This is a genomic window from Campylobacter concisus, assembly GCF_002165815.1.
Taxonomy (GTDB): domain Bacteria; phylum Campylobacterota; class Campylobacteria; order Campylobacterales; family Campylobacteraceae; genus Campylobacter_A; species Campylobacter_A concisus_BH.
The window spans coordinates 57672-114476 of the sequence record NZ_NDYN01000005.1 but is presented as its reverse complement, the minus strand read 5'-3'; the positions used below and the strand labels follow the sequence as shown (position 1 = coordinate 114476).

Sequence of the window (56805 nt, the reverse complement as noted above, 5' to 3'; positions counted from 1 at the left end):
TAACTTCTTTGCCCAAAGCGATCTAAGCTTTGCTTTACCAGCCTCGTCCAGGCTCTTATAAAGATATATGTATGGGAGTGTTGTTTTGCCCTCGACAAAGTCGTTAAGCGCTGGTTTGCCAAGCGTTTTTTCATCTTGAGTGATGTCTAAGATATCATCAACGATCTGAAATGCAAGACCTAAATTTTTGCCATAAAGGCCAAATTTCTCGCTATCTTTGCCAGCTAGCTTTGCCCCACAAATAGCCGTGGCTTCTATCAAAACAGCTGTTTTATAGTAGATCATTTTTAAGTATTCTTGCTCGTTTTCATTAAAATTTTCAGCCATTTTCACATCCATCATCTCGCCGATGCTTAGCTTGCTGACCGCATCTGAGATGACAGCTGCGATGCTTGGGTCAAATTTTGTAAGCTCGAAATAAGCCTTTGAGTAGAGGATGTCGCCTAGCATGACTGAGTTTTTACTGCCAAAAAGTGCGTTTATGCTTGGTTTGCCGCGTCTTATATTTGCCTCGTCTATGACGTCGTCGTGCAATAAGCTTGCAAGGTGGATGAGCTCGATGATAGCGCAAAGCTTAAGCGAAATTTCACTCTCGCCTGCGATCTTTAAAAGAAGTTTTGAGCGAAGCTTTTTGCCTGAGCTTATCTTTAAAAACATCTCAAACGCCTCTTTGTAGCCAAGCTCGCTTATAAATTTGCTCATTATTTCATCGATTTTATCCATTTTTATCCTTCTATTTGTCCTCGTGCGGATCTCTAAAACCCACATCCACACGCTTGCTCTCATCTAGCAGCGCCACCCTAAAATGCGCCTTTTTATCCCTAAAATCAATAAATGATATATAAAGGCTCACGCTCTCGTTTGGCGGCATCATAAAATCAGGCAAAACTCGCTGCATGTAGGTGTTTTGTCCTTGTCTTAGCGAAAAGACCATCTGCCTTGGATAGCGCCTAAAAAAGCTTTGCACAGTGATATTTGTGCTATCAAACAGCGTCCAGCGAAAGTCAAACGTCTCAACTCTTTGAGTTTTTTTCTCGGTTATAAAGACCCTCGCCCACTCATCTTTTTTAAGCTCAAATGTATGCACCGAATTTGGGTCAAAATTTGGCTCTTTTGCAAAGACAAGAGCGACTAGCAAAGCAATGAGCGCAAAAATCTTACTCATTTTGGCTTAAAATTTCTCCGCTAAGCTCGATATATAGGTCATTTACTCCGTTATAAACTTTATCTTGCTCTGAGGCTATAAAATTTCTGATCTCATCTTCGCCAACGCCATGCTTTTCGCAAAGCTCGCTCATAGCCACAAATTTCTCAAAAATTTTATCTATCTCGTTTTTAACTAAAACGGCATTTGCGTTAAACAAAATGTCATAAAATTTATCCCTCGCACTGCCCTCAAATATATCTATCATCGCTGTTTCTTTGAAAATTTCTTAAGATTATAGCCAATTAAAACTAAGTTAAAAATTTAATATTATCTCCCAAGCCTCGCTAACATTTTTGGCGTTATACGTGGCAGTTTTGCTCTCTTCACCAAATCCCCAGCAAACTTGCACATAAGGCATATTTGCATTTTTGGCAGCTAGCTCGTCTTTTAGGCTATCTCCTACAAAGATCGCCTTGTTAGCTTTAGTTTTACTAACAGCTAGATGAAGCATCGCAGGATCAGGCTTTTGCGGTATCTCCTTACTAGCGCCGATAACCTCGTCAAATAGCTCATAAATTTCATTTTTCTTTAAAATTTTCTCTAGCGTATCATGCGGTGCGTTGCTTGCCAAAACAACCTTATAGTGAGCATCTCTACACTTTTGCAAAAGCTCTTTTACGCCATCATAGGTAGTCGCACACTCATCGTAAAATTTCTTAAATTTCTCTTCAAAGCCCTCTTTTAAGCTCCTACTTGGCGTGTCGATACTGTAAAACTCAAGGGCTAAATTTCTACCTGGCTCGTTGATCGCTTTTATGATAAATTCTTTTTCAAGTGGCGGCAAATTTAGCTCACCTCTTACTTCATTTACCGTTTTATATATCGCCTCGCCGCTATCGATCACCGTTCCGTCCATATCAAAAATAACTACTTTCAATCCTCATCCTTAAATTTATTTTTATGCTTTTCTTTCTTATATGTCTTTTGATTTTTTAGCTTATCAAGTAGATTTGCCGCCTTTAAAAGCTCCTCTTTTGAGGCATTTTTGATAAGCAAATTTATAAAATTTTCTAGCGCCTTTGAGTATGGCTGATCAAGATATACAGCCTCTACTTTTTCGATGACTTTCGCGTTTTTCTCCACTCTTTGGCGAAATTCAGTCTCGTCAAAGTCATCTCTTTTTAGCCCGTTTATCGCTGATTTTGCAAATTTTTCTAGCGCACGAAGATATTTTACACGTTTAAATTTGTCCGTGACTTGGTTCAAATTTTTCCTTTTTTTTGGCAAATTATATCAAAATTTGATTTTATCCCCTAAATTTTGGCTTTGCTAATGTATAATTTACGCCAAAATTACTTAAACAAGGAGCAAAAATGAGGCAAGAAACCGCTGCGATCCACGTAGGCTACGACACAAACGAGGGCTTTGGTACGATGGCTGTGCCTATTTTTCAAAGCACAGCTTATGACTTTGGAAGTGCCGAGACGGCAGCTGCTAGGTTTGATCTAAAAGATAACGGCTACATCTACACAAGACTTAGCAACCCAACGACAGATATCTTTGAAAAAAGGGTCGCTGCACTTGAGGGCGGAGCCGCTGCGATAGCGACTGCAAGCGGTCAGTCAGCTTTGTTTTACAGCATTATAAATTTAGCCCAAGCAGGCGATAATATCATCATCGCTAAGAAAATTTATGGCGGCACGACGGTGCTTTTTACGCACACGCTAAAAAGATTTGGCATAGAAGCTAGAGTCTTTGACAGCGACACAGCTGATGATCTGGAGAGTTTGATAGACGAAAAAACTAGGGCTATATTTTTTGAAACGCTTTCAAATCCACAAATTTCTATCCCAAATATCGAAAAAATCGTAGAAATCGCAAACAAATATGGCATCATCAGCATCACTGATAACACCGTGCCAACGCCTATCATCTTTCAACCACTTCGCCACGGCGTCGATGTTTGCGTACATAGTGCTAGCAAATATATGAGCGGTCAAGGTCTTAGCCTAGCAGGTGTGGTCGTCAGCGCAAATCACCTAAACGAGAAACTAAAAGGCAACAAGAGATATGAGCACTTTAACGTCCCAGACGCGAGCTATCACGACATCGTATATGCTGATATGACGGACCATTTTGACATCTACACGCTAAGAATGAGGCTTGCTATCGTGCGTGACATCGGTGCTGTGATATCTCCGTTTAACTCTTGGCAGCTCATACAAGGACTTGAAACGCTTGCTGTTAGGGTTGAGAGACACTCGCAAAACGCGCTAAAAGTGGCTAAATTTCTAAACTCTCACAAGCATATAAAAAGCGTGGCATACCCAGGGCTTGCCGACAACGTGGATCACGCAAAGGCGCAAAAATACTTTAAAGATGGCATGGCAAATGGACTATTTTGCTTTGAGACTGATAGCTTTGAACGCGCAAAAAAGATGCTAGAGCGCGTAAAACTCTTTAAGATCGTGGTAAATATCGGCGATACAAAGTCACTCATCACACACCCAGCCTCGACAACTCACCAGCAACTAAGCAGCGAAGAGCTCATCAAAGCTGGCATCACAAAAGAGCTGATAAGAGTTAGCATAGGTCTTGAAAACGCCGAGGATCTGATAGCTGATCTGGCTCAAGCCTTAGAATAAACAAATTTCTAGCTCATTTTGGGCTAGAAATTTAAAATTTACTCAAGCTTGCCATGTATCCTCTCGCACTCTTTTACTTGCCTTATAAAATTTATAACGATATAGATAACAAGTAGCGGCACGCTTATATACCAAAATGCAAAAAAGGCGAGTATAAAAAGCATAAATAAGAATGTTGCGAAATATACTAAGACTGCAAGGATGATACTATCAAGCATTTTGCCTCCCATTTTGCTAGTGTTATGGTGATTTTATAAAAAGCAAAATAAAATGAGACTGAACGGATTTGTTTTGGCTCCAAATTTGAGCTAAGCAGTTAGTGAAGTCAAATTTTAGTATGTAATTTTGCATATATGAAACTCTGACAAATTTTAAAATTTCATGAACGAGTAATTTCGGCTCTGATTTTAGTGGCAAGCTTTGCGAGACCTAAAATCAGTAGCCAACTCTTGCGAGTGAATGGAATTTTAAAATTTGCTTTGAGATATAAATTTATCAAAAGGGAGTCAAGGGGACTCGGGTTACGGTCTGCTTGCAGTTGCGAGCTTGCGAAGCAAAGAAGCTCCCCCTTAACAATCCCCTAACCCCGACGACGTTAGAGGTGCATGCCTCAGTGCTTCGCACTGCATGCAGTTTTATTTTTAAAAATTTATCGTGCGTTATAAATTTATAAAATCAAAATTTAGCATCAAACGATGACAAAACTTAAATTTAATACGTTAAATACTTAATCGTATCTTGATAAAGCACTTGATTTTCGCATTGTATCAGTAATAGGTCATTTTCTTCAAAGATTGTTGAGCCAGTTGGCTTTTGATACTCGTTTTTACGCTTTATTAGGATTATTAAAAACTCAGTTGGAAGCTCAAGCTGAGCCAAATCTTTGCCAATTAGTTTTGAGCCATAGTGGATGGTATGCTGGTGAAGCGTGTAGCTTAAGATCGGCGAGTTTTCTACTGCCTTAACATCCTCTTGCTCACTCTCTTTGACCTTAAATTTATCAGCTGCAAAGCCAAGCGACATGCCCTGTATCAAAATCGAAATCAAAACCATAAAAAATATAATGTTAAAAATCATATCCGCATCACGTACGCCATCTACATAAACATAGGTAGCTAGCACAACTGGCACAACACCTCTTAGCCCAACCCAGGAGATAAAAATTTGCTCATTTATCTTAAATTTTGAAAATGCAAGCGATGCAAAAACACCAAGTGGTCTTGCAAAAAACATAAGCCACAAGGTCAAAACAAGCGCCATTAGTGCTGTTGCTGGAAGTTGTGATGGATTTACCAAAAGACCAAGCGTCAAAAAGACAACTATCTGCATCGTCCAAGCGATACCATCGTGAAAACCGACTAAATTTTTCTTGTGAGAAAACTCTTTTTTATTTATAAAAATTCCAGCAATATAAACAGCCAAATAGCCATTGCCACCGATTTTAAAGCAAAGCGTATATAAAAGTAATATCCAAGCGATAGAAAAAACTGGATAAAGGCCCCAGCTTTTTAGGCGAAGTCTATTAAAGATGGCTGGCAAAGCAACGCCAAATAAATAGCCCATAGCGATACCTATGCCAAACTGCTTAACAAGTGTGATCGCCCACTCTGACGCACTTGGAGTGCTATTTAGTGAGATCATTTGAATGATCGTCATAGTTAAAAATATCGCCATTGGATCGTTTGAGCCAGATTCAAGTTCAAGCAATGGCGCAATGCTATTTCTAAGTGAAATTTTCTTAGCTCTTAGTATGGCAAATACCGCTGCTGCGTCTGTTGAAGAGATAATGGAGCCTAGCAAAAAGGCCTCCGCCCAGGTAAAATCAAGCAGATATTTTGCAACTGGAGCGATGGCTAGCGCAGTTAAGAAAACACCAAGTGTAGCAAGTGCTAAACCTCTACCAAAGATAGGTTTAATCGCTGCAAAATCAGTATCTAGCCCACCAGCATAAAGTATAAAAATAAGTGCTAGCATGCCGACATTTTGAGCGATCATTTGATCATCAAAATTTACGCCCAGCAAGCCATCTGAGCCAGCTAGCATGCCAACACCTAAAAATATTATTAAAGATGGAATTCCAAATTTATCAGAGATCTTACTTAAAAGAATGCTAGTTATAAGCAAAAACTGCAAAAAATAATAGTAAATTCTCCAAATAAACTCCACAAAACTATATTAAATTATACTTTCAAAAACTTCAAATTTATCTTGATTTACAAGCATCTCGAGTAAGACACCGTAGTTATCTTTTATCTCATCTTGAAGTTTTATAGCAAGCTCTTTTGCGTCTTTTCCATCTTTTGGATAGGTAACTACTAGATCGATCGGCTCAGCGTTTAAAAACTCTTGTATGCCAGTTAGTAGCTCGCTAGCGCCTCTTTCGTTTGTGCCGTGAAGCACGACTACGTAGTGTTCATTTTCTCTTATGACAACGTCTGTTTGTCTTAGGATTTTTTCAAAAATTTCGCCATATTCTTTACTATTTGGCAAAGAAAAATATATCAAAGATAAATTTTTCGCATAGTCCTTTACGTTTTTGTATCGCTTTATAAAAGCTATCTCAAGATCGATTATTGATAAAATATCAACTGCCGAGAAGATTTTTGCCGCCATTTTTACACTCCTTTTTTTGCGGTTTTGATTTTACGCCGCTATTATATCTTGTAAATTTTCAAAAATAAAGACATTCATTCCATTTTTGTATTCATAGCCAAATTTTAGTCCATGAGCCTCAAGGATGTTGCTAACTATATATAAACCTAAGCCAAAGCTCTTTTGCGCATCCTCGCCTTTGATAAATGGCTGGATGTAAAAATCAAGGTCATTTTTTAGCTTCTCGCCTTGAGTTATAAATTTCATATGATCCTTGCTAACCATGATATTTACGTGCTTATCGGTTGAATACTTTATGCCATTATCTATCATATTTTTTATAGCGACTGAAAATAGCTTAAAATCAACCATCACCCTAACCTCATCAAGCTCGCTAATGCCAACATGCTCCTTTTCAACCATTGCTATATCGATAGCTTCATCGATGAGATCCCTCATAAGACAAGGTGTTTTATTGGTAAGTCCTATCTTTGAAGTGATCTGCTCGATCGCTGCAAGCTCGTTTATCAAATTTTCAAGTTTGTGAAAGACAGAGATGAGCCTCTCTTGATTTTTGCTTTTCTCTATCATTTGAGCGGCGATCAGCCCCTTTGTGATAGGCGTTTTTAGCTCGTGCATGATATTTCTTAAGAAAAGATGCCTTGAGTCATTTAGTGCTTTGATCTGACAAACAGCCTCATAAAATGCCTCTGAAACTTCAGAAATTTCATCCTTGCCGTTGCCGACATTTTGCACGCCGTCAAGCTCGCCATTTGCAAATTTCACGATCTGACGCTTTAGTTTTCTAAGCGGCTTTATCTTGTAGATGACAAAGATATAAGCAGCCAACAAAATGACCGCAACTACGGCAAATACAGCCTTTATCACCTCGTATCTATAAGGCTGAAATTCTTTATCCATCAAAAGCTTTAGCTCGTCTAAATGCTCGATCTTTAGGTAGTGATGCTTATCATAAAGCAAGATAGCACTAGATCCTAGATCGCTTGAAATTTCTTCTAAAACGGCTGCATTTTTTAAAATTTCTTCTTTTTCATTTTTAGCTGTGATCTCTGGCATGTCGATGTTTGAGAGCTGGCGGTCGTACTGAGCTTTATTTATGATGCCACCCATGTAGAGCAAATTTGTCCTTGCGACGTTTGAGTATTTGTTATTTAGCTCTCTTGTATAGTTTTGCTTATCAAAGCCCATGAGCCACAAAAATGCTAGAAATATCGAAACGAGCGCGAGTCCAAAGATAAACGTTATCGTTATAAATATAGAAGATCTTGGCATCAAAGAACCAACTTATAGCCGATGCCGCGGATAGCGTGGATGTATTTTGGCTCTTTTGGATTTTCATTTAGTTTTTGGCGAATTCTGCCGATGATGACGTCGATACTTTTGTTTGAGCTATCTTCATTTATGCTCTCGCAGTTGTAGATGAGCTCCTCTCTAGTGACCGCCCCGCCCTCTTTTTGAAGCAGATATTTTAAGATGTCATACTCCGCTGCAGTTAAATTTAGCACGCTTCCTTTAAATAAAATTTCTCGCTCAAATTCTTTTAAAACTAAGTCTTTGTTTAAATTCCTTGCCTCATTAGCTGGAGCTATGCTCTGCCTTCTTAGATGGCTTTTTATGCGAGCAAGAAGCTCTTGTGGGTCATAAGGCTTTGGCAAATAATCATCCGCGCCGTTATCTAGGGCATTTACTTTGTCCGTTATATCGTGCCTTGCGCTTGAGATGATTATAGGGATGTTGTGCTTTTTTCTTATCTCTTTGCACACCTCTAGTCCGTCCATGCCAGGGAGCGTAAGATCAAGGATAACTAGGTCAAATTCGCTTGTGTTTAAAGTAGATAGTCCGATATATGGCTCCTCGGCCGTCGTTACTTTTATGTCGTAGTTTTCTAGGTATTCAGTTAAAATTTCAGCAAGCTCCATATCATCTTCTATCATTAAAATTCTAGTCATGATCTTTCCTGATGTAAATTTATTTTTTAAGGATTATAGCAGATAAAGGTTTTAAAAATTTAAAAGAGTTAAGAGCTGAAATTTCAGCTCTTAAGTGGTTATTTTATAACAAGGCCTTGCATGATGCCACCGCGGTTTATCCATACTAGCGTCTTTTTGCCTTTTGCATTTTTAACAGTGCTTGCAAATGTTTGAATATCTTTTATGCTCTCTTCGCCAACTTGAACGATCACATCGCCTCTTTCAAAGCCAAAGTCTTCAGCTTTTGAGCCAGATTTTACGTCAGTTACAAGCACGCCTTGAGTATCTGGGCTGATCTTATATTTAAATCTTATCTCATCGCTTAGATTGCTAACGCTAAGACCTTCGATGATGACGCTTTTTGTCGCATCTTTTGCGTTGTGATCCATATTTACAAGCTTGATTTTTGTATTCATAACTTTATTTGATCGCTCGTAAGTTATATCAACGCTGCTATTTGGAGTTAGTGAGCCGATGAAATTTTTAAGATCATTTGCGTTTTTGATAGCTTTGCCGTTTGCAGAGATAACCAAGTCGCCTCTTTTTAGCCCTGCTTCATCTGCTGGCATGCCCTGCTCTACGCCGCTTATTAGCGCACCCTCTTTATTTGTATAAAGCTCTTTTTGCTCATCGGTTAAATTTGCTATCGTTACGCCGATAAATCCACGCTCGATCTTGCCGTCAGTTATCAGCTTTTTAGCGATATCTTTTACCATATTTGATGGTATGGCAAAGCCTATGCCGTTGTTACCGCCACTTTTTGAAAGTATGGCTGAGTTTATACCGACCAAATAGCCTCTGCTATCAACCAAAGCGCCACCTGAGTTGCCAGGGTTTATAGAGGCGTCTGTTTGGATGAAATTTTCATATTGATTAAGGCCTATGTTGTCTTTATTGAGCCCTGAGACGATGCCTTGAGTGATGCTCTCGCCTACGCCAAAAGGATTGCCTATAGCAAAGACTACGTCCGCATCAAGCAGCTTTGATGAGTCAGCAAATGTTATCGCATTTAGCCCATTTGCCTCTATCTTTATAACGGCTAGATCGGTTTTTGGATCGCTACCTATTAGCTTCGCTTTATACTCCTTGCCACCCTTTGCCAAGGTCACAACGATCTGGTCGCTATCTTCGATGACGTGGTTGTTTGTAACGATGTAGCCGTCATTTGAGATGATAACGCCAGAGCCAAGAGAAGTTGTCTTTTCTTTCTCTTTTGGTTTTGCAAAGTTAAATCCAAAAAATTCATTAAAAAACGGGTCGTTAAACATCTGCTCGATGCCAGCGTTGCTTACTGTTTTTGTAGTTGAGATATTTACAACTGAAAGTTTTGCCTGAGCGATAGAGTCATAGTATGAGAGCACACTATTTTTATCGCTTAACGGCGAAACTCTAGTTACATCTTGGTTTGCTTCGTTAAATTTAATATCAGCTCCCATTAGCAAAGAAGCCGCCGCTAATGAAATTAGCATAAATTTTTTCATTTTTTTCCTTTAAATTGAAAATGTCTTGAAATTATAAATAGAGCTTAAAAATAAAATCTTAATGCTTTTTCTCCTTTGTAAATAAAAATAAACTTGACTTGCATAGACTAAAGTTTTGTGATATAATCCGTGTCAAAAAACATAAGGAGAATATATGAGCGAAAGCTTATATGAAACTTTAGGAGTTTCAAAAGGCGCATCAAGCGACGAGATAAAAAAAGCTTATAGAAAACTTGCTAGAAAGTACCACCCAGACATCAACAAAGACCCTGGAGCAGAGGATAAATTTAAAGAGATAAACGCTGCTTATGAAATTTTAAGTGACGAGAAAAAACGTGCCCAGTATGATCAATACGGCGACAATATGTTTGGCGGTCAAAATTTCCACGACTTTGCCAGAGGTTCAGCCGATATGGGCGATCTAAACGATATCTTGAAAAATATCTTCTCAGGCGGATTTGGTGGAGGCGGCGCTAAATTTAGCGGTGGATTTGGCGGAGGTTTTGAAGGATTTGAAGGCTTTGGCGGAGGTGGATTTGGCTTTGGCGGAGCTGATCTAGATGTAAATGCCAAAATTTCTATACCATTTGACGTAGCTGTAACTGGCGGCGAACATAAGATAAATTTTAATGGCGAAAGCATCAAGATAAAGATCCCAAGCGGTATAGAAGGCGGCGAAAAACTTCGCATAAAAGGCAAAGGCAAGAGTGCTGGCGGTCAAACTGGCGATCTTATACTTGCCATTAGCGTTGAGCCAAGCGACGAGTATGAAAGAGTCGGCGATGATCTTTATAAAGATGTAGAAATTCCACTAAAAACTATGCTCTTTGGCGGTAAGATAAATGTGCATACATATAAAAAAGATGTAACCATTAAAATCGCTGAGAACTCAAAAACAGGCACGAAGATCCGCTTGAAAGGATACGGCGTGCAAAATAGAAAGAGTGGAATTTATGGCGATCTTTACTTAAAGGCTAGGGTAAAACTTCCAAATATCAGTGAGCTTGACGAGGGCTTAGTAAAAGAGTTAAAAGAAAAATTACCGGAGTAAAAAATGCAAAATTATGAAGAACCACTTTTTTTAATAAGCGTTGTAGCAAAGGTTTTAAGCATACATCCACAAACTTTAAGACAATACGAAAGAGAGGGACTAGTTGAACCCTCAAGAACAGATGGCAAGATGAGGCTCTACTCACAAAAAGACGTTGATCGCGTCAAAACGATACTAAATTTAACCCGTGAGCTTGGCGTAAATTTAGCAGGTGTTGATGTGATACTTCAGTTAAAAGAGAAAATTGACGATTTAGAAGCAACTATTGATGATTTAAATAAAAAATTACACGAAGCTACTAGTCAAACTAGCACCAAAAGATCGCTTGTAAAGAGAAAAAGTAGCTTTGATCTTGTATTTTACGAAGGCAAAAAATAATATATGGAACAAATTTTAGAAGGCTTCTTGCTTGTCGCTGCGATCTCAGTCGCGTTAAATGTCATTTTTAAGAAATTTCAGATACCAACCATCATCGGCTACATCGTAACTGGCACGCTTATATCAGAGTTTTTCAACCTAAAAAGCAACGACGAAATTTCTCATATCGCGGAATTTGGTATCGCATTTTTGATGTTTACGATCGGACTTGAGTTTAGCTTTAAGCACCTGATGAGCATGAAAAAAGAGGTCTTTCTAAATGGCGGTCTGCAAGTTTGTTTAAGTGGCTTTGTGATGGGCGTGATGCTCTACTACGCGCTTCATCTAAAAGACGAGACAGCACTTATCGCTGGTCTTGCCTTTGCTCTATCATCAACTGCGATCGTGCTAAAAACGCTAAATGACAACGGCGATGTGAGTAAAATTTATGGTAGAAAGGCGCTTGGAATTTTACTATTTCAAGATATCGCCGTCATCCCTATTTTGCTTATGATAGATATGTTTAGCTCGCAAGATGCCTCGATAAATGAGCTTTTGCTAAAGACATTTACGAGCGCGGTAATCCTTATCGTTGTGCTATTTTTGCTCGGCAAATACGTCATCAACTGGATATTTTACAAAGTCGTTCAGACAAACTCTCAAGAGGTCTTTATAGCTACGATCCTCTTTTTAGTAGTTGGCGCCAGCACGCTAGCTCACTTTTTTGGCTTTTCTTACTCTCTTGGTGCATTTTTAGCTGGCATGATGATGGCAGAGACGCAGTATAAGCACCAGATCGAGGTCGATCTCATACCTTTTAGAGATCTGCTTCTTGGACTATTTTTCATAACCGTTGGCATGCAGATAAATTTTGTAGTCGTGCTCTCAAATATCTGGCTAGTTCTAGGTCTAGTCTTTAGCATAATGGTCGTAAAAGCTATCGTCGTTTTTGCCGTTTTAAATATCTACTTAAAACGTAGGGTCGCTGCTAAAACCGCGCTTAGCGTTTGTCAGATAGGAGAATTTGCACTGGCTGTCTTTGGGCTGATGACTACTAGAAATTTATTAGATGTCCAAACTGCGCAAATTTTCATCGCAGCCTCTGTTATATCGATGTTTGCGACACCTTTTATACTTAAAAAGCTTGACGTCTTAGCTGATCTTGTAGAGCGTGAGGTGGTAGTCGAGTCAAACGAGACCTTAAAGCCACAAAAACTAAAAAATCACATCGTAGTCTTTGGCTACGACAGGCTTGGTCAAGAGGTCGTTTTAAGGCTAAAAGAGACAAAGCTTTTATACATCGTGCTTGATAACGACATCAGCCTAGTTGAGCTTGGCAGAAGCCGCGGGGAAAATGTATTTTTAGGAAACGTGCTGCAAAGCGACACTCTTGAAAATGCCTGCCTAAACGACGCAGCAGCCGTTATCATAACAGTTAGCAACGAGCAAAGAGTTGAGCTGATCGCGCAAAAGATCAAAGACTACGGCGCAAATATCCAAACGATCATCAAAGCAAATGGCGAGGGCAACAAAGATATCTTTGGCGAGCTAGGCGCAAATTTCCACCTAATAAGCGAAGAGCGCGTCATGGCAAAAACCCTTGTTCACGAAGCCCTTCAATGCAAGATCGACCACGACGTAAGAGCGTAGTAAATTTATATAAAAAACTATATATCATAATTATTTATAAATACAATGTATGATATTATAATTGCAAAAAAGGATAAACAATGGCACAAATTTGCTTAAGAGTAGAAGATAATATTAAAAAATCAGCCGAGGCGATCTGCAAAGAGATGGGGCTCTCTATGTCATCAGCTGTTAATATTTTTCTTACAAAGCTAGTTTCTGAAAGGGCTATCCCTTTTGAAGTTTCAGCTCCAGATCCATTTTATAAAGACGAAAATATAGCCTATCTTGAAAAAAAGATGAAAGACTTTAAAGAAGGAAAGCTAAATTTTAAAGAGCAGGAACTACTAAGCTAACAATGAGTAGAGATATAAAATGGGATTTTGACGCTTGGAAGGACTATCTATCTTGGCAAAATCAGGATAAAAACACCTTAAAAAGGATAAATGAACTCATAAAGGATACGACTAGAGATCCTTTTGACGGTATAGGCAAGCCTGAAGCGCTAAAAGGAAATTTATCTGGTTTTTATAGTAGAAGGATAAACAGCGAACACCGCTTGGTTTATGCAGTAGATGAGACTACGATCTACATAATAGCCTGCAAGGGGCATTATAATTAAATTTTTTGCTCTCAACATCTTTTCATAAGTCTTTTTAAAATATAACTTTATTATAATCACATCGTTTTATAAAATTTCAAAAGGATAAATTATGAGAAAAATGTTTTTATTTAGCTTGGCTACATTATCTTTATTAACAATTAGTGCTAATGCAAGAGAGTATAAATGTACCGACAAAGATGTAATAATTGCGGCTCTAAAGGCTGATCCATCAACCCAAGGTGCTTCTATACAATCACGTATGGAGGTTTTACACGGATTTCGCCCTTGGAAGATAGAAAACATCGAACAAAGAGGCTTTACACCAAAAACAATGATAGGATGTATGGCTGATACAAATGGAGCTTATATAACCTATGTTATACACGTTGATAAAGAAACTGGAAAAGCATTTGTACTCCCACACCCTACTCAAAGTTATGCCAAGTTTAAAAGGGTAACTAGCAAAAAAGATCACGGAGCATATATACCAGTAAATTAACTAGACGTTCTTTATCTTGCAAAAATTCTAATCAATGCTATGTAGTTAGAATTTTTCAAGACAAAAATTTGTTATAAAGATGATAAATAGTTCAAATTTCATCTTTATAACAGTAAATTTTAGTGCTTTAGATTTATAAATTTAAAAGCGAAGTATCAAATTTAAAGCCTAGCTTTGCCAGGCTTTACTCATTTCTTAAAGTTTGAAGGACATTTACCTCTGTGGCTTTTTTAGCTGGATAATAAGACGAGATAGCCACGATAAACACAGCTCCAACTACGATAAGCACAAGATCTATCGTTGAGAGTTCAAGTGGCAGTTTGCTTGAGCCATAGACGTCAGCTGGCAGGTCTATGATGTTGAAATTTCCAAGTAAAAATAGCCCCAAAAAGCCAAGCACTAAGCCAAATATGATGCCACCTCCGCCGATAACTAGCCCTTGATAAAAAAAGCTTCTTTTTATCTCGCCTTTGCTAGCTCCAAGTGCTAGAAGCAAGGCGATCTCCTGCCTGCGGTTCATCACAGTCATTAGCAGTGAGCTTATGATATTTAGCGACGCCACAAGGATAATAAGCATCAAAACGATGAAAAGTGCTCTTTTTTCAAGTGCGAGCGCTGAGAAAAAGTTCCCATTTTGCTCCCACCAACCAATAGCCACCGTGCCAGTTGGTAGGCCTTCGCGCACCCTTTTTATATCATCAAATGGCTTACTTGAAAAGATGTGAATTCCATCATAAACTCCCTTTGGATAGTCCAAAATTTTCCTCAAAGCCTCAACCGAAGTATATGAAAACGCCTTATCGTAGGCAATTAGCCCAGATGTAAATGAGCCGCCTATGTCAAAGCGCTTCATCTTTGGCGTTAGTGAAAAGCCAGCCGGATCAGCCTTTGTAAAGATAAGAGTTAGTTTTTCATCGTTTCTTAGCCTAAACTCACTCGTTATGCCACTTCCCACAAGTATCTCAAAACCATCTAGCTCTTTGTCTTTTAAGGCTTCATTTACGACTGAGTTTATCTGCTTTTCATCTTTAAAATTTACGCCATAAATTAGCCCGCCTTCAAGCGCGTTTGCCGAGCGGTAGATGACCTGCGTGCTGATATATGGACTAAATTTAAGGTCGCTAAATTTAGCCTTTAGCTCATCTACAAAGCCATCATCGATTGATCCTTTAAAAGCGCTTTGAACGGTTATAGGATAGTTCATCGTAAAAAGTTTGCGCTCAAATTCTTTGTCAAATCCATTCATAATAGCCATAGCAACGATCAAAACCATAAGTCCGATGCTAACACCAAGAAAGGCGAGCAAGGCACTTAGAGCGATAAATGGCTGGGTTTTATCAAATCTTAAATATTTAAAAAGTAGGTACTTTGGTAAGCTTGTCATCAAATAGCCTTTAAAAGATTAAGGCGCTTTGGCGCCTTAAAAGTAGAAATTTTAAGCAAATATGCCTTTTTTAGGGCCACTTTTGCCGTGGCAATCTTTATATTTTTTACCGCTTCCGCAAGGGCATGGAGCGTTTCTTGGTATCTTTTTTTCTGGCGTGAAATTTTTATCTTCGCCTTGGTTGCTATAGTTTAGAGGCTCATTTTCAGCATTTTGGCTAGCTTCTAGCATCATCCTAGCTTGCTCTTCTTGCTCCTCACGGCTCTTAAATCTAACGATTTGAAGCGTTTTAACGCTCTCAGTTTTTAGTCTGCCAACTAGCTCCATAAAGAGGTTGTAGCTCTCTTTTTTATACTCTACTAGCGGATCTTTTTGATTATACCCTCTTAGACCTATACCAGTTTTTAGGATATCCATCTGATAAAGATGCTCTCTCCACGCATTATCAAGTACTTGAAGGTATAAAATTTTCTCTATATCTTTTCTTTGCTCTTCATTTAGCACGCTCATCTTTTCGTTATATCTAACCTCTAAAATTTGCGCTATTTTTTCTACTAGTTCGTTATACTCTAGCCCTTTTAGCTCGCTCTCGTCGATCTCTTCGCCGCAGTCCGCAAGGATGATAGAGCATAAATTTTTAATGTCATAATCATCTTTTAAGCCGCCATGGAAAATTTCAGCCGTATCAAGTAAATTTGTAGCGTATTCAACTCTATTTTGAGCTATTTTTTCGCTCATATCGTAGTTTTTATCAAGTAGTTCGTCGCGGTATTTGTAGATAGTCTTTCTTTGCTCATTTGCCACGTCGTCATACTCAAGCAAGTGCTTTCTAGCCTCAAAGTGCAAGCTCTCGACTTTCTTTTGAGCATTTTCAACAGCCCTTGTCACCATGCGGCTCTCGATACTCTCGCCCTCGTCGATACCAAGCCTATCCATGATCGCTTTTATGCGGTCGCTACCAAAAATCCTTAAAAGATTATCTTCTAAGCTTAGATAAAATCTACTCATACCAGGGTCGCCCTGACGTCCAGCACGGCCACGGAGCTGATTATCTATCCTTCTACTCTCGTGCCTTTCGGTGCCGATGATATATAGACCACCTAAATTTCTAACCTCATCATTAATCCTGATATCAACACCACGTCCAGCCATGTTTGTAGCGATAGTCACAGCGCCTTTTACGCCAGCTTGTGCGATGATCTCAGCCTCTTTTTCATGGTTTTTAGCATTTAGCACAGAGTGTGGGATGCCAGCTTTTTTAAGCATCTCATGAAGCACCTCACTGCGCTCGATACTTGCAGTTCCTACAAGCACTGGCTGACCTTTTTCGTGAGCCTTTTTAACTTCATCGATAACAGCTTTAAATTTCTCGTTTTGAGTTTTATAGATAAGGTCGTTTTGATCAATCCTGATAACTGGCACGTTTGTCGGGATCGAGATAACTTCAAGATTATAAATTTGAGAAAACTCAGTAGCCTCAGTCTGAGCCGTACCAGTCATGCCTGCAAGCTTTTTATACATCCTAAAGTAGTTTTGGTATGTTGTATCGGCAAGCGTTTGGCTCTCTTCTTGGATTTTCACACCCTCTTTTGCTTCAAGCGCTTGGTGAAGCCCCTCGCTAAAGCGCCTGCCCTCACTTAGACGTCCTGTAAATTCATCAACGATGACAACCTCGCCATCTTTTACGACGTAATGAACGTCTTTTTCAAAGAGATTGTGCGCCTTTAGAGCTTGATCTAGGTGGTGGCTTAGCACGGCATTTTCAAGGTTGTATAAATTTTCAACCCCAAAGAGCTTTTCAGCCTTGCTTATGCCAGCCTCTGTGATCATTATCGTTCTATTTTTTTCATCTACTATGAAATCCCCCGTTGGCTTTGAACCTGGCACGTTTGGATCGGCTGGAGTGCCTCTGGTAAGCTGTTTTGCGACTTGATCAGCTCTTATGTAGCCATCAAGCGTGCGGTTTGTTGGACCAGAGATTATAAGTGGCGTTCTAGCCTCATCTATCAATATACTATCGACCTCATCCACGATAACGAAGTTGTGGCCTCTTTGCACCTTTTGACCAGCTTCAAATTTCATATTGTCACGAAGGTAGTCAAAGCCAAATTCTGAGTTTGTGCCGTATGTTATGTCAGCATTATAGGCAGCTTGTCTTACCTCGTCGTCATATCCGCCACTTAGTATCACATCAACGCTTAAGCCTAAAAAGTTATAAAGCTCGCCCATTTGCGTCGCGTCACGCTTTGCAAGGTAGTCATTTACTGTTACTACATGCACACCCTTGCCGCTCATCGCGTTTAATATAACTGGCAAAGTCGCAACCAAGGTCTTACCCTCGCCTGTCTTCATCTCGGCGATCCTGCCCTCGTTTAGCACCATGCCGCCGATTAGCTGCACGTCAAAATGGCGCATCTTAAGCACCCTTTTGCTAGCCTCTCTAACAATCGCAAAAACATCATTTAAAATTTCATCTAAAGTGACTTTTTCTTCTACTACTTTGGCTTTTAGCTCATTAAATTTGATCTTAAGCTCATCGTCGCTCATCTTCTCATATGTAGGCTCTAGCGCGTTTATCTGCGCCACACGTTTTATGTATTTTTTGACTTCTCTATCGTTTTTCGTGCCAAAAATCTTTCTAAATACCGATGAAATCATTACTTTACCTTCCTAAATTTTTAAACTTTGGATCTTAGCATAGTTTAACTATTTATTTAATTAAACTGGGCTAGAATACGCCAAAAAAGGATAAAAAATGAGAAAATTTTTAGTTGCATCTCTTGTCGCAGTTTGTTCATTTGGCGCTGGCTTAAATTTTAAAAGCCTGCAAAGTGACTTTACGCAAACTGTCTTTAGCGAAGGCAAGAGTGTAAATTATAAGGGTAGATTTTACGCTAAAAGCGACAACACCGCGCTTTGGATATATGAAAGTCCAACACCAAAGAGAATTTACTTTGACAAAGACAAGGTGGTCGTGATCGAAGATGAGCTTGAACAAGCCATCATTTCAAGGCTAGATGATACGCCAAATTTGACGCAGGTCTTAGCTCACGCAGAGCAAATTCAGCCGACACTTTATAAGGCGATATATGACGGGATTGAGTACTTTATAACGATCAAAAACACGCTTCCAACGACGATTGACTATAAAGACAAGCTCTCAAATAAGATAAAAATAACTCTAAGCAACCCTGTAAAAGACGCGCTCATCCCAAAAGAGACGCTAACTCCAGTCATCCCACAAGGTTACGACATCGTAAATCAATAAATTTGGCTAGCTTTTAGCCAAATTTACTCACTTCTCTCCGAAGTCTTTTCCAAATTCTTGCACATTATTTAGATCGATCGGCTTTTGCACCACGTCATTTGGATCAGGTGCGACGATGATCTCATTGCCTTTTTTCTTCTTTTCTGGCTTTGTCATCACATCTTCATTTACGCTTGAATCAGAGCATAAATTTTGGCTTTTTATCGCTTTTATGATCTCGCTTAGCTCTAGATTATTTATCACTTTGATATTTAAAATAAGCACGTCGTCGATATCAAGCGAGTGTTTTTTGGCTGCGTATTTCATAAAGAGCTCTTTAAATTTCTCTTTTCCCATTGAGGTTAGGATATCCTCCACGTAAAAGCTGCCAACAACGACGTTTAGCGCATCAAGCACGTAGGCTTCGTTCTCCTCCACGTCACGTCCGACAACTTCAAGATTCATGCTTATCTTTTTTGTTAAATTTTGTCCAGCTTTTGAGTAGATATCTGTTTGAAAGTCACTCACTTTTAGCACGTCTGCGAACGCAAAAACGCCAAAAACAAGGCTTAAAAATAGCTTTTTCATAAACTCTCCTTAATATGCAAAAATACGTTTTCTTGGTAAAATTTCTTAACTTCGTCGTCAATTTTAACCACTTTTCTTAAATGCTGCCTAAAATCACTTTTCTTATCATAAAAAAGTTTTAAATTTTTAGGATTTACTGCACGAGAAAGTGCGACGTAGAGCTGTCCTTTGGCAAAGATGTGGTTGATGTTGCAAATGAGCGAATTTATGCTCATGCCTTGAGACTTGTGGATAGTTAGCGCATAGGCAAGCTTAAATGGAAACTGATAAAGCGAAGCCTGCACGTTCTCCTCGATCTCGTCTTCGTTTAAATTTAGCGCGCAAAAGTTATAAGCGCACTTTTCTATCTCGCAGATCTCGCCGCTATCTTTTTGCACGATCACGCTTGAAATGGCGCCATTTTCTTTTAAAATTTGCATGATCTTGCCCTGCTCGCCGTTATAGTACTCGCCCCATTTATTTGAAGTAAAGATGATTTTTGCGCCTATCTTCATCTCCAAATTTCGCGAGATATTTAGCGTGTTTGCCCACTTTTCAAACTCTTTTTTGTCTAAATTTTCATCCATAACAAGCACGTCCGAGTTTGAAATTTCAAGAGGCGCATTAAGCGCAAGAAGCCTCTTTTGATTTAGCATCTCAGCCTCAGCATTTCTGCCAAAAAGCACGCTAGTCTCGCTATCTGGCTCGATAGCATCCACTCGCAAGCTCTCGATGTAGGCCATCATCTCATCATCTAGCTCGCCAACTCTAAGACGAGAGAGAATTTCATAAAATTTAAGATCATTAGTGCGTTTTGAGACGAGCAGCTCGACATTTGTAAATTTCATATCCTCCCACGCACTTGAGTTAAAGGCGTATAAAAAGTTAAAAAGTTTGCTCTCATTTTGCTCTTTTTGCACGGGTGGCAGCTGATAAAAGTCGCCCACTATGAGCACTCTGCCTTTAAATTTAGAGGTGAGCAAGCGGTATCTTATCATCTCCATCACGTTTGAGCTAACCATCGAAATTTCATCAATTACTAGCAGATCGCAGACATCTAGCATATTTCGTAGCTTGCTTAGCTTATCTTTTTGGCGGTAGTCAAGCCGTCTTAGCTCCTCGTAGTCCTTGCAGTAGCCAAATTTAAAAAAGCTATGCAAGCTCACGCCCCCAAGACTAACAGCGCTTATGCCAGTTGAGCCAAGGATGATGACGTTTTTGAAATTTTCTTTGTAGTGTCTGATGATGGAGGCGGTCAGATAGCTCTTGCCAACACCGCCACCGCCTGTTAAAAAGACATTTGAGCGAGATAAAATTTCTAAAATTTGATCTTTCATCTACTCAAACATCTCTGGGCGATACTCAAAATGCATCGTATCAAAGTGCTTCCAGCGTCCGCCCCAGATAAATTTATGCTTCTCGAAAACTCGCACGATCTTTTCAGGGATCAAATTCTCATAGCCCTTGCTCCACTGCCAGTAGTGGCTCTTTTTTACATTTATATCGATCGCGATGCCGTAGCTGTGCGCGCTTAGGCGGTTTGTGCCAGCGATGATGCGCCACTTAAATGTCCCGCCTGGATCTTTTAGGTACTCAAGTAAATTTGGATCGCTCTTTACCATCTCGTTTAGCTCGTTGCTCACATCCTGCAAGGCAGCTGCGGCGCCATTTTTAGAGTTAAATTTCAAAGGCAAATTTAAAAAATCTTTTAGCCAGATAACATCAACCAAATTTGCCTTTACCGCGCTCTCACTTGAGCCATAAATTTTGCCTAAAAGCTCGTAGTTTCTGCATCTACCAGCATCACTTAAAGCCGCGCTAAGTGGCGAAAACGCAGCGTAATCAAGTGCGTTCATATCTTCGATATCAGCCCCAGTGCTACACTCTTCATCTTTTTGTTTAAAATCATCATAGACTAAACTCGTGCCATCACTAAATTTAACCAAATTTTCTTCTATCTTCACGCCATAAGCTCGCTGCAAAGCTGAGATCTTTCTAGCTTTATCTAGCATCCCTTGCTCAGGTCTCATCACATTTATAGAATCAACCTTAGAAATTAGCAAATTTGCACTTTGTATGTCGCTTCTATTTTGTCCGATATTTAGCGTAGTTATCGCAGTCGCTCCGATTAGCGCGCGGCCGTTGTTTGTAGTTTTTAGCCCCCAAGCATCATGCACGACGTAGATATCATCGCCCTTGTATCCAGCATAGAGCATGATGTGACCTGGCAGATGCACGAGCGTGAGATATGGCACGCCTTTTTCTTTTATCTCTTTGCTCTTTGCAGCGTTGCTAAGGCCTTTTAGATTGATCTTTTCTCCCATATTTGCCTGCGCCCTTGAGTTCCTAGGTAACCACACGCCAAAGCTTGCTAGCAAGTCTTTTGTAAAAAGCGAGCAGTCTCTTAGCTTATCCACCCCGCCCCAGCCATAAGGCTGAGTAAGAAGTGAGCTAAGAATAGTTTTTAAATTTGAATCGTTAAATTTAAGTGGAAAAAGGGCGCTAAAAGACTTTGGGAGGACAAACTCCCTAAGCATATTTCTTACATAAATTTTGCCGTAGTAGTTTTTGTCATCTTGCGCTAAAACTGGCAGTATCGCGCCGACACGTGAGTAAAACAAAAAGTTTCCGCCCTTGTCATAAACTGGCATCTTGTCGGTTTTTATCGTTACAAAGCTTGATTTTTGATAGGCAAGCGCCTCTTCATCGCTTATAAATTTGATATCTTCAATCTTCACCCAGCCCCAAACCGCATCATCACTCACAAACGCCCACGCCCTATCTTTTGAGAGGTGCGATACAAAGAGCGGATGAGCGATGCTTAGGGTGGATTCTTGCAAATAATCAAACGGATAGCCCTCACCTGGAGTTTGCGGGTTTAAAAATATCGGCTCATCGGTTGGGAAATTTCTTACAGCCGTGTTTGCTGAAGTTAGAGCGTAAGCTGAAATTTGCAAAAAGCCAGCGAAATTTGCATTGTCCTTTTGCGCGTCAAACCAGCTTTGAGGTATCTGCCTAAAATTTGAGCCAAAATACTTTCTTTTCTCGCTTGGTTTATATACATTAAACGCCCAAAAAGCGTCGTTTGGATTAAATTTCACACCTCTTAGAGTAAAAACTTTAAATCTTCTTTTTAAAATTTCATCTTGATTAAAACTCGCACTTTGCATATTTTGAGGTAGCGACGAGGCGTCTTGTTTTACTTCAAATTCAAGCAAGCTGATGCGCTCATTTGGCTTATAGACATTTTCGTCTGGCAGGGCATTTTGCTGCTTGTTTGGCTCTGGTTTTGTTGTCTGCGAACAACCCAAAAACAAAGCAACACTAAGTGCTAAAAATATACCTTTTTTCAAATTTCTTCCTTATCCTTAAATATAGCTTCGACGATCAAAACAAAGATATAAAACATCTTTTCATCGTTGTTTTTGCAAATTTGTTTCATCGTCTCGTTTTGATCCTTTACCTTTATATCGTTTGATCTTAAAATTTCTACAATGTCTGAGCCAAATTTCTTTGAAAGCTCGCCCACTTTGACATCATTTAGTGCGTTTAAAAACCTTGTCGTGTTGCAGTCCATCTGAACTGGCTTATGCTTTAAGATATTCTTAAACTCTAGGCTTAGCTTTTTTAGCTTTTTCTTCTTGACGTAGCTGTGGATTATGGTGAGGACAACCAAGCTAAAGCCAAAGAAAATGTGCAAATTTAGCGAATTTTCGCTCATCTCTCCCTTTAAAAAGAGCACGCCGCTTGCAAAAAGTCCCGCCACGCAGACAAAAAGTAGCAGCAAGATGATGTATTTAAAGACGACCTCGAGCCAGACGTTATCTTTTAGCCTCTCAAACATCAAGCCGCCCTATCTCATCTTCGCTAAAAACTAAAATACCATTTTCTTTTAGCAGTTTTGCCGCTACGCCGTCACCTAAAATGAGCCTTTTAGTGAAGCTTCCATCATAAATTTGCCCGCTCCCACAGCTTGGGCTTCTAGCTTTTAAAATAGCCTTTTTACAGCCATTTAGCTTAGCTATTTTTAGGCAAATTTTAGCTCCAAATTTAAAATTATCGCTCACATCTTTGGCGGTTTTTGTGAGAACTAAACCCTCTTTAATCTCAGCTGGCTCTCTTGGTGTGCTAAGTCCGCCAAAAACCTCTGGACAGACGAAAAGCAGATGATATCTCTTTGAAATTTCATCTAAAATTTCCCTATCCAAAAGGTTGTTTTCGCCATTAAATTTGCAGTTTATGCCAGCCAGACAAGCGCTTATTAAGACCTTTTCTCTCAAAGTCCAGCTTCTTTTAAAAGCTCGCTAGCATAAATTTCACGAAGTTTGCTTGAAATCTCGCCCACTTTTGCGCCGTTTATCGCCTTGCCGTCAGCATAGATGACTGGCAAAAGGATGAGCGTAGCAGCCGAGATAAAGACTTCATCAGCACTATAAACCTCGTCCATGCTAAATTTACGCTCCTCTATCTTTAGGCCGATATCTTTAGCGATCCTTAAAAGCCTCATACGACGTATCCCTGGCAAAATTTCATTTGAAAGTGGCTTGGTAATGAGGGTTTTATCTTTGATGATAAAAGCGCTCGAGCTACAGCCCTCTGTAACAAAGCCATTTTCGACCATAAAGCCCTCGTCCGCACCCTTTTTGTGAGCCTCGTTTTTAGCGTAGCACTGAGCTAGAAGCGAGATCGACTTGATGTCGCGCCTTTTCCACCTGATGTCCTCGACGCTTACCACTTTTATGCCATTTTTTGCGGCTGGGTTGTTTAAAATTTCGCTCTCATAGCAAAAGATAAAGACGCTTGGGGTTAAATTTTCCATAAAATAGAAATTTCTAAACGCCACACCTCTTGTTACTTGCATGTAAATTCCGCCCTCTTTTAAGGCGTTTTTAGCGATTATCTCATTTAAGATCGCTTCAAATTTATCTTTTTCGTAAGGCAGGCTTATATCTATCTCGTTTAAACTTCTCTCAAACCTCGCCCAAAAGCCATCTTTATCGACCATTTTTGAATTTATCACAGGCACTACTTCATAAATTCCATCGCCAAATATAAATCCCCTATCAAACGCACTAACTTTTGCCTCATCTTTTGGCACAAACTCACCATTTACAAAGACCGTTTCTAAAGCTTTATCTGCCATTTTTAGCTCCTTAAATTTTGTGCAAATTGTATCTAATTTTGTTTGAATTTATAGATTTTTAGATACAATGAGCTGAAATTTTTAAGGTAAAAAGTCTATAAAAAATGAAAGAAAATCTAAGAAACACTATCATTAAAAATATTTTTTTCGTCTCAAAACAGCCAGTTTTATTTAGAGATTTGCTTGAAGCAAATGCCCTTTTTAACGAAGGTATGCTAGTTGATGGCGCAAAGCTAAATTTTAGATTTAACCACGTGAAGCTCTATCAAATTTATGCACTTATCTGCTTTGTAGTCTTGTTTCCGCTTCTCATCATCACGCACCACTTTTTAGCAAAGGCTGACGCGCACATCTCGATAATAGCAACTACCATCGTCACTTCAGCTGTCTTTATCGGCTTTGACATGTTTAAGGTTTGGGCAAGAAGAGAGATAAGCTTGGATCTTATAAAAAAAGCTTGGAGCGTGCATTTTCCATATTTTGGATATGAAAAGTATTCAAGCAAGGTTGAAGAAATTTACAACACCGCTCTTAAAAATGACGTTTCAAAAAAAGATTTAGAACAATATATATATGAAAAGCTAATCTCTCAAAAAGAGAGCGCTGAGTAAATTTCATTTTGTTTTAAAGCAACTCGTAAAATTAGCTTTTTAACATTTTCGTCTTTGCAAAGTAGCTTCGCTTCTATCTCGCTTATGAAATAATATGGAAGTTTTTTGATCTTTTTATCTAGCATCAAAAACCTATCTGAGATGATTTTTATATCATTTTGCAAGGCGCTTTTCTCTTTTAACTCGTCTAAATTTAGATAATTTCTAAGCTTAACCAGATCGCTATTTATGTCATCAAGCTTGCTAGCTATAAATTTTGCATTTTTCATATTATCATCGTCTAAATTTTTACTAACTTTTATAGCGTAGTTTAGCTCATTTAGCGAGACTAAAATCGCTTTTTCATCCGTGCTAAAAGCATCTTTGTTTGACTCATTTAGAGAAATTTGCACTAAATTTCTAAAACCTATCAAGGCACTGCTTAAGCTATTTTTTATCGCTGTATAGTCATTTTTCTTAGTTAATAGATATGTGACAAAAACTATCAAAAAGCCAGCTGCCACGTCAAGCAATCTATCGACCATAAGGGCTAAAAAGTCTCTTTTTATAAGCGAAAAAATGGCTGTAAATTCAAACATAAAAGCCGTTGCAAAGACGATTTGTTTGTATGATTTTAGATAATAAACCAAAAACATACCGATAAAGACAACCACGTAAAATGCGTATGATTCGCCCATAAATTTCACAAAAACAAGCGCGATAAAAAAGCCGATAACTCCGCCAAGAAGGCTATCTCTGCCTGCATTTTTCAAAGCATCTTCGTCGCTTTTGTTTAGGCTCATCACCGCTATGGCGATCCAAATTCCATGATTTATATGCATCGCCTGCGCTATAAAAATGGCTATCGACATGCAAATGGCAAGCCTTAAAGACTCTTTTAATATTTCATTTTTTAAATTTAGCTTTTTAAACGCCTCTTTTAGCGTGATCTTTTTTGTGTTGTTAAACGAGAGTTTGTCCTCGCCGCCCTCTTTTATAAGCAAAAATTTATCGTAAAGCACGCCAAGCGAGCTTGCAAAAATTTTAAAATTTGAGTTTTTAGCTAAATTTAGTGCATCAAATTTTAGCTTTGGAGTTTGATTTTTGAAAATTTTTTTAAGCTCAAAAAGGTTGTAAGCGATCTCATTTTTTACCTCATTTAAAAGCGCTTTGTCCTCGATCCTTTCAAACGAAGCGCCCAAAGTTCGAAGCAAAAGGGCGATCTCTTCAACTTTATAAAAATAAAATAGCGCTTTGGCTTGATTTCTAACTAGCTTAACATCTTTTATCTTTAGGCTTTTGTTTGCAAAAATTTCTTTTGATTTATCAATCGAGCTCATCAAATCTGCGATACTTGCGTAAAAATGGCTCGTGCCAAGCGCCTTGCTCGATAAGATGGCGTTGTCTAGCAAAAAACTGATACTCTTTTTAGTAAATTTGCCGTATTTGCCAAAATTTTCAAATTTTATGATGATACTTAGCACGCTAGCAAGTACCAGACCGCCGATGCTTTCAATCACATTTAGCCCTACTGCGGCCTTTGTCACAAAGGCAACTAACCCTGTTGCATTTACGGCGAGTAAAATTTTGTTTAAATTTGAGCTATAAATTTGGCTAATTCCTACCACAAATATCCAGACAAATACGATAAACGAGAGCCAAACGCCAAGGCTGATAAATGGATCAACAAATGGCATAAAAGCGCAAGAAAGCACGATATAAAGCAGCAAAAATGCAAATTTACTCCTATCTTTGCACTCAAGCTCACCAAGAAAGAAGATACCCATCGTGATATTTACAGCCATGATAGCGCCACTTAGATGAAAGAAGTAAAAGCACAAAAAGCAGTTAAAAGCGATGGTTGTGGCGGCTTTTAGCGAGTAGATGAGCTGGAAATTTGCAGGGTCGTAGTAGCGGATAAAGCTTTTAAATTTCTTAATTATTTCCATTGACGCTCTTGCATATTGTTTAAAATTTGATTTTTATAACGCAAATTTTCAAGCTTTATGCTAAGAGCTCTGTTTTCTTCAAGGAGCATATCTCGTTTGCCGCTGATATCGGCGATATCTCTACTTATATAATAAATTTGATTTGCTATATAAATTTTTGGCAAAAATAGAGCCAGCGCTATAAAAACCGCCAGATAGACCATCACTAGCGTCTTAAAGCTTAAATTTACCTCACGTTTTTGCTCCTCGTCGTGAAGTGTTAGCAGCTCTTCTTTTTCTTGCATCTTTATCCTTTTATCTTAAAAACACGCAGTTTTGCGCTCTTGCTTCGTGAGTTTTGCGCTAGCTCACTTTGGCTTGCTGTTAGTGGTTTTTTGGTTAAAATTTCGCCCAGATCGTGGTTGTTTCCGCACTCACATCGGTAGATGCCAGGCGGACAGATACAGCTGTTTGCCCACTTTTTGAAGCGCTCTTTTACGATCCTATCTTCAAGCGAGTGAAATGTTATGATTGCCACCAAACAATCTTTAAAACCGCCCTTTTCTATGCTATAAAGCAAATTTGTTAGCTCATCTAGCTCGCCATTTACCTCTATCCTAATCGCCTGAAAAGCAAGGATCGCAGGGCTAACACCGCGCCCTTTTATCTGAGCTGTGCCTATTATGTTTGCAAGCTCTTTTGCGCTTGTTATCTTGCTTAAATTTCTAGCATTTATTATCTTATTTGCGATCCCAGCGGCATTTTTTAGCTCGCCGTAATCCCTAAAAATCCTAACTAACTCATCAAACGAGTAATCATTTACCACGTCATAGGCGCTAAATCCTCGCTCTTTATCCATGCGCATATCAAGCGCGCTTGAGCCAAGGCTAAAGCCTCTATCATCTTTATCTATCTGTAAAGAGCTAACGCCAATGTCAGCTAAAATCCCTCTAACATTTGAAATTTCATCGCTACTAAGTTTGCTAATAAGCTCAGAAAAATTGCTCTTATAAATTTTCACTCTGTTGCCAAATGGCTCAAGTTTTTTGAGCGAGAAATTTATAGCTTCGTTGTCTTTGTCGCAAGCGATCAAATTTAAATTTTCATTTTGAGACAAAATGGCACTAGAATGTCCAGCATATCCAAGCGTGCAATCTATAAAATTTCCACGCAGGTCTTTAAAAAATGATACAACTTCGTCAAGTAAAACGCTAATATGCGGACTTTGCAACACTGCCTCTTTAGTGAAATTAGTGTGAAAATTTATCGAAATTTTACTTAAAAAGCTATCATTACATAAAATTTTACACAAATTTTAAGATAGCTTAAATATAATCACCCAAACATAGGAGAAAAAATGGACTTACTGCACTCAACAAATGAGATAAAAAAGATATCTCTTTCGATGTTTAGAAAGAATTTTTTTGGTGTTTTTCATGGTTCTATCTCGGCAAGGGTAGAAAAAAATCAATTTATCATCAACAAGCAAAGTGCCATTTTTGACGACTTGCAAGATAGTGATCTAACGCTTCTTTCATCAAAAAAAGACTACCGATGGAATGATGCGAGTTTGGATGCTGATATACACTTAAATATCTACAAAAACATAAATGAAGCAAAATTTGTCTGCTACGCCATGCCTCCATACGTGACAGCTTATGCAATGAAACATGAAAAGATCGCGCCAAAAGACTATTTTGGATGCATGAGGTTTAATGAAATTTTAGTCTATGATCCAAAGCAGTTTGACGACTGGTATGAGCGTGCTGAGACAGAAATTTATAGAGCGATGATAGAGAAAAATACTAACGTCGTCGTGATCAAAGGATACGGCGTTTACGCGTATAGCAGGAGCCCTCAGCTACTTGCAAAAGATATAGCCTTGTTAGAAAACAGCTGCAAACTGCTTCATTTTACTGGTGATTACAGCGATTTTAGCATTTAAATTTTTGCTAACAAAGATAAAAAATGTTAGTAAAAATTTAGCAAGAAACGTTTTTATAAAGCCCCATTTTAAGCTTATTTAAGCCAAATTTCTATAAAATATCGCACAAGCTTTGTTAGTATTTTAAAGGAAGAACTTAATGTTATCTTGGATGCAAAAACATAAAAAATACCTAGTCGTGACAATTTGGGTAAGCACGATAGCTTTTGTCGGTGCTGGTTTTGTCGGCTGGGGCGCATACGATCTAAACAGCAACAGAGCTACTTCAGTAGCCAAAGTAGGACATAGAAATATAAGCGTTCAAGAGTTGCAACAAAAATATGATAGGCTATATCAGTACTACAACAATGTATTTGAAGGCAAATTAACTCAAGAGAAAGCTGAAGAGTTAGGCCTAGAAAATGCTGCACTTCAAGCTGCTATTCAAGAAAATTTACTATTAAATTTTGCAGACGACATCGGTCTAAGTGTTAATAAAGACGATGTTTTAAAATATATAATCGTCGATCCAACATTTCAAAAAGACGGCGTTTTTGACAAAAATTTATACTACGATGTGCTAAGAAGAGCCAGGATAAACCCAACTGATTTTGAAGATAATCTAAAACTAACTATCTTACTAGATAAACTTAGAACTATTTTAAATTTGCCTGCTAGCAAAGAAGATATCGCCATGATGGAAGCTAGCTTTTTCATGCAAGATAAATTAGCTGTGCAAGTAGTAAATGCTGATCAAAACGAGATCAAGGTAGATGAAAAAGAGCTAAAAGATCTTTGGGAGATAAATAAAAATAACTATATGACAAAGACACTTTATGGCATAGATACATACTTTGTCGAGTCAGAAAAAAGCGACGCAAACGAAAGCGTTTTAAAGTCTTACTATAATGAAAACCAAGATAAATACAAGGGATCTGATGACAAGATAAAACCTTTTAGCGAGGTAAAAGCTGAGGTTAATAAAGACTATAACATAGAACAAAGCAAAACTAACGCTTTAGAAAAGTATGTCGCTGTCAAAAAAGCTGAACTTGCAACTAATGGTTTTATAAGCGTAAATGAGGACAACGCTACTTTTTCACTTGATGAGATTAAGGGTGCAAAAGTTGGCGAAGTGATGAAACCATTTATCTACAAAGATGGCTATTTAATAGCTAGAGTAAAAAGTATAACTCCTCCACAACCTATGAGCTTTGAACAAGCAAGAGCTAATGTGCTTGAAATTTATAAAAGTAAAAAAGAAAAAGAAATTTTAACAGCAAAAGCAAAAGATACTCTACAAAACTTTAAAGGCACAGATGTTGGCTTTGTTAGCAGAGAGGTAAATGGCTCTATTGCGGGCTTAAATGAGAGCGATACAAGGGCTTTTGTATCTCAACTTTTTGACACTAACAACACAAAAGGTTATGTTATATTAGATGACAAAGCCGTAGTGTACGATATTTTGGAACAAAGATTGCTTACTAACAATATAAATAACAACTATAAGCAAATAACACAACAAAATGTTGCAATGCTTAAAAACAACGAGTTGATAAAAGATTTAACAAATAAACTTCTAAAATATTATGAAGTTAAAGAATATGTCAAAAGGTAAAAATTTTGAGTACTAGAATTTTAGGCATAGATGTCGGATCATTTCAAATTTGTGCTGTTATAGCAGAACAAAATGATGATGGCATAAAAATAATAGGAATAGGCACAGAAAAAGCACAAGGTATAAAAAAGGGTGCTATAAACAACATTGAACTAGCTGCAAAGTCTATAAAAAATGCACTCATAGAAGCACAAAAAGTTGCAGGCACACACTATGAAAGAGTAGTGGTTTCGATATCTGGAAAATATACTAAAAGCGTAAATAGCAGTGGCGTAGTAAATATACCAAATCATGAAATAGGCATAAAAGAGATAGAGCGTGCCATGCAGATGGCAGATCACAATGCCGAGACCTCACCAGAATATGAAAAACTTCATGTCTTACCTTACAACTTTAAGGTGGATGGACAAGAATTTATAGAAGATCCTATCGGTATGAATGGCACTAGACTTGAAGTACAAACACATATCATAAGTATCCAAAAATCACAACTAAGCAATCTAAGAAAGGCTGTAAATTTAGCAGGCGTACAAGTCGATAACGTCGTTCTTTCTGGTTACGCATCAGCCATAGCAACACTAACAAAAGACGAAAAAGAACTTGGTGTTGCACTTATAGATATGGGCGGCGAGACATGTAATATGGTAGTGCACGCTGGAAATTCACTAAGGTATAACTCATATCTACACGTTGGCTCTGCAAATATAACTATAGATCTTTCAATGGCGCTTCATACTCCTTTGCCAAAAGCTGAAGAGATAAAACTAGAATATGGCAAACTGGTAAATAAATCAGTTGATCTTATCGAGCTTCCAAGACTTGGCGATGAGCAAAAAACTCACGAAGTTTCACTTGATGTTATATCAAATGTCATCTCAGCTAGAGCAGAAGAGACTGTGATGGTGCTTGCAAATATGCTTGAAGATAGTGGATACAAAGATCTTGTTGGCGCTGGCATAGTACTAACCGGCGGCATGACAAAGCTTGATGGGTTAAAAGACTTAGCTTCTGCGATATTTGACAACATGCCAGTTAGGATCGCTAGACCAAAAGAGATGGATGGTTTATATGAGATTTTAAGAGATCCAGCAAATTCTTGTGCCATAGGACTTTGCATGTATGGCGCTGGTGAATTTACACCTTATGAGATAGACTCAGAAAAAAAGATGAGATATAAAGGCGAGTTAAGATCAAAGCCAAAAGCAAATTTTAATATTTTTGAAGAAGAGAAAAAAGAGAAATTTGAAGTAAAAAAACAAGATAAAGATGATTTTGAAGAGGGCATTGAGCTTGTAAATATGGATATAAATTTAGAGCAAACAAACAACAAAAACGAGCTTGCAAATATCGCTGATATAAGTAAGCAAGAAAAAAAACCAAGTGCTTTAAAGAAATTTTGGCACAGCATGACACAACTATTTTGAGGAGAATTTTTACAATGAGCAACAGTTTCACAATCGAAGAGAACAAGAGCCTTTATAGCGCAAAGATAAAGGTAGTAGGCGTAGGTGGTGGTGGTGGTAATATGATAAACCACATCATAAGAGAAAATCCAAATTTAGACATCGATCTAATGATAGCAAATACAGATGCTAAGGCACTTGACAATTCTCCTGCGCACACAAAGATACAACTTGGTGAGAAAAAGACAAAAGGTCTTGGCGCTGGCATGAGACCAGAGGTTGGCAAAGAAGCTGCACAAGAGAGCTACGAAGAGATAAAAAGTGCTCTTGAGACTTCTGATGTTGTGTTCATCGCTTCAGGCCTTGGTGGTGGTACAGGTACAGGCGCTGCTCCAGTTGTTGCACAAGCCGCAAAAGAGATAGGTGCGCTAACAGTTGCTGTTGTAACTATGCCTTTTTCATTTGAGGGTAAAAAGCGCAGCAAGCTAGCTGATATAGGTCTAAGCGAACTTAGAAAAGAGAGCGACTCTATCGTTATCATACCAAACGACAGACTTTTAACTTTGATAGATAAAAAATCAGGCATCAAAGAGAGCTTTAAAATGGTTGATGAAGTGCTTGCAAGAGCGGTAAATGGTATGTGCTCTATCGTGCTTGACTCTGGTGTTAGCGATATCAACCTTGATTTTGCTGACGTAAAAACAGTTATGAGCCACAGAGGTCATGCTTTAATGGGCGTTGGCGAGGCTTATGGCGAGGGTGCAGCTCAAGAAGCTATAAAAAATGCTATCCAATCACCACTGCTTGATAACATGAACATAAACGGAGCGCTTGGTGTTTTAGTTCATTTTAAAATGCATCCAAACTGCTCACTTGATGATCTTCATAGCGCGATGTCAATGATCGAGGAGGCATCTGATGATGATGCTGATGTGATCTTTGGTACAACAACTGATGAAAACATAGAAGACAATAAAGTCGAAGTTACTATCATCGCAACAGGTTTTAAAGGTGCAGAAAAAGAAAGCGAAGAAAAAAAAATAGCCCAAGAGCCTGAAAATGATCTTTTAAATAAAAATATCGTTTTAAAAAGAAGAGTAAGTGGTGGCTACAATAGCGATGAGTATATCTCTCAGCTAGACATTCCATCATATCTTCGTCACCAAATGGACTAAGTCCTAACTAAAAATTCTCCTGTTAAATTGCAAGTTTATCTTGCAATTTACCTTTTAATATATTCAAATTTTAACCATTACCTAGCAAACGCCTAAAATTATCTTCTATAACTCGCATTATTTTTAGTTTTTACTTGCATAAATTTATTTGTGAATTTATTAAATACTTTAAGCACTCCCAAACAAATTTAACTACGCTTTTATGATATTTTTAAAATTTAAAGTAGAAGTTTAAGAAGAAAAGCTAGAAATTTGCTAGTAAAGCTAGATTTCTAGCCAAATTTATTAATTTACTCCAAGTTGTGCTTTTACAAAGTCGCTTGCCATTTGGATATTCCACTCAGGCTCCCAAACTAGGTCGATCTCGCACTCTTTTACGCCCTCCACACCAAGCACAGCCGTTTCAACCCAGCCAAGTATCATCTCATGAAGCGGACAAGACTTAGTTGAAAGCGTCATCGTCACCTTTGCTTTGCCGTTTTCATCGCAGCTCGCATCATATATGAGCCCAAGCGAAACGATGTCAAAGCCAACCTCGGGATCGACGATATTTGACAGAGCATCATAAATTTTTTCTTTCATTTTTTATCCTTTAAAACCAGTAAATTTAAAAACATTTATCATATTTACAGCAAGCAAAATGATGCTTAAAGCCATAAAAATCATACTTGCATAGACCAAATTTCTCATCTCAAAGCTAACCGCCAAAAAGTAGCAAACAAGCGAAATAGCATTAAAAGCTATGGCAAGATATGCAGCCTTTTTTAGTATCATCGCATCAAGCAGTGGCACTTTTGCCTTGCCAACAAAGGGTGCCACGTAGTGATACCAGATAAGAAATGGCGCGATCTTATATAGATGAGCCACGATAAAGGCAAACAAAAAGCCATATATCATAAAAAATGCAGCCAAATTTAACTTTTCAAAAATCATAAAAATAGCAGCGCAAAGCAAGGCAAATAGCGAAAGAGCGATATTTACATTCCAGTAATCATACGCCTTTCTCACGCGCTTTTTTAGGATGTAAAACGCCTGAGCTATAAAAAGCAAAGCTGCCATAGCCACTGCAAAAATAGCTAAATTTTCATCGATTGCCAGCAAAACGCCAGCCAAAATATAAGAGGCAAGAGAGGCTTTGCTAAGTGTAAATTTAAGATCATGAGCCAAAGCAAACATCGGTAAAAGCACGCTTGCAGCCCCAAGTATCACGAAAAATACAAAACCCAGCACAAAATATACGTGAAATTTTAGCGTCATAGTAAAATCAAGCATAAGCGTGCCACCAAGTATCATCACTAGGCAAAATCCAAGCGTTATGCCAACTAGCAAAAATATCGCCGAGACAAAGAGCACAAAGGCTGCAAAGCTTCTTTTTTCATTACCCATAAAGCTTAGTGCATAGGTCGAGCCAAAAAAGAGAAGTGTGCCAAAGAGAAAAACTCCGCTGATTTGCAAAATCCTAGCCTCGCCAAATATCATCGCATAGCTCATAGCAAGTAGCGACAGACAAAAGATGGCTAAATTTAAAATAGCCCCCTTGACCGTAAAAAATGGCTTTTCTAAAATGACCGAGGTTAGCTGATAGAGCGCTCCGATGATGATGCTCATCACAAAGCCCACGAAAAATATATGCAAAAAACCAGCCGTGTTTAGCGAGCTAATCGCCTCAAAATCAGCGTAAAAAAACGCCAGGACGCTTAGCGCTAAGAAAAAAATGCCAGCGATAAAGTAGCCGCCAACTAGCTTAAATGGCGGCGCATAAGTGTTTAAAAGCATCTTAGTGGCAAAGGCTGTTGTCTATGTTTTCTATGCTCGCACCCTCTTTTAGGCTAAAAGTCATCTTCACAGCTCCGCCTTCAAGGTCCTCGCGCTCCACATCAAAGCTCTTTTCTATCTTTGGGATGAGCCCAGCTGGAAATTTGTGATTTACCATCACGATCTTTGTGTTTTTATTGGCAAATTTTATAGCCAAAAGCGCGTTTATCATAGGCTCTGGCGGCACGCAAGGACGTGAGTCAAAGCCCACAAAGCTTACACCATTTTCACTAAATTTATAAAAAGGCACCGTCGCACCCTCAACGTTAAACTGCTCTGCATTTTTGAAAAATTCACTCATTTTTTCTCCTTTTGATTTTGGAGAATTATACTCTGATTAAACTTTTCAAACCATTGATTTGCTTCAACAAAAGGCTCTACTTAACGTATGGGATAAACTCCTCGTATCCAAGCCTAGCCATATCCTCAAGCGGTATAAATTTAAGGCTTGCTCCGTTTATGCAGTATCTTAGCCCACCCTTGTCGCTTGGTCCGTCATCAAAAACATGCCCAAGGTGTGCGTCGCTGTTTTGAGACCTCACCTCAACCCTTTTCATCATAAATGAGTTGTCCTCGCTATACGCAAGCGCCGTTGTCGTGATAGGCTTTGTAAAGCTTGGCCAGCCACATCCTGCGTCAAATTTATCAGCGCTTGAAAAGAGTGGCTTGCCGCTGGTGATATCGACATAGATGCCCTTTTTGTCAAATTTATCATACTCGCTGCTAAATGGCCTCTCAGTCGCCGCCTCCTGCGTCACGGCATACTGCTCGCTACTTAAATTTCTCTTTAGCTCCTCTTTGCTAAGCGGTTTAAATTTAGCCTCATCATAAAGTGGCTTATTTGCCAAATTTAGATCGATGTGGCAGTATCCAAAAGGGTTTTTATCAAGATAGTCTTGATGATACTCCTCAGCAATGATAAAATTTTTAAGCGGTGCTACCTCAACCACGATCTTATCTTTAAATTTCTTTTGCTCGATCTTTATAAAGCTCTCAATAACTGGCAGATCGTCCTTGCTAACATAGTAAATCCCGCTTCTATACTGTCTGCCGACGTCATTGCCCTGTTTATTTAGCGAGGTCGGGTCGATCACTCTAAAAAAATGAGCCAAAATTTCAGCCAAAGCGACCCTGTTTTCGTCAAATTTCACATAAAGTGTCTCGGCGTGATCGCTCTCATGAAGCTCACGGTAGCTCGTGCTCTCGCTCTTACCATTTGCGTAGCCTACTTTTGTATCCACCACGCCAAATATCTTTTTAAAATATCCCTGCATGCCCCAAAAGCAGCCACCTGCTAAATAAATTTCTTTCAAATTTTGCCCTGCCATCGTCTGCTCCTTTAAAAACTCATCTTTAGCCATCAAATTTACACCCAAAAATACCGCCAAAACCAAGAGAAAATTTAATATCTTTTTCATGTGAGCTCCTTTTTTGAAGGATTATATAAAATTTAAAGTTATAAAGTGTGAAGTAAGGGGCAAAGCGCCCCTAAATTTTAGTGCAAGAAGTGTCTAACACCAGTGAAATATAGCGATATGCCGTGCTCATCGGCAGCCTCTATCACCTCATCATCTCTGATACTGCCGCCCGGCTCGATGACGCATTTTACGCCCACTTTGCTAGCGATGTCGATGCTGTCTCTAAATGGAAAGAACGCCTCGCTTGCAAGCACGCAGCCACTTAGATCGATCTTTAGCTCTTTTGCCTTTGCCACGGCCGCACGAGCAGCATCCACACGGCTAGTCATACCCATGCCAATGGCCACCATAGCGCCATCTTTTACATAAACTACGCAGTTGCTCTTTGTTAGTGCAGCCACTTTCCACGCTATCTGAGCGTCTTTTAGCTCGCTACCAGTTGCAAATTTCTTGCTCATTTGCTTCATGTTTTCAAGCTCTTCGTCTTTTACAAGGTCCCTTTCTTGAAATACAAATCCACCATCGATGTGCTTAAAGTCAAATTTATCATTTGCGCGGACTAAAAATTTATTATCCTGAGTGAAAATTTTGATGCGTTTTTTGCTCTCAAACACCTTAAGCGCGGCATCATCGACATTTGCAGCGATGATCACTTCAACGTAAATTTCATTTATCTTTTTAGCTAGCTCCTCATCAAGCGTGCCATTTATCGCCACCACGCCGCCGTATGCTGATATCGGATCGCACTTAAGCGCTGCCACGTAGCTCTCAAGTAGCGTATCTTTTACCGCAAAGCCGCAAGGATTAGCGTGCTTGATGATAGCCACTGCTGGCGCGTCCTCAAAGCTAGTTGCAAGCATTAGCGCGCCATTTATATCGGTCATGTTATTGAAACTTGCCTCGCCTTTTAGGGCTCTAAAGTTGTTTGTGAAGAAATAATCAAACTCATAAAGCGCGCCTTTTTGGTGTGGATTTTCGCCGTATCTGGTGTCAAAAACCTTGCTTCCCACGATAAATCTAGCATCACCAAAACCGCCATTAAATCTATCATTCATATAGTTTGCGATCATGCTGTCATAGGCTGCTGTATGCTCGAACGCCTTTATCATCAGCGATCTTCTAAACTCATAATCATCGCTTTTTTCTCTTAGGCGCTTTAAAATTTCATCGTAATCAAGCACGCTTGTGACTATAAGCACGTCTTTAAAGTTTTTAGCAGCGCTTCTTACCATGGCTGGGCCGCCGATGTCGATATTTTCGATGATCTCGGCAAAGTCATCAGTCCTAATCGTAGTCTCTTTAAATGGATATAAATTTACGCAAACTAGGTCGATGCCCTCGATGCCATACTCCTTTGCCTGAGCCACGTGCGTAGCGTCGTCACGTTTGTGCAAGATGCCACCATGTATCTTTGGATGAAGCGTCTTTACCCTGCCCTCAAACATCTCAGGCGACGCCGTAAATTCGCTAACCTCAGTGGCTTTGACGCCCTCGCTCTTTAAAAGTTTGTAGGTGCCACCAGTTGAAAGTATCTGCCAGCCAAGCTCTTCTAGCCCCTTTGCAAACTCTACAATACCCTCTTTATCGCTAACGCTAAGCAACGCTCTCATTTTTTCTCCTTTATTAAATTTTAAAGATATTTTCCTGCAAAAAATGAACATATGGCAACAATAACTGTCACAAAAATGCCAAGTGTTATCATCTTATGTTCAAATTTTTTATCTAAATCTCCTCTTATTAAAAGAGTTAATTCACTAACTTGTTTTTTAGCTTCATTGTAAAATTTTCTTACATGATAATTTCTTTCAATAAACTCCCAAATTTCATAACATTGATGTTTTTCTTGCTTGACTGGATTTAAGAAAAAACTTTTTATACTATAAATACAAAAATCATCTCTAATTTTTTCCAATTCTTTAACTTTTTTAGCTTTATCTGGATCTGATACTGTATTTATAGTCTTTTCTATAAATTTTTGTGTGTTTATATTGTAAGCCAATCCTATTAAAAACAAAAGTATAAATCGCTCAGCTTTTTTATCATCGATACCAAACTTAGAATTTGATAACATTAAAAATCCACTTTCAGCAAAAACAACATCAATATCATTAGAGGTATATCTATTTTCTGATAAAATTTTCAAAGTCTTACTCCCTCTAAGCAACATTGATATCTGTTCATCATTTAAACCATTGTTTTTACCCTTAATAGCATAGTATATAAAATTTTTATCTAGCTCAAAATTATTTTCATCTAATTCTTTTTTATTAGAGAAATATTTAGATAGATTTTTTATAAAATAATTTTTTTCATCGTCTTGACTACAAAATGTCTTTTCACCATCGTACTCAAAATATGAACTTTCGAGAACTAAAAAAAACAAACTAAATATTTTAAATATCTTAAAGTTTTTCTCTTCTATTTTGCAAATACTACACTCTTTTTTTACGCTTTCAAATATAAATTTATGTTCAATATCTTTAAATTCAAATTTATCTTCATTAATTTTTTCAATCAAAGAAATTTGATAGGCTGAAATTTTATGAGCGCTCAATACTTCATTCTCCTGTTTTATCAAATTTACTCCGCCAAACACATCGCTTTTTCAAGCACTAGTAGCCCCATAGCTGTGTCTTTTTTGATATTTTCTTCTGTTAAATTTTCTAGTTTTTCTAAACTTTTGCCACTAGCATTTACTGCAAAATGGCTCTTTTTAACTAAATTTTGAAACTCGCCACCTGCGATATCCACACTAAAAGCATAGTTTGAAATTTGCTTGCCACTAAAATAGCTTGAACTTAGCACGCTTAAATTTACAGCCTCTTTTTTACTAAATGCCTTGCAGATCGGGCTTTTAGCGCTAAATTTCACCACCTTTATGCCGCCCTCATCTGAAAATATATACTCTTTAAACTCATTTAAATTTTTAGCTCTAACTGCCTTAAAATCAGCCTCTACACCATCACTGCCAGCTAGGATGATGCTAGCAGCGCTTGTCTTATTGTATTCGCCGATCTTTTTGCCGTTTTCATAAAGCGCACTATCTTTTAGCTCAAATTTGATCTCATTTCCATCAAGATCGCTTACGTTTAGCTCTCTACAAAAGCCAGCCACAGCCAAAAGTAAAATCACAAATTTCTTCATCTAAACTCCAAATTTCTCTTTTAATCGCCCATAAGCCTCGTTTATCTCCTGAAGCTTCTTAGTCGAGCGCTCTATCACCTCTTTGCTCTCACCCCTGCCCATCAAAATGTCAGGGTGATACTGCCTCACAAGCTCTTTGTAGCGAGCCTTTACCTCTTCAAGACTTGCATTTTTACTAAGTCCTAAAACCTCAAATGCATAGTTTTCTTGGCTTATCTCATCGTGATTTGCCCCAAACCTCGAGCCATAAAAGCTATCAAATTTAAAGATTATCTCATCAAGCGTCTCTTTGTCGATGCCAAATCCATAAGCGATATTTCTTATGACATCTTGCTCGCTTTTGTTAAACTCACCGTCTATATAGGCTAAATTTAGAAAAAAAGTGAGCCTAGCCACGCAGGTATCGTAGTTTAGATTAAACGCGCGCTTGTAGTTTCTGGCGGTTTCATAGGCGTTATCTACATTTTCTTTTTGGCTGTTATAGACCTCTTTTAGATACTCGCGCACGCCGCTAACGCCGCTAACTTTCTGGCTTAGATCATCTAGCACTTGAGTGATCAGTCTAGCCTCTAGCTCACTAACTCTGCCATCACTTTTAGCGACTTTTGCAAGCAGTGAGACTAGAAATTTAGCCTCATTTACATTTGCTTGTTTATTGCGGTTACTACCTATTTGGACATTCATAAATAAAAATATCGCACCGCCTAATATCAGTAAAAACAGGACTCCAGACATATTACCACAAGTGATAGATTGTATTTTTTATCTTGCCATTTACCAGCTCATTTTTGCGCCATGAGCTCTCGTCGTTCATCACGTTCCAGCGGCGCTCCTCAGGGCGATAAAACCAGTCTTTATCTATCTGATAGTAAATTTGCTTACCGTTTGTCTCGATGATGTTTGCGATGTTGTTATCGTGATAGCTGTTCTCATCGTAGTCGGTAAAGGCTCGCTGCCCCATCTCCGAGTAAAGCAGCGTTAGCTCCTGAAGCATCTCGTTTAGATCATCGTCCATTTTCTTGACATGCAGACCGATCTCCTGCGCCTCACGAAAGAGTATCGGATACTCATGCGCTGGGTAGTCTGCGTTTAGTCGCTCTGAAATTTCAACGATCTTTTTATCATCATCTATGTGATATCTAAGTAGCTCAGAGCAAATTTTAAGCGAGAGCGAGCTAGCACGATCAACCGCACCAAAAACTAGCGGATGAATATACTCATATAGCGAGTTATAGGGGTTTGTGTCGTTTGGTCTATCCTTGTCCTGCTCTTTCCAAAGCTTGACTACACGGCTAAGCTCGTCCATAGAGACACTAACAAGCTCGTTGCCCTTGTTTGTAGGGCTAAGTTCATGCTTGAGCGATGTATCAACTGGCGTTAGATAGGCAAGTGGGCCCATCACGATCTCGTTTGCTCCAAGCGCCATCATCGTAGCAGCTGAAGCGCAGTTTGATGGGATCAGTGCTATTAAATTTTTGCAGTAGTTTCTAAGGGTGCTAATGATCCTAAGCGCTGCTATACCGCTACCACCATCACTTTTTATAAAAAGATAGGCAGTGTCTATCTTTTTACCCTTTAAAATTTCATACATTGCGCTTGCATCGTTGCCGCAGACATTACCAGCGTTTGAGTTGTAGTAGGTTATCAAAGGGGCATTTAGCCTTTTTTCTATCGTACTTATCAAATTTTGAGTATCGCTAAAGAGCACTGGCGGTTTTGCCACGCCCTTTTTCTCGTTTTGCTCTACTTCCTTTTCTCCGCTTACTTTTTCCTTTTTAGAAAACATCTCTTAGTCCTCCTTTTTTACGATTTTTGCAAACTCATTTAGATAAATTTCTCTTACGTCCTCTAAGCTCTCATCTATATCATTTAGTTTAAATCTCTTGCCGCCACTAACGCCGATCTTTTCAAATTTCACACCAAATTTAGTCGTAAGTGCTTCAAATTTAGCCTCATCTTTCACGCCCACAACTGCTCTTGAAAAGCTCTCATCAAAGATAAAATTTGGCTCTTTAAATTTAACTTCACAATTTATGCCGATGTTTGAGATGCTAGCCATTTTTGCCAGCGTGATAGCAAGACCACCTACGCCTACGCTATTTGCAAACTCTAAAATTTGCTCTTTATTTGCCTCTATCACTAGCTCACAAAGGGCTCTCTCAGCTTTATAATCAACCTCTTTTAGCTTACCGCCAACCACGTTAAATAGTGCCTTTGCGTAAAGCGAAGCTGCAAACTCCCCACTTGTCTCGCCAAGCAAGTAAATCGCCCTGCCCTCGCTTAAAAATGTACTTTTTAGGTTTAAATTTGCATCTTCATTTACACCAACCGTGACGATGGCTGGCGTTGGATAGACGCTAACGCCGTCAGTGTCGTTATAAAGGCTCACGTTACCGCTAACGACTGGCGTATTTAGCTCACGGCAAGCCTCTTTTATCCCTTCGCAACCCTCTTTGAACTGCCACATAACCTCTGGATTTTGCGGGTTGCCGTAGTTTAAGCAGTCGGTGATCGCAAGTGGCACAGCGCCGCTCATCGCGACCTTTCTACCAGCTGCAGCGACGGCTCTTGCAGCGCCTATTTTTGGATCAACGAAATTTGCTCTTGGATCGCACTGCGCAGCCATAGAGACGGCCTTTTTAGTACCTTTTACTCTGATACTTGCAGCGCCCAAGCAGCCAGGCTGTTTTATCGTGTTTGTCTGGATATTTGCGTCGTATTGGTCGTAGATAAAGCTCTTATTTAGCACTTCTGGCTCTTTTAAAAGCTTAAAAAATGCCGTTTTGTTATCAATGTTGTTTGGAATTTTTAAATTTGCTATCTCATCAAGGTATTTTGGACGTGCGACTGGACGATCAAGCACCGGAGCTGCCTCACTAAGTGGGCCGATAGGGATTTCGCCTGCAAGTTCGTCATGCCAGTAAAGCTGCATCACGCCACTACTTGTGACCTCACCGATGATCTCAGCGTCAAGGTCCCACTTTCTAAAAATTTCAAGCACCTTTTGCTCGTAACCTTTTTTGGCGCAAATTAGCATACGCTCTTGAGACTCGCTTAGCATTAGCTCATAAGGCGTCATGCCAACTTCGCGCATCGGCACGCGCTCTAGATACATCTTCATGCCGCTGCCGCTTCTACCAGCCATCTCAAAGCTAGAGCTAGTAAGCCCTGCTGCGCCCATGTCTTGGATGCCGATGATGTAGTCTTTTTTAAAGAGCTCTAAGCACGCCTCCATAAGCAGTTTCTCAGCAAATGGGTCGCCTACTTGCACCGTTGGGCGAAGTGATTTATTTTCGTCGTTAAAGCTATCACTCGCCATAACAGCGCCGCCAAGTCCGTCTCTACCGGTCTTTGAGCCCACGTAAATGACTGGATTGCCCACACCTTCAGCCTTGCCGTAGAAGATTTCATCACTTTTGCAAAGTCCAAGCGCGAAGGCGTTGATTAGGATGTTGCCATTAAAGCTAGGATCAAAGGTAGTCTCGCCACCGATCGTTGGGATACCCATGCAGTTGCCGTAGTGTCCGATACCAGCGACACTTCCTTTTAGCAAATATCTATGCTTTTTGGCTAGCTCGCCCTCGCCTCTTATCTCTCCAAAACGAAGTGAGTTCATATTCGCAACGACTCTTGCGCCCATCGTAAAGACGTCTCTTAAAATTCCACCAACGCCAGTTGCAGCGCCCTGAAACGGCTCGATAAAGCTTGGGTGGTTGTGACTCTCCATCTTAAACACAGCTGCAACCCCGTCGCCAACGTCGATGACGCCAGCATTTTCGCCAGGTCCTTGGATGACCCAAGGTGCCTTTGTCGGAAAGCCGTTTAGGTATTTTTTGCTTGATTTGTAGCTGCAGTGCTCGCTCCACATCGCCGAAAATATGCCAAGCTCTAGTAAATTTGGCTCACGGCCTAAAATTTTTAAGATCTCCTCATACTCTTCGTCGCTGATTTTATGTGCTTGTATGGTAGCTTTATCCATTGATGTAACCTTTTAAGAATTTTAAGCTATTTTACAACCTTGCTTATAAAAAGTTACTAAAAAGCCTTTTGGAATTTACTAAAACAAAGCACATTTGAGAGAATTTTGCCTTGATTTACAAGGTCACTTTCGATAAATGTTTTATAAAAATTTTGCGTTAGCGTCTCAGCCTTAATCTTCTCTTCATCTTCGCTTGAAAGGTTGAAATAATAGCTCGTCTCTCTTAGAAAAAAGCCTTGATCATTAGATATATCTGAGTTTAAGATCACCGCAAAAAAGCCATTTTTCAAAGGGTGATTTGTCACGCTTTTTACTTTTATCACCTCTTTGCCACCTGCAAAAGCTTCGCAAACTGGCATGCTCTTTGTGCTATAAACTATGCTTTTGATAGCTCCATTTGAAATTTCATAAAATTTGATATTTTTTGCATTTACGAGCTCCTCTATGTCACTAGCATTTGACAAGATGAGCTCATGGTTTGTGCTTAAATTTTTAACAAGCACCATTTTGTCTGCCGCGCTGCCTTGCATGAGATCGCCAAGAGCGCTAAATTCTGCATTGACTCCAGCTGCTTTTATCTCAGCCTTACCAATAATGTTTGCAAATTTATTAAAGTCATCTAGGCTGTTTTGCAGCTTATCAAATTTCATCTCGTGCAAGGTTTCGTTATTTTCAAGGTAGAGTAAATTTGCCTCATCGCTTGGCTTTAGAATTTGCTTGCCAGCGCACCCAGCAAAAAAGACAACAGCAGCTAAAAATAGAAATTTTCTCCTCATTTTCCCCAACCAAGATAGATATAAATTTAGATGCCCCCTAGCGCAAATGGCTAGAGAGCGGTAGAAATTTGTTTTTACGCTTTGAAAACTTTTTCAAGATGTGCCTCATACTCTTTTAGGTATATTGGCACGTCTGGCATCTTGATAACATCGCAGCAGATAAAGTGCGGAAGCGACTTTAAGCCCATAAATTCATTTGCCTTTCTAAAATGAAAATAAACCCCATCAACGCCGCGCGCCTCAAAAAACTCGTTTGGATCGCTAAATGCCTCAGCTGGGGCATTCCAAGTAAGACTTAGCATAAAATTCTTGCCATTTAGCAAGCCGCCTTTGCCATAGTTTTTGGCTGGATCAACCCTATGCCTGCCATCACTCGTATAAAGCTTGCCATGACCTGCTGTAAAGACCTCGTCGATATATTTTTTCACTATCCAAGGCTCGCCCATCCACCAAGCTGGCATCTGCCAAACTACCGCGTCCATCCAGAGAAATTTCTCAATTTCAGCCTCGATATCATAGCCTTGATCTATAGCGGTTTGTTTTACCTCGTGACCCATTTTTGCTAGTTTTTCGCATGCAAGATTGTGAAGTGTTTGATTGAGCCTGCCATCTGAATGGGCAAATTTTTTGCCACCATTTATAAGTAAAATTTTCATTTTTTCTCCTTTAAAAAGCGCAGATTTTAACCAAAAAAAAGTATCATTTTCCTAAACAAAAATGGCTAAACATTTCGTCTAAAATTTCGCTTCTCTCAAATGGCTTTGTGATGCTTGCAAGTGCCTTTATCGCGGTATTTAGCTCGTAAGCAAAAATTTCTAGCTCCTCTTCATTTAGCCTTAAAAACGCTCTTTTTAAAGCCTCGCTCGCCTCTTTGCAGCTTAAAATTTGGCGGTTTGAGCTTAGCATGATCTCGTCAGTATCTTGCGTCTTGAGGTAGCTTTCAAGCTCTTTTAAAACTACGCTCGTATCAGTTCTTGCTGAAATTTTGATAGCGCCCTCTAGCTCTATGTCAAATTTAAACGCAAGATCGCTTTTGTTTAGGATAAAAAAGGCTTTTTTGTTTGAGTTAGAAACGAGCTTTATTATCTCTTTATCTTGCTCGTCGCTTGGATTTGAGCTGTCAAAGACAGCTAGGATGATGTCGGCCTCGTTTATGGCCAAGATTGAGTAGTTTATGCCGATTTGCTCGATCTTTCCAGCATCTTTTCTGATGCCTGCAGTGTCTATTATGCGAACTAGATGCGAGCCGATCTTGAAATTTTCTTCTATCCTATCTCTAGTTGTGCCCGCTTCGTCGCTAACGATCGCTCTTTCATATGCCAAAAACGAGTTTAAGATAGAGCTTTTGCCAACATTTGGCTTGCCAACGATGGCGATCTTAAAGCCATCTATCAGCCCTCTTCTTTGTTCGCTAAGAGTGGCTATGCGCTCTAGCTTCTCGCTATTTTTTAAAAGCATCTGCTTAGTCTGCTCTAGCAAATTTGCAGGCAGATCATCATCAGCATAGTCAATCATCGTCTCAACAAAGGCAAGAGTTTTGACCACTTCACCCCTGATCTCGCCTACAAATTTACTAAGATCACCTTGCATCTGGCGGGTCAAAATTTTAGCCGCGATCTCGCTTTTTGAAGTGATGAGCCCTTGCATCGCCTCAGCCTTGGCTAGATCCATCTTGCCATTTAAAAATGCTCGCTTGCTAAACTCGCCAGGCATAGCAAGCCTTGCGCCAGCTCTTATTAGCTCATTTAAAATTCTCTCGCTCACCATCACGCCACCATGAGTTTGAAACTCGACGATATCCTCACCAGTAAAGCTTGCTGGAGCCTTAAAATATATAACGATGCCCTCGTCTAAAATTTCATCATCAAGGGAGTAAATTTTAGCTAGTTTTGCGTATCTTGGCTCTAAATTTGAAAGTTTAAGTAGTTTTAAAGAGGTAGCCAAGGCGTCCTTGCCGCTAAGCCTTACGATAGAAACTGAGCCGATGCCATAAGCTGTGGCAAGGGCTGCGATAGTTTCACTCATTTTTTAAAAAAGTCATTTACGACGACAAATTTGCCGTCATTGCCGCTTTTTATGCCGACATATTTATCTGGGAATTTCTCGCGAAGTTTCTCAAGTGCGATCTTAACTAAAACTCCATCAAGTGGCTTTGTTTGGGCTCTGCCGCTATTTTGAACACGCTCGATCACACCATTTAGATATTGATCCATCATCGCTTCTTGATTTTGCAAAAATTGCGCGATCTCAAGGCGGATAGCGAGGTTGTATTTTGAATTTAGCCAGTTATAGAGCATATAAGAGATCGCTTTATATCTATAACCCTCTTTGCCGATAAGTAGCGCCGCGTCAGCACCGTCTAGCTCGATAAGCACGGTCTCATCGTTAAATTTACTAACTTCTACCTTATCTATCTCAAAGCAGCTTGCTTTAAAAAGACGCGTCATACCCTCTTTTATCTCAGGCAAAATTTTATCAAAGTCGATTACAACTTTCTCTTTTTTCTCTTTTGGTAAAGCTTGAGGCGCGCTCTCTTCATCAGTTTGGTTGAAATTTTCGATGATTGAAGTATCTAGGATATTTTTAGGAGCACTTTTACTAGCTTGTGGCTCTTTTACCCCTTTACTCTCTTTTTGCTCTTTTGGCTCATCAAGTCTTTTTATGACATATCCTGGCTCTTCAGCCTCTTTTTCACCCTTTTCAGCAAAGGCATCTTTAGCAAGAGCTGAGTTTTTTTCACTCAAATTTGGCTTTTCATTTTTATGCTCTTTTTGCTCAGACTTAGTCTCATTTTTCTCATCTTTATGCTTTTTAGGATTTCGCTTTTTATCATTATGATCGTGTTTTTTACTCTGTTTTTTCTCTTCTTTTGCAGGCTCGTTTTCATCACTTTTTTTAGCAAAATTTCTATCATTTTTTGGTTTATGTTGTGGTTTTGGCTGATTTTCTAAATTTGCCTCAATGATCGCTGTCTTTTTAAAAAATCCAAAAATTCCGCCACTTGGATGTTGCAAGACCTTTATATCAAGCTCAGTGACCGAGCAGTTAAGCTGCTCGGCTGCCTTTTGAAATGCCTCTTGGAGGGTATTTGCTTCTATTTTCATTGAGCCTTTACCTCCGCAGCTTTTTTATGTTTTTCAAAAAGTTTATTTACAAAGACTTGTTGAACGACCGAACAAACGTTATTTACAAACCAATAGAGCGTAAGACCTGCTGGGAATGTCACAAAGAAAAATGTGAAGATCAAAGGCAAGAATTTCATAACCTTTTCTTGCATAGGATCAGTAAATGTCGTTGGTGTAAGTTTTTGTTGTAAAAACATCGTTAGACCCATCAAGATAGGTAGCACAAAGTATGGATCCATCACTGAAAGATCGTGTATCCAAAGTATCCAAGGAGCACCTTTTAGCTCGATCGCATTTAGTAAAACGCGGTAGATCGCAAAAAATACCGGAATTTGAAGCAAGATCGGCAAGCAGCCACCCATCGGGTTTGCGCCATGTTTTTTGTATAGCTCCATCATATGAACTTGCATCTTTTGCTTATCATCTTTATATTTTGTTTGGATCTCTTTTACCTTTGGAGCAAGCTCTTTTAGCTTATTCATCGATAGCATGCCCTTATAAGTAAGCGGGAATAAAACTACCCTTATAACAAGCGTTAGCACAACTATCGCCCAACCCCAGTTGCCAATGTAGTTATGTAAGAAATTTAAGAATGCAAACATCGGCTTTGCTATAAATGTAAACCAACCATACTCGATAACGTCATTTAGCCTCTCATCCATCGAGCTTAAAATTTTATGCTCTTTTGGTCCGATGTAAGCGCCTAGTTTTAAGCTATCATTTGCCTTTACAAAGACGATAGGATTGTTATTTGCATCTTTATCAACAACAGCTTCAAATGGCTTGTTAAATGAGTAAAATAGTGCTGTGTAGTATCTATCAGATGCGGCTGCTATAGTTGTGTTTGCATAGTTTTTAACCTCTTTTGCATCGCCATCTTCTATGATATTTAGACTATCGTCTGTATTTCTAAGCATGACACCATGAACTGTGTAGCTATCTATCGCGATATTTGGTCTAAAGCCAGGAGTGATGAAATAATCAACGCCTTTACTTAAATTTACTTCAATCTCGTAACGACCATTTGGGTAAAATTTGATATTTTTTGTGACTGTAACGCCGTCTAAGTTTTGAGTGAGTTTTATAGTTTTAGGCTCGCTGCTAGCATCTACCTCGCTAGCGTCACTGCTATATGCAACCTTAAAAGCATCAGTATTTAAAGCGCTATCGTTAAATCTAAGCTCAAGCGGTAGTGGATTTTGTGAAACAAGCTCGATTTTGTTGCCATCTTCTGTTTTGTACTTATCTTCGGTTAGATAAAATTTCGCGATCCTACCTAGTTTATCTATCTTTGCTTCGTAGCTTTGACCTTTGATGGTAGCGATTATCTCGTTTGAAGCTAAATTTTCATTTGATTTTGGAGTATCGTTAGTAGAGGCTGGGGCTTTGCTTTGATCCATTGTTTGAGAGATCGTTGTCTGGTTTTGCTCTAGTGGAGCTCTTTTTGGCATAAAAAAGTCATATACTATGAAAAATACGATTGACAAAAGTGCTGCAAGAAGCAACCTTTTTTGCATAGACATCTGTTCCATTTATTTTTTTTCCTTTAATTTATCTAATACTTTTACGACATAAAATTTACTATTTTGGCAAGGGATAAACCAGAAATTTACATTTTTGGTATCGCTTTTTTGAAATATAAAACATGAGTTAAATTTTTTGCGGATGATTGGGTAGTTAATACCGCCTTTGAAAAGTTGATTGCATCTTAAAATTCGCATGAATGTTGCAAAAAAAGCAGAGAAAAAGCTGTTTGTTTGAAATTCCCAAATGGCGTATTGTGAGCAAGTCGGATAGTAGCGACAGCTTTTTGGAAGAAGTATGGAAATATATTTTTGATAAAAAGCGATAAATTTAATCGCAAATTTTTTCATTTTAGACATCCCATTTTTTTTGTAGACCAGCTCAAATTTTTACAAATTTTGTCAAATGAAATTTCTGTAATTCCATTTTTTGCGACCATAATGTAAGTGCCATCTTTTAGCTCATTAGAAATAGAAAAAAAAGCAGCTCTTAAAAGTCTCTTTGCTCTATTTCTAACTACTGCTTTTCCCACTTTTTTGCTAGCAACAACTGCTAATTTTTTTTCAATTGTAGGTTTATAAAAAACTACGCAAGCGTCGCAGTGCCATTTACTGGCCTCTTTATAAACCTGAGAAAATTCTCTCGAGTCACTTAGTGACTCAAAACCAGCTAAGCAGCCAATCTTTTTCTACCTTTAGCACGTCTAGCGTTGATAACCTTGCGGCCATTTTTAGTTTTCATTCTTAAACGAAAGCCATGAGTGCGTTTTTTAGGGGTTTTATGAGGTTGATAAGTCCTTTTCATTTCTATCCTTAAAGTTAATATAAAAAGTGGGATTTTATCAAAGCAATACTTAAATTCCTTTGAATAAATCAGTCCGAAAAAACTATAATTTAAACTTTAAGTAAATCAAGTTATAATCCAAAAATGAAATTTCATAAAAATAAAGATCTCTTAGAAAAATTACTTTTTTTAAAAGCGATCGGTTACAATTTTATAGATGAAAATTTTCTTAATTTAAGTAAATATCAAGATTATAACAGCATAGACGAGCTAAATAATGAGATAAAAAAGTGCTCTCTTTGCCTTTTGAGAAACAGTTCAAAGTGCGTTTCTACTGGCTTTGGTGATAAAAATAGCAAGATAATGTTTGTCTTACTTTGCAAAAAAGATGACTATTTTGAAGGCACAAGCGGCAAAATTTTGCAAAATGCTATAAAAGAAGGCTTAAATTTAGAAAAAGATAATGTTTATATAAGCTTGCTTTTGCGCTGTGAAATTTCAAATAGTGATGCGAAAAATCAAGCACTAAAGAGCTCGTTTGAGCTTTGTAGGCCATATCTTTTAGAAGAGATAAGACTTATTAAGCCCAAAATAATCATCACTTTAGGAGAGCAAGCTTTCATGCATCTTTATCCAAATTTGCTCTCAAAGGGCGGATTTTCAAGTATAAGAGGAAGCATTTTAAAAGATGATGATAGGTTTATAATGCCAACTTTTTCACCAGGGTGGATCAGCAAAAACCCAAGTTTTGAAGAAAATTTTATAGATGATTTGAAAAAAATCAAGGGAGTGATATGAAAAGATTTTTTCTTTTTTTAGTTATATTTGTAAGCCTTTTTGCAGCGCAAAATGAGGTCTTAAGCGAGATGCAAGACGAGATCACTGAGGCAAAATTTGAAAGCAACATCACTAAAAATCAAAGCCTCTCAAGCATACCACCAGCAAAGATCACTTACATAAATTTAGAGCCAGAATTTTGTGATAGCTCTTGTTTGAATGAGCTTATTAAAAGCGATATGCTAGCTAGTTTTATGGCGAGGTTTGAGCCAGCAAAGATAGATGATAAGGCACTTTTAGACCTTTACACTTCGCTTGGCGGAGAGGTGGTTTTAAAGTTTGCTGCAAGTGATAAGATAGCAATCATCATCCCTCAAAAGATTATAAAATCATACGCAAATGTCGTATCAAACGCTATTTTGAGCTACATTTTAAAGCAAGATGCAAATATCGAAGTGAAATTTATAAATAGCAGTGACGAGAGTTTGCCTAGTCTTCAAAATGCGCTTCAAAACGCTAGAAACGAAGGTTTTATCTACTTTATAGCAGCCCTTACTCAAAATGGCGCAAACATAGCAAATTCTCTCATCTTGCCAAACGAACTCATCTACATCCCAAGCGTTCATAGCTCTTTCGTGACAGCTCCAAAGCCAAATTTGATCTTTGGTGGAGTTGATTACAAAGCGCAAATTTCAACCCTGCTAGCTTTTGCCAACGAAAAGATAGTCGCCTTTGACGATGGCAGCGCGCTAGCACAAAAGCTAAATGAGTATGTGCGCATGCAAAGTAACGACTACTACGAGAGCTCGATCACTGGCAAAGATATAAATTTAAATGACACTTTAAGTAAAAAGTCTAAATTTGATAACGCAAGCATCTTTTTAAACATCCCAATCGTAAAAGCTTCTCTTGTGGCAACGCAGATGAGAGGCTTTGAGATAAAGCCTTATGCGCTTTTAAGCACGCAGATAAATTTCTTGCCAAATATCTTTAGCGCCATCACGCAAAGAGATAGGCAAAATCTATTTGTGGCAAATTCGCTAAATTTACTTGATGAGAGATTTTTAGGGCTTGGAGATCTTTTTGGAGTTGATTTTAGATACTCACAGATCGGCTACTCAAGTGCCTTGGGAGTGGAGTATATCTATACAAATTTCATAAACAAAAGTGCCAGCAAAATTTTCACAGAGAGGGTTGAGGGCTCACAAGTTTTATATGATGTGAAAATTTATGATACAAAAAGCGATCACTTTAATGAGGTAAATTCGCAGGAGCAAAATAGCACAAGCGGAATTTAGTAGTTTTGCTTGCTAAAATTTAACCCCATTTATAAAAGCTTTCATGATCTCATCTATCTTTGCTAGCCTGCCCTCTTTCATAAAAGCTAGCGTGATAGTCGCTTTAAAGAGCATTTTTTCTACATCTTTTTCTTCAAATTTATAAATTTCTTGCTCTAAAACAAGACTTGCTTTTTTAAGTTCTATGAGTTTTGTCCTCACAAAAACCTCATCACCAAGCACAGCCGAAGCGAGAAATTTAGCTTCAAGTGCCGAAACAACAAAGTATCCGCCCTCTTTTGTGAAATTTAGCCCAGCTTCAAAAAACGCTTCGCTTCTGGCTCGCTCGCAATATTTAATATAATTTGTATGATAGACGATGCCGCCTGCATCGGTATCTTCGTAATAAATTCTTATCTTCACTGCAAAGCTCCTTTAAATTTTCATTTGCTCTTACTAGGCTCTCGTTTAGCGCCTCTAGTTATCGTAAGTGATTGATCATAAAACAAGGTAAGCACCACCGAAACGCCCACACCTAGAGCAAGTGAGACCGTCGTAGTCGTGATAGCATTATCAAAAAATATGATTAAATACTCGTTTTTCTTAGCGATGCTTGTCTCATTTAAAAATGAAAAAAGTGCCAAAATGCCTTTATACGCAAAAACTCCTGGCACCATCGGCAAAAGCGCTGGAAATGCGATGATCTCAGCTGGCACTTTTAGCCGTTTGGCAAAGAGCATGCCTAAAATTCCGCTCATAAAAGAGACGATTAGCGTTGCGACACTGATGTTAAAAAATCCCATCTGCATGATCCAAAAGCGGCTAGCATGCGCAAATGCAGCGAGCAAAGCACAAAAGAAGAGAGTTCTTTTTGGAGGCGAGCTAGCATAGGCAAAGCCCAGCCCAGCCACCGCAGCAAAGCCAGCATCTACAAGCGTTTCGCTAAAAAGCTCAAACATTTAATATCTCCGCGCTGCTAAGCGTTAGCGTGATATAGACGCCAACAGCCATGCAAAGTATGAGGATACCTGTGCTTATGGCTCTACTGATGCCAACAAGAGTGTTGTCATTTAGGATGTCAAAGACTGAATTTATGAGAAAAACGCCAGGCATCATAAAGAGCACAGACGAGCCGATCGCCACGTCGCTTGTATGCGTAAGCCCGTAAGATACGCCAAGATAGGCGATAAATGAGACGACAAAGGATGTTAGGACATATTGAATTTTTAAATTTACGCCCATTTTTGCAAGGGCAAATTTAAGAGTGTAGCCAACAAGCGTTGCAAAAAATATGCAAACAACCGAGCCAGCATCGCCTCCAAAAAGTCTGCAAAATGCCGCATTTGCAAGGCTTATCAAGATAAGCGAGCTAGCAAATTTATTTGCACTGACACTCATCACGCCCTCAAAGTTCTCTTTAGCTTCATCTAAACTTAAACCCTCATCTAAAATTTGCCAGCTAAGTGAGGATAGCTCAGAAATTCTGTTAAAACTAACCTGCCCTAGAGGGATCTTTCTCACATAAGTTCGGCGCAAGGAGTTATCCTGCGAGTCCATCACGCTAATGGTAAAATACTTCACAAAAATGGTCACGCTAACGTCGTAGCCGTAGTGATTAGCTATGCGGTCGACGCACTTTTCTACGCGCGCAGTGTATGTGCCAGCACTCACCATCGCTGTCGTATATTCGGCGAGGAAATTTGTTAAGATTTGGATATCAGGCTTGGCGTTCATCTTGGCTGATCTTAAATTTCACAAAAAACAAAATGAACTGCAAAACAAGCATCACTTTCATCACATATTCGCTTGCGCTATGCATCTTGGCAAACTCCGCTGTCTGCGTCGCATCAGCACCTAGACCCTGAGCCTGCACGATAAAAGGCGTAAAGATAAAGACAAAGCTAAGCGCTAGGGCTAAGTTTAAAAACGAGAGCATAAATGTGCTAAATTTCAGTGAAAATGCAAGCTTTTTTCTTAGATCAAAGAGCTCGCTAACTGCCACAAATGCGCTTACAAATAGCAAAATATAGTTAAATTTTAAAAATATCTTTGTCATCATCTGTCCGCTCATAAAATGCGTGAGCACGCCCTCGCCTATGATGCTTTGTGGGAAAAATATGACTGGTGCGACCAAAACTCCAAGCGTTAGCTCAGTGCCGATCACCGCTGCTAATAGTAAAAAATAGATACTTCTCAATCTCTCTCCTTTATAGTTTTAAACTTGCGCAAAAGCCCCTGTCAAAGCCTGCTAAGTCCTTGTAAAACGTGCTTTTGAAGCCATTAAATTTTAGCGCCATCTCCATGCTCGCTCTTTGATCATAGCCCATCTCGCAGGCGATATTTTTTATGCTGCGATTTCTAGCGATAAGGATGATATTTTTTAAAATTTCATCTCCGATCTCGCCACCAAATAGCGCCTCATGCGGCTCATTTATCACAAATTTATCAAGCTTATAGCCTCGCGCGATATATGGCGGGTTTGAGACCAAGATGTCGATATCACCAGAAATTTCATCGATATATGAGCAATTTACAAACTCGATTTTATCACTTACATTAAATTTAAGCGCATTTTTTTTTGCTAGTTTTAAAGCCTTTTCGTTTATATCTGTGGCAACTATTTTGGCGTTTGTTTTAAGGGCAAGCATGACGCTTATTATCCCGCTGCCAGTACCGATCTCAGCGATCTTTGGTGCTTTGTAGCTGCTTGCTATCTCTAGCACTTTATCGACTAAAATTTCAGTCTCAGGGCGCGGTATCAAAACGCCACTTTCTACATCAAACTCTAGCCCATAAAAGCCAGCCTTGCCGGTTATATATTCAAGCGGCTCGTAGTTTTCAAAGCGCTTTATAAGGGCAAAGTAGCCGCTCTCATCAAATTCGCTCTTTTGGTTTAAAAATATCCACTCGATGCTCACATCAAGGTAGCTCATAAGCAAAATTTTAGCCACCCTGCTTGGATTCTCGCAAAGCGGCTTTAGCCTTAAATTTGCTTCTTTTAGAGCCTCTTCAACTCTCATTTTCTAGCTCATTTATCCGCTCAAAAAGGCTTGGGTGCGAGTGATAGACAAATGAGTAAAGCCAGTACGACTTTGGAAATGCTTTGTTTTCGCTGCCAAGCTTGGTTAGGGCGTTTATCATGTCAGTTTTGTTTGAAATTTCTTTTGAAAATCTATCTGCGCCAAATTCATTTTTACGGCTAAAGTGCGAAATGATCGGCGAAAAAAGAAAGCTAAAAATAGGCGAGAAAAGCACCAAAAAGATGATGATGCTAGCGCCATTTTGCCCAAGTCCTATCGCCTCATATGCACCAGCACTAACGTTTCCAAAGATAAAAAATAGACAAAATAGCATGACCGCACTTAGTGCTATCATTTTTAGGATATCTTTATGTTTAAAGTGCCCAAGTTCATGCCCCAAAACCGCCACGATCTCTGCGGTGCTTAGCTTTTTTATCAGCGTGTCAAAAAGCACCACTCGCTTTGTCGCTCCAAGCCCGCCAAAATAGGCATTTAAGCGGTTGTCGCGCTTACTAGCATCTATCGTATAAACGCCACTACTTTTAAAGCCACATTTTGCAAGTAAGCCCTCTATCTTGCCCTTTAACTCGCCATCTTCAAGCGGTGACATCTTATTAAAGATAGGCGCGATGAGCGTTGGATATATTAAATTTATGATTAAAGCGATGCCAAAACTTAGCAAAAATGCCCAAAACCACCAAAACTCTCCAAGAAAATTTATACATAAAAGCACGAGCCAGACGAAGGCCGAGCCAAAAACGAGCATTAGCGCTAGCGACTTTATAGTATCAACTAAAAATATCTTTGCGCTCATGTTTGAAAAGCCTAGTTTTTTGTCCTTTACAAAGCTCTCGTAGATATTTAGCGGTAGATCAAGAAGCGACGAGATCAGCAAAAAGCTCATCACAAATATGATATTTTCAAGCATAGTGCCATCTTTTAGGCAAACACTTGAGAGCATCTTTAGCCCAAAGCTTATCCACGCAAAGAAAATAATGGCGTGATAGATGAGGCTAAAAATTTCAAATTTTAGGTTTGTCACGGCGGCAACTGCGGCGTTTTTATATTCGCTCGCTTCAAGCACCACTGGCTCTTTTTTAGCCTCAGCTCTTACAAAGCCGATCTGCAAATTCGCCAAAAAAAGCTTAAAAATCACATAAAAAATATAGATAAATAAAAGTGTATAAAACATATTCTCCCTTAAATTTCATAAAGACTAAAGCAGCCATAGTCCGTTCTAACTGCGAGCTTGCCATCTATAAATTTAGCCTCGCAGTTTTTTACGACGTGATCTAGCGTAAATTCCGCCATCGCGTTGCCACTTTTTAGATTGATAGCGTAGCCCCTGCTTTGATCTATCACCACAAGCTTGCCAGCCTCCACGCAAAACTCGCTCACTCTTAGGTACTCATCCTTTATCCAAGGCTGCTTTGTCACCTTTGCGCTCTTGATATCAAGGCAAAATAGCTTGTTTTCAAGATGTTGCCTAAGCAAAAGCGTCTCATCGTCTAAAAAGCAAATTTTATCTAGCACGCCAAATTCTGCTCTTAGCTCGCTTAAAATTTCGCCATTTTTTGCATTTAAAATTTGCAGCTCATTTTCTTTAGTACAAAGCGCAAGCATGCTAGCATTCGCACTAAGAGCAGCACAAAGTATCGGCACGTGGTTTTTTGTGCTGCATTTATACTCGCCGATCTTTGAAATTTTACCTTCATAAAAAGTAAAAATCTGCCCAAACATACCAAAAATTGCCATATCATTTACAGCGCAGATAAAGCTAGCTATCTCGCTACTTTTCTTGACATTTTGCTCGGCTAAAATTTCACGAAATTTAGCCTCTTTTGGCTCAAAAATGTAAATTTCATGATCAAGGTCTAAAAATAAATTTTCGCTTGCACACTGGGCATCCCATGCAAGCGGCTTTGGCAATGCGATCTGCTCTTTTATAGCGCCACTTCGATCAAGCCTCACCAGAATGTCGCCAAGCACGCCGCCATCTTTTTGACTGCCACTTTTATAAAGATAAATTTCATCTTTTATGCTGGCAAACGAGAGCGCCCCAGTGTATCCGCCACCGATATAAACGTGCAGGCTCGCTTCACCGGCTTTTGCCTCGCTATTTTGCATGACAAAGCCCTTTTTTAGGCTCTCCCACTCCTTTTTGACGCAGGCTTTTTTAGCCTCTGTCTCGC

Annotated in this window: 61 protein-coding genes and 2 pseudogenes (2 of these 63 running past the window's edge); 15 read left to right on the top strand and 48 right to left on the bottom strand. The window is 39.0% G+C overall.

Annotated features, from left to right (window positions below; translation table 11 throughout):
- The 5 genes in view from B9N65_RS05590 to B9N65_RS05570 are tightly spaced (at most 48 nt apart) and all read right to left on the bottom strand, a layout consistent with a single transcriptional unit that may run on beyond the window.
- Positions 1–723, bottom strand: partial view of a polyprenyl synthetase family protein gene (locus tag B9N65_RS05590; protein WP_087583140.1) — the 5' portion only. 171 nt of this gene lie to the left of the window's left edge; the window shows 723 of its 894 coding nt (coding positions 1–723); its start codon is at positions 721–723; its stop codon lies beyond the left edge, outside the window.
- A 10-nt stretch (positions 724–733) separates the two neighbouring features.
- Positions 734–1165 (bottom strand): hypothetical protein, encoded by a 432-nt coding sequence (locus tag B9N65_RS05585; protein WP_087583139.1) that lies wholly within the window; start codon positions 1163–1165, stop codon positions 734–736.
- Complete coding sequence (locus tag B9N65_RS05580; protein WP_002940165.1) at positions 1158–1412, bottom strand: DUF2018 family protein; 255 nt, start codon at positions 1410–1412, stop codon at positions 1158–1160. The genes B9N65_RS05585 and B9N65_RS05580 overlap by 8 nt, the downstream gene beginning before the upstream one ends.
- A gap of 48 nt (positions 1413–1460) precedes the next feature.
- On the bottom strand, positions 1461–2084 hold the full coding sequence (locus B9N65_RS05575) for an HAD family hydrolase (protein WP_087583138.1): 624 nt from the start codon (positions 2082–2084) through the stop codon (positions 1461–1463).
- Positions 2081–2413 (bottom strand): hypothetical protein, encoded by a 333-nt coding sequence (locus B9N65_RS05570; RefSeq protein WP_087581825.1) that lies wholly within the window; start codon positions 2411–2413, stop codon positions 2081–2083. The genes B9N65_RS05575 and B9N65_RS05570 overlap by 4 nt, the downstream gene beginning before the upstream one ends.
- Before the next feature lie 107 nt (positions 2414–2520).
- Between B9N65_RS05570 and B9N65_RS05565 the strand changes: the two genes are divergently transcribed.
- Positions 2521–3792: an O-acetylhomoserine aminocarboxypropyltransferase/cysteine synthase family protein gene (locus B9N65_RS05565; RefSeq protein ID WP_087583137.1), complete on the top strand. Its 1272-nt coding sequence runs from the start codon at positions 2521–2523 to the stop codon at positions 3790–3792.
- Between the two features lie 38 nt (positions 3793–3830).
- On the opposite strand, the gene B9N65_RS05560 is transcribed toward B9N65_RS05565, so the two are convergent.
- From B9N65_RS05560 to B9N65_RS05535, 6 genes are all read right to left on the bottom strand, one after another.
- Entirely contained in the window at positions 3831–4010 is a 180-nt protein-coding gene (locus B9N65_RS05560; RefSeq protein ID WP_087583136.1) for a transformation system protein, read from the bottom strand.
- 493 nt (positions 4011–4503) lie between these two features.
- Positions 4504–5958, bottom strand: a complete 1455-nt coding sequence (locus B9N65_RS05555; RefSeq protein WP_257640031.1) for a potassium/proton antiporter — start codon at positions 5956–5958, stop codon at positions 4504–4506.
- Between the two features lie 9 nt (positions 5959–5967).
- A complete protein-coding gene (locus B9N65_RS05550; protein ID WP_002940300.1) occupies positions 5968–6405 on the bottom strand; it encodes a pyridoxal-5'-phosphate-dependent protein in 438 nt (145 codons plus the stop codon).
- A 30-nt stretch (positions 6406–6435) separates the two neighbouring features.
- Complete coding sequence (locus B9N65_RS05545) at positions 6436–7677, bottom strand: ArsS family sensor histidine kinase (RefSeq protein WP_087583134.1); 1242 nt, start codon at positions 7675–7677, stop codon at positions 6436–6438.
- Positions 7677–8354 (bottom strand): response regulator transcription factor, encoded by a 678-nt coding sequence (locus B9N65_RS05540; RefSeq protein ID WP_002940190.1) that lies wholly within the window; start codon positions 8352–8354, stop codon positions 7677–7679. The genes B9N65_RS05545 and B9N65_RS05540 overlap by 1 nt, the downstream gene beginning before the upstream one ends.
- Positions 8355–8452: 98 nt before the next feature.
- Positions 8453–9856, bottom strand: a complete 1404-nt coding sequence (locus tag B9N65_RS05535; RefSeq protein WP_087583133.1) for a Do family serine endopeptidase — start codon at positions 9854–9856, stop codon at positions 8453–8455.
- Positions 9857–10010: 154 nt separating this feature from the next.
- Between B9N65_RS05535 and B9N65_RS05530 the strand changes: the two genes are divergently transcribed.
- From B9N65_RS05530 to B9N65_RS05505, 6 genes are all read left to right on the top strand, one after another.
- Positions 10011–10907, top strand: a complete 897-nt coding sequence (locus tag B9N65_RS05530) for a DnaJ family protein (protein ID WP_009293707.1) — start codon at positions 10011–10013, stop codon at positions 10905–10907.
- A 3-nt stretch (positions 10908–10910) separates the two neighbouring features.
- Positions 10911–11285, top strand: a complete 375-nt coding sequence (locus B9N65_RS05525; protein ID WP_002940240.1) for a heat shock protein transcriptional repressor HspR — start codon at positions 10911–10913, stop codon at positions 11283–11285.
- A gap of 3 nt (positions 11286–11288) precedes the next feature.
- Positions 11289–12914 carry a cation:proton antiporter gene (locus tag B9N65_RS05520; RefSeq protein ID WP_087583132.1) on the top strand — a complete coding sequence of 542 codons (1626 nt, stop codon included), beginning with the start codon at positions 11289–11291 and terminating at the stop codon, positions 12912–12914.
- A gap of 80 nt (positions 12915–12994) precedes the next feature.
- Positions 12995–13249, top strand: coding sequence for a type II toxin-antitoxin system RelB/DinJ family antitoxin (locus B9N65_RS05515; protein ID WP_087583131.1), 255 nt, complete (start codon positions 12995–12997; stop codon positions 13247–13249).
- Between the two features lie 2 nt (positions 13250–13251).
- Positions 13252–13515 carry a Txe/YoeB family addiction module toxin gene (locus B9N65_RS05510; RefSeq protein WP_087583130.1) on the top strand — a complete coding sequence of 88 codons (264 nt, stop codon included), beginning with the start codon at positions 13252–13254 and terminating at the stop codon, positions 13513–13515.
- A gap of 91 nt (positions 13516–13606) precedes the next feature.
- Complete coding sequence (locus B9N65_RS05505) at positions 13607–13996, top strand: hypothetical protein (protein ID WP_087583129.1); 390 nt, start codon at positions 13607–13609, stop codon at positions 13994–13996.
- A gap of 184 nt (positions 13997–14180) precedes the next feature.
- Here B9N65_RS05505 and B9N65_RS05500 read toward each other — a convergent pair whose 3' ends face one another.
- The 3 genes and pseudogenes from B9N65_RS05500 to secA form a co-directional block, all read right to left on the bottom strand.
- Entirely contained in the window at positions 14181–15380 is a 1200-nt protein-coding gene (locus B9N65_RS05500) for an ABC transporter permease (protein ID WP_087583128.1), read from the bottom strand.
- A 51-nt stretch (positions 15381–15431) separates the two neighbouring features.
- Positions 15432–15533 (bottom strand): annotated as a pseudogene (locus tag B9N65_RS11415) (SEC-C metal-binding domain-containing protein); the annotation flags it as partial.
- Positions 15534–15641: 108 nt separating this feature from the next.
- Positions 15642–18038 (bottom strand): annotated as a pseudogene (gene secA, locus B9N65_RS05495) (preprotein translocase subunit SecA); the annotation flags it as partial.
- 97 nt (positions 18039–18135) lie between these two features.
- Here secA and lolA point away from each other — a divergent pair.
- Complete coding sequence (lolA, locus tag B9N65_RS05490; RefSeq protein WP_087583126.1) at positions 18136–18648, top strand: LolA-like outer membrane lipoprotein chaperone; 513 nt, start codon at positions 18136–18138, stop codon at positions 18646–18648.
- A 27-nt stretch (positions 18649–18675) separates the two neighbouring features.
- On the opposite strand, the gene B9N65_RS05485 is transcribed toward lolA, so the two are convergent.
- From B9N65_RS05485 to B9N65_RS05460, 6 genes are read right to left on the bottom strand one after another with little or no spacing between them, the layout of a single operon-like run.
- Positions 18676–19215 (bottom strand): hypothetical protein, encoded by a 540-nt coding sequence (locus B9N65_RS05485; RefSeq protein ID WP_087583125.1) that lies wholly within the window; start codon positions 19213–19215, stop codon positions 18676–18678.
- The gene (locus B9N65_RS05480) at positions 19212–20531 is read right to left on the bottom strand and encodes an ATP-dependent DNA helicase (RefSeq protein WP_087583124.1); all 1320 of its coding nucleotides are present in this window, start codon (positions 20529–20531) and stop codon (positions 19212–19214) included. The genes B9N65_RS05485 and B9N65_RS05480 overlap by 4 nt, the downstream gene beginning before the upstream one ends.
- On the bottom strand, positions 20532–22547 hold the full coding sequence (locus tag B9N65_RS05475) for a bifunctional C40 family peptidase/M15 family metallopeptidase (RefSeq protein WP_087583123.1): 2016 nt from the start codon (positions 22545–22547) through the stop codon (positions 20532–20534).
- Complete coding sequence (locus B9N65_RS05470; RefSeq protein ID WP_087583122.1) at positions 22544–23038, bottom strand: chemotaxis protein; 495 nt, start codon at positions 23036–23038, stop codon at positions 22544–22546. Before B9N65_RS05470 ends, B9N65_RS05475 begins: the two co-directional genes overlap by 4 nt.
- Positions 23031–23474, bottom strand: a complete 444-nt coding sequence (locus B9N65_RS05465) for a DUF523 domain-containing protein (protein ID WP_087583121.1) — start codon at positions 23472–23474, stop codon at positions 23031–23033. The genes B9N65_RS05470 and B9N65_RS05465 overlap by 8 nt, the downstream gene beginning before the upstream one ends.
- Entirely contained in the window at positions 23471–24337 is an 867-nt protein-coding gene (locus tag B9N65_RS05460) for a D-amino acid aminotransferase (RefSeq protein WP_087583120.1), read from the bottom strand. Before B9N65_RS05460 ends, B9N65_RS05465 begins: the two co-directional genes overlap by 4 nt.
- A 104-nt stretch (positions 24338–24441) precedes the next feature.
- Here B9N65_RS05460 and B9N65_RS05455 point away from each other — a divergent pair, with 104 nt between their 5' ends.
- Positions 24442–24948, top strand: coding sequence for a hypothetical protein (locus B9N65_RS05455; RefSeq protein WP_002940170.1), 507 nt, complete (start codon positions 24442–24444; stop codon positions 24946–24948).
- Here B9N65_RS05455 and B9N65_RS05450 read toward each other — a convergent pair.
- Genes B9N65_RS05450 through rsmH form a run of 3 tightly spaced genes read right to left on the bottom strand, consistent with a single transcriptional unit; the run spans position 24927 to position 28086 of the window.
- Positions 24927–26876: an FUSC family protein gene (locus B9N65_RS05450; protein ID WP_087583119.1), complete on the bottom strand. Its 1950-nt coding sequence runs from the start codon at positions 26874–26876 to the stop codon at positions 24927–24929. The two genes, B9N65_RS05455 and B9N65_RS05450, sit on opposite strands and share 22 nt — an antisense overlap.
- Positions 26867–27160 (bottom strand): hypothetical protein, encoded by a 294-nt coding sequence (locus tag B9N65_RS05445; protein WP_002940285.1) that lies wholly within the window; start codon positions 27158–27160, stop codon positions 26867–26869. Before B9N65_RS05445 ends, B9N65_RS05450 begins: the two co-directional genes overlap by 10 nt.
- Positions 27161–27162: 2 nt before the next feature.
- Complete coding sequence (rsmH, locus tag B9N65_RS05440; protein WP_087583118.1) at positions 27163–28086, bottom strand: 16S rRNA (cytosine(1402)-N(4))-methyltransferase RsmH; 924 nt, start codon at positions 28084–28086, stop codon at positions 27163–27165.
- Positions 28087–28212: 126 nt separating this feature from the next.
- Here rsmH and B9N65_RS05435 point away from each other — a divergent pair, with 126 nt between their 5' ends.
- The 4 genes from B9N65_RS05435 (at position 28213) to ftsZ (ending at position 32975) form a co-directional block, all read left to right on the top strand.
- Positions 28213–28800, top strand: a complete 588-nt coding sequence (locus B9N65_RS05435; protein ID WP_002940326.1) for a class II aldolase and adducin N-terminal domain-containing protein — start codon at positions 28213–28215, stop codon at positions 28798–28800.
- A 139-nt stretch (positions 28801–28939) separates the two neighbouring features.
- Entirely contained in the window at positions 28940–30397 is a 1458-nt protein-coding gene (locus B9N65_RS05430; RefSeq protein ID WP_087583117.1) for a peptidylprolyl isomerase, read from the top strand.
- A gap of 5 nt (positions 30398–30402) precedes the next feature.
- Positions 30403–31821 (top strand): cell division protein FtsA, encoded by a 1419-nt coding sequence (ftsA, locus tag B9N65_RS05425; RefSeq protein ID WP_021086906.1) that lies wholly within the window; start codon positions 30403–30405, stop codon positions 31819–31821.
- Positions 31822–31835: 14 nt separating this feature from the next.
- Positions 31836–32975, top strand: coding sequence for a cell division protein FtsZ (gene ftsZ, locus B9N65_RS05420; RefSeq protein WP_012001610.1), 1140 nt, complete (start codon positions 31836–31838; stop codon positions 32973–32975).
- Between the two features lie 285 nt (positions 32976–33260).
- Here the strand turns inward: ftsZ and B9N65_RS05415 are convergent, their stop codons facing one another.
- The 18 genes from B9N65_RS05415 to rpmH all read right to left on the bottom strand — a co-directional run bounded on the left by B9N65_RS05415 (position 33261) and on the right by rpmH (position 49560).
- Positions 33261–33557, bottom strand: coding sequence for a metal-sulfur cluster assembly factor (locus tag B9N65_RS05415; protein WP_012001609.1), 297 nt, complete (start codon positions 33555–33557; stop codon positions 33261–33263).
- A 3-nt stretch (positions 33558–33560) separates the two neighbouring features.
- The gene (locus B9N65_RS05410; protein WP_087583116.1) at positions 33561–34751 is read right to left on the bottom strand and encodes a peptidase M50; all 1191 of its coding nucleotides are present in this window, start codon (positions 34749–34751) and stop codon (positions 33561–33563) included.
- A gap of 1 nt (position 34752) precedes the next feature.
- On the bottom strand, positions 34753–35091 hold the full coding sequence (locus B9N65_RS05405; protein WP_087583115.1) for a hypothetical protein: 339 nt from the start codon (positions 35089–35091) through the stop codon (positions 34753–34755).
- Positions 35092–35167: 76 nt separating this feature from the next.
- Positions 35168–36208, bottom strand: a complete 1041-nt coding sequence (gene msrB / locus B9N65_RS05400) for a peptide-methionine (R)-S-oxide reductase MsrB (RefSeq protein ID WP_087583114.1) — start codon at positions 36206–36208, stop codon at positions 35168–35170.
- A gap of 77 nt (positions 36209–36285) precedes the next feature.
- Complete coding sequence (purH, locus tag B9N65_RS05395) at positions 36286–37818, bottom strand: bifunctional phosphoribosylaminoimidazolecarboxamide formyltransferase/IMP cyclohydrolase (RefSeq protein WP_087583113.1); 1533 nt, start codon at positions 37816–37818, stop codon at positions 36286–36288.
- A gap of 20 nt (positions 37819–37838) precedes the next feature.
- The gene (locus B9N65_RS05390) at positions 37839–38804 is read right to left on the bottom strand and encodes a hypothetical protein (protein ID WP_180385129.1); all 966 of its coding nucleotides are present in this window, start codon (positions 38802–38804) and stop codon (positions 37839–37841) included.
- Positions 38789–39352 (bottom strand): hypothetical protein, encoded by a 564-nt coding sequence (locus B9N65_RS05385; protein WP_087583111.1) that lies wholly within the window; start codon positions 39350–39352, stop codon positions 38789–38791. The genes B9N65_RS05390 and B9N65_RS05385 overlap by 16 nt, the downstream gene beginning before the upstream one ends.
- Positions 39353–40087 (bottom strand): TerB family tellurite resistance protein, encoded by a 735-nt coding sequence (locus B9N65_RS05380; RefSeq protein WP_087583110.1) that lies wholly within the window; start codon positions 40085–40087, stop codon positions 39353–39355.
- A gap of 1 nt (position 40088) precedes the next feature.
- The gene (locus B9N65_RS05375; protein ID WP_002940400.1) at positions 40089–41138 is read right to left on the bottom strand and encodes an SDH family Clp fold serine proteinase; all 1050 of its coding nucleotides are present in this window, start codon (positions 41136–41138) and stop codon (positions 40089–40091) included.
- 3 nt (positions 41139–41141) lie between these two features.
- Complete coding sequence (purL, locus tag B9N65_RS05370) at positions 41142–43331, bottom strand: phosphoribosylformylglycinamidine synthase subunit PurL (protein ID WP_087583109.1); 2190 nt, start codon at positions 43329–43331, stop codon at positions 41142–41144.
- 56 nt (positions 43332–43387) lie between these two features.
- Positions 43388–44107, bottom strand: a complete 720-nt coding sequence (locus B9N65_RS05365) for a hypothetical protein (RefSeq protein WP_087583108.1) — start codon at positions 44105–44107, stop codon at positions 43388–43390.
- 74 nt (positions 44108–44181) lie between these two features.
- Complete coding sequence (locus B9N65_RS05360; RefSeq protein WP_087583107.1) at positions 44182–44763, bottom strand: NAD(P)H-dependent oxidoreductase; 582 nt, start codon at positions 44761–44763, stop codon at positions 44182–44184.
- A 43-nt stretch (positions 44764–44806) separates the two neighbouring features.
- A complete protein-coding gene (mnmE, locus tag B9N65_RS05355; RefSeq protein WP_087583106.1) occupies positions 44807–46132 on the bottom strand; it encodes a tRNA uridine-5-carboxymethylaminomethyl(34) synthesis GTPase MnmE in 1326 nt (441 codons plus the stop codon).
- Complete coding sequence (locus B9N65_RS05350) at positions 46129–47211, bottom strand: Jag N-terminal domain-containing protein (protein WP_087583105.1); 1083 nt, start codon at positions 47209–47211, stop codon at positions 46129–46131. The genes mnmE and B9N65_RS05350 overlap by 4 nt, the downstream gene beginning before the upstream one ends.
- A complete protein-coding gene (gene yidC / locus B9N65_RS05345; protein ID WP_087583104.1) occupies positions 47208–48764 on the bottom strand; it encodes a membrane protein insertase YidC in 1557 nt (518 codons plus the stop codon). Before yidC ends, B9N65_RS05350 begins: the two co-directional genes overlap by 4 nt.
- Positions 48765–49106: a membrane protein insertion efficiency factor YidD gene (gene yidD, locus B9N65_RS05340; RefSeq protein WP_087583103.1), complete on the bottom strand. Its 342-nt coding sequence runs from the start codon at positions 49104–49106 to the stop codon at positions 48765–48767. It lies immediately after the preceding gene.
- Complete coding sequence (gene rnpA, locus B9N65_RS05335) at positions 49103–49438, bottom strand: ribonuclease P protein component (RefSeq protein ID WP_035142427.1); 336 nt, start codon at positions 49436–49438, stop codon at positions 49103–49105. The genes yidD and rnpA overlap by 4 nt, the downstream gene beginning before the upstream one ends.
- Complete coding sequence (rpmH, locus tag B9N65_RS05330; protein WP_002940373.1) at positions 49426–49560, bottom strand: 50S ribosomal protein L34; 135 nt, start codon at positions 49558–49560, stop codon at positions 49426–49428. The genes rnpA and rpmH overlap by 13 nt, the downstream gene beginning before the upstream one ends.
- A gap of 285 nt (positions 49561–49845) precedes the next feature.
- Here rpmH and B9N65_RS05325 point away from each other — a divergent pair, with 285 nt between their 5' ends.
- Both B9N65_RS05325 and B9N65_RS05320 read left to right on the top strand, forming a co-directional pair.
- Positions 49846–50337 (top strand): uracil-DNA glycosylase family protein, encoded by a 492-nt coding sequence (locus tag B9N65_RS05325; protein ID WP_257640030.1) that lies wholly within the window; start codon positions 49846–49848, stop codon positions 50335–50337.
- The gene (locus tag B9N65_RS05320) at positions 50334–51614 is read left to right on the top strand and encodes a hypothetical protein (RefSeq protein WP_087583101.1); all 1281 of its coding nucleotides are present in this window, start codon (positions 50334–50336) and stop codon (positions 51612–51614) included. The genes B9N65_RS05325 and B9N65_RS05320 overlap by 4 nt, the downstream gene beginning before the upstream one ends.
- Positions 51615–51626: 12 nt before the next feature.
- Here the strand turns inward: B9N65_RS05320 and B9N65_RS05315 are convergent, their stop codons facing one another.
- The 7 genes in view from B9N65_RS05315 to B9N65_RS05285 are tightly spaced (at most 20 nt apart) and all read right to left on the bottom strand, a layout consistent with a single transcriptional unit that may run on beyond the window.
- Positions 51627–52016, bottom strand: a complete 390-nt coding sequence (locus B9N65_RS05315; protein WP_087583100.1) for a YbgC/FadM family acyl-CoA thioesterase — start codon at positions 52014–52016, stop codon at positions 51627–51629.
- Positions 52017–52036: 20 nt separating this feature from the next.
- Entirely contained in the window at positions 52037–52552 is a 516-nt protein-coding gene (locus tag B9N65_RS05310) for a threonine/serine exporter family protein (protein ID WP_087583099.1), read from the bottom strand.
- Positions 52545–53327 carry a threonine/serine exporter family protein gene (locus tag B9N65_RS05305; RefSeq protein WP_087583098.1) on the bottom strand — a complete coding sequence of 261 codons (783 nt, stop codon included), beginning with the start codon at positions 53325–53327 and terminating at the stop codon, positions 52545–52547. The genes B9N65_RS05310 and B9N65_RS05305 overlap by 8 nt, the downstream gene beginning before the upstream one ends.
- The gene (locus tag B9N65_RS05300; protein ID WP_087583097.1) at positions 53311–53790 is read right to left on the bottom strand and encodes a DUF4149 domain-containing protein; all 480 of its coding nucleotides are present in this window, start codon (positions 53788–53790) and stop codon (positions 53311–53313) included. The genes B9N65_RS05305 and B9N65_RS05300 overlap by 17 nt, the downstream gene beginning before the upstream one ends.
- Before the next feature lie 10 nt (positions 53791–53800).
- Positions 53801–54613 carry a peptide chain release factor N(5)-glutamine methyltransferase gene (gene prmC, locus B9N65_RS05295; protein WP_087583096.1) on the bottom strand — a complete coding sequence of 271 codons (813 nt, stop codon included), beginning with the start codon at positions 54611–54613 and terminating at the stop codon, positions 53801–53803.
- The gene (locus tag B9N65_RS05290) at positions 54603–55805 is read right to left on the bottom strand and encodes a M48 family metallopeptidase (protein WP_087583095.1); all 1203 of its coding nucleotides are present in this window, start codon (positions 55803–55805) and stop codon (positions 54603–54605) included. Before B9N65_RS05290 ends, prmC begins: the two co-directional genes overlap by 11 nt.
- Before the next feature lie 8 nt (positions 55806–55813).
- On the bottom strand, positions 55814–56805 hold the 3' portion of the coding sequence (locus tag B9N65_RS05285; RefSeq protein ID WP_087583094.1) for a hypothetical protein. It continues 121 nt past the right edge of the window; only the last 992 of its 1113 coding nucleotides appear in the window; its start codon lies off the right edge, out of view; its stop codon occupies positions 55814–55816.

Coding starts and splice junctions, on each gene's coding strand:
- yidD (WP_087583103.1), bottom strand. CDS start 49,106: ATGAAAAAATTTGCGATTAAATTTATCGCTTTTTATCAAAAATATATT.
- B9N65_RS05360 (WP_087583107.1), bottom strand. CDS start 44,763: ATGAAAATTTTACTTATAAATGGTGGCAAAAAATTTGCCCATTCAGAT.
- B9N65_RS05415 (WP_012001609.1), bottom strand. CDS start 33,557: ATGAAAGAAAAAATTTATGATGCTCTGTCAAATATCGTCGATCCCGAG.
- B9N65_RS05500 (WP_087583128.1), bottom strand. CDS start 15,380: ATGACAAGCTTACCAAAGTACCTACTTTTTAAATATTTAAGATTTGAT.
- B9N65_RS05320 (WP_087583101.1), top strand. CDS start 50,334: ATGAAAAGATTTTTTCTTTTTTTAGTTATATTTGTAAGCCTTTTTGCA.
- B9N65_RS05565 (WP_087583137.1), top strand. CDS start 2,521: ATGAGGCAAGAAACCGCTGCGATCCACGTAGGCTACGACACAAACGAG.
- B9N65_RS05435 (WP_002940326.1), top strand. CDS start 28,213: ATGGACTTACTGCACTCAACAAATGAGATAAAAAAGATATCTCTTTCG.
- B9N65_RS05520 (WP_087583132.1), top strand. CDS start 11,289: ATGGAACAAATTTTAGAAGGCTTCTTGCTTGTCGCTGCGATCTCAGTC.
- B9N65_RS05585 (WP_087583139.1), bottom strand. CDS start 1,165: ATGAGTAAGATTTTTGCGCTCATTGCTTTGCTAGTCGCTCTTGTCTTT.
- B9N65_RS05510 (WP_087583130.1), top strand. CDS start 13,252: ATGAGTAGAGATATAAAATGGGATTTTGACGCTTGGAAGGACTATCTA.
- B9N65_RS05560 (WP_087583136.1), bottom strand. CDS start 4,010: ATGCTTGATAGTATCATCCTTGCAGTCTTAGTATATTTCGCAACATTC.
- B9N65_RS05380 (WP_087583110.1), bottom strand. CDS start 40,087: ATGTCTGGAGTCCTGTTTTTACTGATATTAGGCGGTGCGATATTTTTA.
- B9N65_RS05515 (WP_087583131.1), top strand. CDS start 12,995: ATGGCACAAATTTGCTTAAGAGTAGAAGATAATATTAAAAAATCAGCC.
- rpmH (WP_002940373.1), bottom strand. CDS start 49,560: ATGAAAAGGACTTATCAACCTCATAAAACCCCTAAAAAACGCACTCAT.
- B9N65_RS05530 (WP_009293707.1), top strand. CDS start 10,011: ATGAGCGAAAGCTTATATGAAACTTTAGGAGTTTCAAAAGGCGCATCA.
- B9N65_RS05470 (WP_087583122.1), bottom strand. CDS start 23,038: ATGTTTGAGAGGCTAAAAGATAACGTCTGGCTCGAGGTCGTCTTTAAA.
- B9N65_RS05430 (WP_087583117.1), top strand. CDS start 28,940: ATGTTATCTTGGATGCAAAAACATAAAAAATACCTAGTCGTGACAATT.
- B9N65_RS05305 (WP_087583098.1), bottom strand. CDS start 53,327: ATGAACGCCAAGCCTGATATCCAAATCTTAACAAATTTCCTCGCCGAA.
- ftsZ (WP_012001610.1), top strand. CDS start 31,836: ATGAGCAACAGTTTCACAATCGAAGAGAACAAGAGCCTTTATAGCGCA.
- B9N65_RS05545 (WP_087583134.1), bottom strand. CDS start 7,677: ATGCCAAGATCTTCTATATTTATAACGATAACGTTTATCTTTGGACTC.
- B9N65_RS05455 (WP_002940170.1), top strand. CDS start 24,442: ATGAAAGAAAATCTAAGAAACACTATCATTAAAAATATTTTTTTCGTC.
- msrB (WP_087583114.1), bottom strand. CDS start 36,208: ATGAAAAAGATATTAAATTTTCTCTTGGTTTTGGCGGTATTTTTGGGT.
- B9N65_RS05310 (WP_087583099.1), bottom strand. CDS start 52,552: ATGTTTGAGCTTTTTAGCGAAACGCTTGTAGATGCTGGCTTTGCTGCG.
- purH (WP_087583113.1), bottom strand. CDS start 37,818: ATGAGAGCGTTGCTTAGCGTTAGCGATAAAGAGGGTATTGTAGAGTTT.
- mnmE (WP_087583106.1), bottom strand. CDS start 46,132: ATGAGTGAAACTATCGCAGCCCTTGCCACAGCTTATGGCATCGGCTCA.
- B9N65_RS05550 (WP_002940300.1), bottom strand. CDS start 6,405: ATGGCGGCAAAAATCTTCTCGGCAGTTGATATTTTATCAATAATCGAT.
- yidC (WP_087583104.1), bottom strand. CDS start 48,764: ATGGAACAGATGTCTATGCAAAAAAGGTTGCTTCTTGCAGCACTTTTG.
- B9N65_RS05365 (WP_087583108.1), bottom strand. CDS start 44,107: ATGAGGAGAAAATTTCTATTTTTAGCTGCTGTTGTCTTTTTTGCTGGG.
- B9N65_RS05485 (WP_087583125.1), bottom strand. CDS start 19,215: ATGAAAAAGCTATTTTTAAGCCTTGTTTTTGGCGTTTTTGCGTTCGCA.
- B9N65_RS05410 (WP_087583116.1), bottom strand. CDS start 34,751: ATGCTTTTAAACACTTATGCGCCGCCATTTAAGCTAGTTGGCGGCTAC.
- B9N65_RS05385 (WP_087583111.1), bottom strand. CDS start 39,352: ATGAAGAAATTTGTGATTTTACTTTTGGCTGTGGCTGGCTTTTGTAGA.
- prmC (WP_087583096.1), bottom strand. CDS start 54,613: ATGAGAGTTGAAGAGGCTCTAAAAGAAGCAAATTTAAGGCTAAAGCCG.
- purL (WP_087583109.1), bottom strand. CDS start 43,331: ATGGATAAAGCTACCATACAAGCACATAAAATCAGCGACGAAGAGTAT.
- B9N65_RS05445 (WP_002940285.1), bottom strand. CDS start 27,160: ATGCAAGAAAAAGAAGAGCTGCTAACACTTCACGACGAGGAGCAAAAA.
- B9N65_RS05375 (WP_002940400.1), bottom strand. CDS start 41,138: ATGTTTTCTAAAAAGGAAAAAGTAAGCGGAGAAAAGGAAGTAGAGCAA.
- B9N65_RS05350 (WP_087583105.1), bottom strand. CDS start 47,211: ATGAAAATAGAAGCAAATACCCTCCAAGAGGCATTTCAAAAGGCAGCC.
- lolA (WP_087583126.1), top strand. CDS start 18,136: ATGAGAAAATTTTTAGTTGCATCTCTTGTCGCAGTTTGTTCATTTGGC.
- B9N65_RS05290 (WP_087583095.1), bottom strand. CDS start 55,805: ATGTTTTATACACTTTTATTTATCTATATTTTTTATGTGATTTTTAAG.
- B9N65_RS05540 (WP_002940190.1), bottom strand. CDS start 8,354: ATGACTAGAATTTTAATGATAGAAGATGATATGGAGCTTGCTGAAATT.
- B9N65_RS05535 (WP_087583133.1), bottom strand. CDS start 9,856: ATGAAAAAATTTATGCTAATTTCATTAGCGGCGGCTTCTTTGCTAATG.
- B9N65_RS05450 (WP_087583119.1), bottom strand. CDS start 26,876: ATGGAAATAATTAAGAAATTTAAAAGCTTTATCCGCTACTACGACCCT.
- B9N65_RS05580 (WP_002940165.1), bottom strand. CDS start 1,412: ATGATAGATATATTTGAGGGCAGTGCGAGGGATAAATTTTATGACATT.
- B9N65_RS05405 (WP_087583115.1), bottom strand. CDS start 35,091: ATGAGTGAATTTTTCAAAAATGCAGAGCAGTTTAACGTTGAGGGTGCG.
- B9N65_RS05525 (WP_002940240.1), top strand. CDS start 10,911: ATGCAAAATTATGAAGAACCACTTTTTTTAATAAGCGTTGTAGCAAAG.
- B9N65_RS05480 (WP_087583124.1), bottom strand. CDS start 20,531: ATGAAAGATCAAATTTTAGAAATTTTATCTCGCTCAAATGTCTTTTTA.
- B9N65_RS05505 (WP_087583129.1), top strand. CDS start 13,607: ATGAGAAAAATGTTTTTATTTAGCTTGGCTACATTATCTTTATTAACA.
- B9N65_RS05460 (WP_087583120.1), bottom strand. CDS start 24,337: ATGGCAGATAAAGCTTTAGAAACGGTCTTTGTAAATGGTGAGTTTGTG.